The organism is Nocardioides ginkgobilobae (assembly GCF_054781275.1).
On record NZ_BAAGUS010000007.1, the window covers coordinates 113,536 to 170,876 of the forward strand.

Here is a 57,341-nt window from a genome sequence, read left to right on the forward strand (position 1 = left end):
GCCCAGCGCCGCGAGGGCGACGACCGGGCCGAGGTCCTGGAGGCGGCGGGTGCGGCCGGGGCGGCGCCCGCCGCGGGTGGCGCTGGCCAGGCCGGGCGCCTCCTCGTGCGGGCGCGGGTCGGCCGGCAGGACCAGCCAGAGGCCGGCGTACATCGCCACGCCCATGCCGCCGAGCAGCGCCGCGACGAGGAACGCCACGCGCACCCACAGGACCGGCACGGCCAGGTGGGTCGCGAGTCCGGCGCAGACCCCGCCGAGCACGGGCTCGCGGGTGTCGCGGTAGGCCTTGCGGGGCATCGGGCTGGTCTGGGTCATGGCTCCCCTCGTCGTCGGTCCATCGTCACACAGCGGGGGCGCGCGGCGGGGCCGTCCGACCCCTGGCCCGACCCCGGTCCGACCCCGACCCGGGACCAGGGTCGACCCCGATGGTGCGCGGGCCGGCGGAGGTCCAGGCTGGTGCCATGACCGAGACACCCCTGCCCCCGGCCCCCGGCTCCGAGGGGCCCCGCTCCGACGGGCCGCGCACGACGGCCGAGGAGGCCCGGGACCTGGGCCGGATCCGGCGCTCCACCACCGACCGGAAGGTCGCCGGCGTCGCCGGCGGGCTGGGGCGCCACCTCGACGTGGACCCGCTGCTGCTGCGCGTCGCCTTCGTCGTGCTGACGTTCTTCGGCGGCGCCGGCCTCATCGTGTACGCCGCGGGCTGGCTGCTCGTGCCCGAGGACGACGGCAGCGAGGCGGCGGTCCGGCTCGAGGACCGCACCCGCGGGGTGGTGCTGGCCGTGGTCGGTGTCATCGCCGGGATCTCGGTCGTCGCCGAGCTCGCGGGCAACGCGTGGGGCCCGTGGTTCCCGTGGCAGCTGGTGGTCGTGGCGGTGGTGGCGGCCGTGCTGCTGAGCCGCAGGGACGGGGGCTACCCGGCACCGACGCAGCCGGTCGGCCGATCGGCTGCTCCGGCGGGCGGCCCGGTGGGCGGCCCTGCGGGGACGGCCGGCCCGGCCTGGGGACCGCCCCCGGCACCCGTGCCGGTGGTGCGCGACCCGCGCCGCCGCGGCCCGCTGCTGCTGTGGACGACGCTGGCGCTGGTGGCGATCGCGGAGGGCATCCTGATGTCCGTCGACCTCTCGGGCGTGGCCGTCGCCGACGGCGCCTACCCGGCGCTGGCGCTCGGCATCATCGGTGCCGCCCTGGTGCTCGGCGCGTTCTTCGGTCGCGGCGGGGGGCTGGTGCTGGTGGGCCTGCTCGTGGTGCCGGTGCTGCTCATCAGCACCCTGGAGGACCGGATCGGTGGCGACCCGCTGCGCGAGACCCCCGACACCGCGGCGTCGGTGGACCCGGAGTACCGCATGGGCGTGGGCGAGCTGGTCCTCGACCTGACCGAGGTCGCGGACCTCGAGGAGCTGGACGGCCGGGTCCTCGACATCGCCGTGCAGGTGGGGCGGATCGAGGTGGTGGTCCCGGAGGAGGGGCTCACCGTCGAGGCCTCGGCCCGGATCGGCGGGCCCGGCGAGATCACGGTGTTCGGCGAGGAGCGCGGCGGGATCGAGACCCTGGTGCGCGAGGACCACGACGGCGGCCCGGGCAGCCCGGTGCTGGTGCTCGACGCCGAGAGCAACCTGGGCGAGATCGTGGTGAGGACGCAGTGAGCGGGCCGGGCGACCACACGACGTACGACGGCACGACCCGCGGCGAGGAGCAGACGGTGACGGATCAGACGGTGGCGAGGCAGCAGCGCGACGGACGCCCCGGCCTGTGGGCCGCGGGCCGCCACCCGGTCAACACCGGGCACCTGGTGATGGGGCTGGCCTTCCTCGGGATGGTCGGCATCTGGGCCCTGGTGGCCAGTGGGGTCGCGGACGCCGAGGACCTGCGCTGGCTCAGCCCGCTGCCGTGGCTGCTGGCCGGGGCCGGCGGGCTCGTCGCCGCCACCGTCTCCAGCGCCTCCCGGCGCGACCGCTGGCGCGACTGAGGCCGGACGGGCAGGACTTCCACCAAGGAGCTGCCGCTCGGCCTCACGCAGGGACGTCGGCGGGGCGCTCGTCCCGGGCGGCCACGCAGGTCGCGGGGTGGTCGGTGATGAGCCCCTCGACGCCCAGGTCGAGGAGCAGGGCGGCGTAGCCGCGGAGGTCTCCGTGGCCGGAGCGGTCGTGGCCGCGGTACGGACGCGGGAGGAAGCGGTCCTCCGCGCGGAGCGTCCAGGTCCGCACCTCCAGGCCGCGGCGGTGGGCGCGGTCCACCAGTCCCGTGGGCACGACCCGGTCACCGAGGTCGCGTGCCAGCAGCGAGTGCCGCGGACCCAGTCCGGTCGCGTAGTCGGCGATGGCGGCCAGCCCGCGCGGGGAGACCAGGTCGGCGAAGGTGCGCGGGTCGCCCGCGGCCGCGAGGTCGGCCGGGCGGGTGCGCAGGTCGTCGACCAGCTGGACGAGCGGCACCCGGGTCCGACCGGCGAGCGAGGCGAGGGCGGTCGGCTCGAAGCCCATGACGCTCACCGGGGAGTCGGGACGGTCCAGCCCGTGGCGGCGCAGGTCGGCCAGGAGCGGGTCGGTGGGGTCCAGGCCCCGCGCCGCGGAGCGGGCCACGTCCTTGAGCTCGACGAGCACCCCCACCTCGCGACCGCGCGAACGCGAGCCCTCCGCGACCAGCCCCAGGACCTCGTCCAGGGTCGGGACCGCCAGCAGGCCGTCGTACGCACCCGAGGCGGGGCGCTGGAGCGGCCACCGCTCGCGGGCCCGGAGCAGCCGGACCTGCTCGAGCGTCAGGTCCTCCACGAACCAGCCCTGCACCCGTCGCCCGGCGACCACGCGCTCGCTGCGGAGGTGCTCCAGCCCGGCGCGCCGCGCCACGTCGGTGGTGGCCGACAGCTCGCTCTCGTGCCGGGCGACGAGGACGCCGTCGGCGGTGCTGACGACGTCGACCTCGATCGCGTCGGCACCGAGCGCGAGGGCGTGGCGGTAGGCCTCGAGCGTGTGCTCCGGCCGGTGGCCGCTGGCACCGCGGTGCCCCGCCACGGAGGCGGCGAGGACGGAGGAGGTGGTGGTCGGTCGGGCGTGCGGCACGAGCGTCACGACCACCACGTTCCTCCGCGCGGTTGTCCCTGCGGTGCACGGCGGGGCGACACGCGGGTGAACGTCCCGTGAGGACCGGGTGGACCAGGCCGGATGGCCCGGCCCGGGGTCAGTGCGCGTCGAGACCGGTGATCCGCACGCCCGCGTGCGTCTTGTACTTCCGGTTGATGGAGATGAGGACCGCGGTGAACGGCTCGAGCTGACGGGCCAGGCGGAGCTTGCCGCCGTCGATGCCGCGCCGGCCGGTGACCGAGGCGGCCAGGTCCATCGCGACCTCCTTGGCCTCCAGCACGTCGCCGACGACGAGCACGTCCTCGTCGAGGAACTCGTCCTCGCCCCAGAGCAGCACCGCGGAGACGTTGTGGAAGGCGCCGACCACGGTCGCCTCGGGCTGCAGGCGCTGGGCCTCCTCCGCCGCCGATCCTTCGCCGCCGTCGACGACGCGGCCGTGGGCGCCGCGCTTGTCGAAGGCGAGCGGGTTGACGCAGGAGATGACGGTCTTCCCCGCGAGCGGCAGCGAGGCGACGAGCTCGTCGTGGCCGTCGTAGGGCACCGCCAGCAGCACGACGTCGGCCTGCTCGCAGGCCTCGGCGTTGCTCGCACCGGTGACCGCTCCGGCGCCGCTGACGTCGGCGAGACGGGCGGTCACCTCCTCGGCCACCGGGACGGCCTTCTCCGCCGCGCGCGAGCCCAGGACGACCGTGTGCCCCGCCTTGGCGAAGCGGTAGCCCAGGCCCTTGCCCTGGGGTCCGGTGCCCCCGATGACGGCGACGCGGTAGGAGGTCGGGGTCTCGCTCACGGGTGGTCCTCTCGAGGGGGGCGGGTGCCGAGGTCGAGACGGATCCTCCCACCCGCGGTCAACAGCGGTCCGGGACCCTCGCAGGTTGGTACCGTCGGGCCGTGGCGAGCGGCTTCCGTGGGGACGTCCAGGGGCTGCGCGCCGTCGCGGTCCTGGTGGTCGTCGCCGCGCACGCCGGGGTGCCGCTCCTGCCCGGCGGGTTCGTCGGGGTCGACGTCTTCTTCGTCATCTCCGGCTTCCTGATCTCCGGTCTGCTCTACGCCGAGCTCCGCGAGGGCGGCACGCTGTCGCTGGGCGACTTCTGGAGCAGGCGGGCCCGACGCATCCTGCCGGCGGCCACCCTGGTGCTGGTCGTGACCGTGGTGATGTCGCTGTTCTGGACCACGCTCATCGACGCCCGCGACCTGCTGGACGAGGCCGTGTGGTCGGCGTTGTTCCTCGCCAACGTCCACGCAGCCCAGCAGGGCGTCTACTACTTCGCCGCCGAGACCGGTCCCTCGCCGCTCCAGCACTACTGGTCGCTCGCGGTGGAGGAGCAGTTCTACCTCGTCTGGCCGCTGCTCCTGCTCGCGCTGGTCGCGGCGGCCCGGGTCGTGACCCGCCGGGGCAAGCAGCAGCGGCTCCCCCGGCGTACCGTGCTCGTGGCGCTGGTGGTCGTCGCCGCCGCGTCCTTCGCGTGGTCGGTCCACACCACCGCGACCTCGCCGGCCGCGGCGTACTTCTCCACACCGGCGCGGGTGTGGGAGCTGGCCGTCGGCGCGATCACGGCACTGGTGGCGCCGCTCGTCGCGCCGCGACTGCCCCGGGCGGTGGGCTGGGTCCTCTCTGTCGGCGGCCTCGTCGCCGTCGCGGCGGCGGTCGTGGTGATCGACGAGACCACGCCCTTCCCCGGGTACGCCGCAGCGCTGCCGGTCCTGGGCACCGCGGCCGTCCTGCTCGCCGGCTCGGGCGCGGGCCTGCTCGCCGCACCCGTGCGGTGGCTCCTGGAGAACCCGGTCATGCGCCGCGTGGGCGACTGGTCCTACTCCCTCTACCTCTGGCACTGGCCGGCGCTGGTGCTCACCGAGCGCAACGCCGGACGACCGCTGACCGCCGTCGAGACCGCGGTGGTGGTGCTGGTGGTGGTCAACCTGGCGGCCCTGACCTACCGGTTCGTGGAGCAGCCCTTCCGCACCGGCGCCCCGGCCCGCCGCCTGCGCTCGCGCCGCCGCCTGTCCCTGGCCCTCTACCCCGCCAGCCTGGCCGTGGTGGCCCTGGCCTGCGCGGGCAGCTGGTGGTGGACCGGTGTGCAGGGCGGCGAGCGCGGCGACAACCCCGCCATCGCGGTGGCCGCTGACGTCGCCGCCCTCGACGACCACGAGCGCACCGTGGCCCTGGTGCGGGCCTCCGTGGAGGCCGCCCGCAACCAGGTCGACGTCCCCAGCGACCTCACCCCCGACCTGCTGAACCTGCGCAGCTCGATCGCCGACGTCGGTGCCTGCGACTACGAGGACGACGACGTGCGCGCCCTCTGCGCCCGGGGCGACGTCGACGGCGAGCGCACCCTCGTGCTGCTCGGGGACTCCCACGCGCGGGCCTGGATCCCGGCGCTGGACCGGATCGCCACCGACCACGGGTGGCGCGCCTACTACCTCGTCAAGCCCCAGTGCCCGGCCGCGCACGTGGTCGTCGCGCCGGTGCGCGAGGACGTCGTGTTCACCGCCTGCGAGGAGTTCCGTGCCTGGAGCACCGCCACGGTGGCCGGCCTCCGCCCGGACCTGGCGATCGTGGCCTCCTCCCCGCCGGTCAACGGCGTGTGGGTCGACGGCGAGCACCGGGAGTCCCTCGACGACGTCGCCGACGTGCTCGAGGAGGGCTACGACGCGCTCTTCGACGACCTGCAGGACTCCGCCGACCGCACCGTCCTGATCCGCGACGTCCCCAAGGCCGGCCACGACCCCGGCGACTGCCTGACCAGCTCCCGTCCCAGCCTCCTGGACTGCATGTTCACCCCGGTCGAGCGCTCGACCCTGCTGGGCGACGTGGCGGTGAAGTCGGCCCTGCTGCACTCCGCCGACGTCGTCGACCCGACCCCGTGGCTCTGCTGGCAGGACCTCTGCCCCGTGGTGATCGGCGGGACGCTGTCCTACCGCGACACCGACCACCTGACCACCGAGTACGCCGCCGCGCTGGCCGGTGCGCTGGGTCGGGCCCTCGGGCTGGACGACGGGTCCTGAGCCGTGTCGCACCCCCTCCCCAGCCCACTGTGACACTGCTACTGTCACGGTCGATCCCGCACCGCCCACCACCTGCACGGAGGTCCCCACGATGAAGCTGTCGATGCCGCTGGTCTACGCCGGCAACCCGCGCGAGACCGCCGACCAGGTCGCTGGCCTGGAGAAGGCGGGCCTGGACATGATCTGGGTCGCCGAGCCCTACGGCTTCGACGCACCGACCCTCATGGGCTACCTCGCGGCCAAGACCGAGACCGTGCAGATCGCCGCCGGCATCCTCAACGTCTACTCCCGCACCCCCGGAGCCCTGCTGCAGACCGCCGCCGGCCTGGACAACGTCTCCGGCGGTCGCGCGGTGCTCGGCCTCGGCGCCTCCGGGCCCCAGGTCATCGAGGGCTTCCACGGCATGGCCTACGACCGTCCGCTGACCCGCACCCGCGAGGTCATCGAGGTGCTGCGCATGGGCCTGCGCGGGGAGAAGCTGGACTTCCAGGGCAAGACCTTCTCCGTGCCGCTCCCCGAGGGCCAGGGACTGGGCCTGGGCAAGCCGCTGAAGCTGCTGAACAAGCCCGAGCGCGCCGATGTCCCGATCTGGGTCGCGGCCCTCGGCGACAAGAACGTCGCGATGACCGCCGAGGTGGCCGACGGCTGGCTGCCGTTCCTCTACTACCCGGAGAAGGCCCAGGAGATCTGGGGCGAGCCGCTGGCTCGCGGTGCCGCCAAGCGCTCCGCCGACCTCGCGCCCCTGGAGATCTGCGCCGGCGGCATGGTCGCCATCGGCGAGGGCCCGGAGACCAAGGCCCTGCTGGACTTCGTCCGCCCGATGTACGCGCTGTACGTCGGTGGCATGGGCGCGCGCGACAAGAACTTCTACAACCAGCTCGCCTGCGAGTACGGCTTCGAGAAGGAGGCCAAGGAGATCCAGGACCTCTACCTCTCGGGCAAGAAGAAGGAGGCCGAGGCGCTGGTGCCGATGGAGTGGCTCGAGGCCGGCAACCTGGTGGGCCCCGCCTCCTACGTCAAGGAGCGGATCGCGGCCTTCCGCGAGTCGGGCGTGACCAACCTGTCCGTGACCCCGGCCAGCGACGACCCGGCCGCCACGATCGCCCAGGTCAAGGAGTGGGTCAGCTGACCCGCTGCGGGGCCGTCGCCTCCGCGCGGGGCGACGGCATCCGCATCTGGGAGTGGATCACCGGGGCCGGCGTGTGCTCGACCTGCGGCGCGGTCGGCTGCTGAGTCGCCTGCTCGGCCGACTCCGCGGCCGGCTCCTGCACCGGCGTACGGTGGCCGGTCAGCGCGCCGCGCACCCGCTGCACCAGCGACCAGGCGCCGCTCAGCAGCACCAGCCACGCCGCGATCCCGAGCAGGTAGGCCGGGACGACCAGGAGCGGGTGCACGCTCCAGGCCCAGACCAGGCCGACGGGGATCGGTCCGAGCACCACGAGGGCGGCGAGCAGGATCAGGACGGCTCGGCGCAGGCGCGCCCCGCGCCCCTGACGCTGTGCGGTGTCGGTCATCTTCTGGCCCCATGTCTTCGTGTCCCGCTGCCGGGACAGGTGCTCACGGTGCCAAACGAACGCGCGAAGGTAAAGACACGGTCCCGCAGTCCGGTACGGACCTCCAGACCAGGGTCGACAGCGGCTTCCCGGAGTGGTCCACCGCCGACGCGGCCCCGCGCGGGGTTGAGCAGGTGTCTTGGTCGCCGGGCGGTGCGTCCGACGCTCGGGTGGCGTCGTTAGCCTGTGCCGATGGACGCGCAGCCCACCCCGCACCAGGTACGCCGGGCCCTGGCCCGGGCCGAGCGGGGCGCCCGGCTCGACGAGGCCGAGGCCACGGCGCTGCTCGCCGCCACCGGTCCGGACCTCGACCGCCTCTGCGCGGCCGCGGCCCGCGTGCGCGACGCCGGCCTGGTCGCCGCGGGACGAGCGGCGACGGTGACCTACTCCCCCAAGGTCTTCATCCCCGTCACCCGGCTGTGCCGCGACCGCTGCCACTACTGCACCTTCGTCGAGACCCCCGCGCAGGCCGCGCGCGAGGGCCGCGCCCCTTACCTCTCTCCCGACGAGATCCTCGCGATCGCCTCCCAGGGCGCGGCGATGGGCTGCCTGGAAGCGCTGTTCACCCTCGGCGACCGGCCCGAGGACCGGTGGCCCGAGGCCCAGGCCTGGCTCGACGAGCAGGGCTACGACTCCACCCTCGCCTACGTCCGGGCCATGGCCGTGCGGGTGCTGGAGGAGACCGGGCTGCTGCCGCACCTCAACCCCGGCGTCATGTCGTGGGAGGAGATGAACCGGCTCAAGCCCGTCTCCCCCTCCATGGGGATGATGCTCGAGACCACCTCGCGGCGGCTCTTCGAGGAGAAGGGACAGGCGCACTTCGGCTCCCCCGACAAGGACCCCGCCGTCCGGCTGCGGGTGCTCGAGGACGCAGGTCGCCTCTCCATCCCCTTCACCACCGGTCTGCTCGTCGGCATCGGGGAGACGCTGGCCGAGCGAGCCGAGACGATCTTCGCGCTGCGCGCGACCCTGACCGCCTACGGCGCCGTCCAGGAGGTCATCGTCCAGAACTTCCGGGCCAAGCCCGACACTGCGATGCGGCACACCGACGACCTCGCCCTGGAGGAGTACCGCGCCGCGATCGCCGTCACCCGGCTGGTCCTCGGACCCCGGGCCCGCGTGCAGGCGCCGCCGAACCTGGTCGACCTCGAGGAGTGCCGCACCCTGCTCGAGGCCGGGGTCGACGACTGGGGCGGGGTCTCTCCCCTGACCCCCGACCACGTGAACCCCGAGCGTCCCTGGCCCTCGCTCGAGCGGCTGCGCGCGATCACCGCCGAGTGCGGTTTCGAGCTGGCCGCGCGGCTCACGGTCCACCCGGAGCACGTCCGGGCCTCGCTGGCCGGCGACGCCGCCTGGATCGACCCGCGCGTCCGCGGTCACGTCGCCGCGCTCGCCACGCCCGAGGGGCTCGCGCGCCCCGGCGTACGGCCCGTGGGGCTGCCGTGGCAGGAGCCCGACGGGGGTCTGGAGTCCGCCGGTCGTACCGACCTGTTCGCAGCGGTCGACACCGAGGGCCGCTCCGCGGACCGACGCTCGGACTTCGCCGAGGTGTACGGCGACTGGGAGACCGTCGGCGCGGCCGCTGCGCGCACGGGTGCTCCCGCGGTGCTGCACAGCGAGGGACGTGAGGCGCTCGCCGCGGCCGAGGCCGACCCGGGCAGGCTCTCCGACGAGCACGCGCTGACCCTCATGACCGCCGAGGGGCCGCTGCTGGAGCAGGTCTGCCGGCTGGCCGACGACCTGCGCCGCGAGGTCGTCGGCGACGAGGTCACCTACGTCGTCAACCGGAACATCAACTTCACCAACGTCTGCTACGTCGGGTGCCGGTTCTGCGCGTTCGCGCAGCGCAAGACCGACGCCGACGCCTACTCGCTGTCGATGGACGAGGTCGCCGACCGGGCCGCGGAGGCCTGGGACCTGGGCGCGACCGAGGTCTGCATGCAGGGCGGCATCGACCCGGACCTGCCGGCGTCGGCGTACTTCGACCTGGCCGCGGCGGTGAAGCGCCGGGTGCCCGACATGCACGTGCACGCCTTCTCCCCGATGGAGGTCGTCAACGGCACCGCCCGCACCGGGCTGTCGGTCGAGGACTTCCTCATCAAGGCCCGGGAGTCCGGCCTCGGGTCGCTGCCCGGCACGGCCGCCGAGATCCTCGACGACGAGGTGCGCTGGGTGCTGACCAAGGGCAAGCTGCCGGCCCGCACCTGGATCGACATCGTCTCCACCGCGCACCGGGTCGGGCTGCCGACCACCTCGACGATGATGTTCGGCCACGTCGACAACCCGCGGCACTGGGTCGGGCACCTGCGCGTGCTCTCGCGGATGCAGGACGAGGCCCTCGAGCACGGCGGGGCACGGTTCACCGAGTTCGTGCCGCTGCCCTTCGTACACACCTCGGCGCCGATCTACCTCGCCGGCGTCGCCCGCCCCGGTCCGACGCTGCGCGACAACCTCGCGGTGCACGCGATGGCACGGATCCTGCTGCACGGGCGGATCGACAACATCCAGACCTCGTGGGTCAAGCTCGGCGTCGAGGGCACCCGCGCGATGCTGCGCGCCGGGGCCAACGACCTCGGGGGCACGCTGATGGAGGAGACCATCTCCCGGATGGCCGGCTCCGAGCACGGCTCGGCCAAGACCGTCGAGGAGCTGGTCGAGATCGGTGCCGGCATCGGCCGCCCCGTCCGCGAGCGCACCACCCTGTACGCCGCCCGCTGACCCCCTGCCGAACCGCCACCTCTGAACCGCCGAACCGTCACTTCTGAACCCCCGACCGGTCACTGACGACCACCGGACCCGTCACGCGCACAGCCCTCGAGCCGTCAGCTCCTGGTGCGGAACTGACGGCTCGAGGGTTCATTCCTGACGGTTCTGCGGTGCTAGCCGCGGCCGGAGGACGACCTGGCCTTGCGGGAGACCGAGTCGATGGCCACCGCGAGGAGCAGCACCAGGCCGGTGACGATGAAGCGGACCGAGGAGTCCACGTTCATCAGGTTCAGGCCGGACTGGATCGACTGCAGGACCACGATGCCCAGCAGGGCCGCCCACGCCGACCCGCGACCACCGAAGAGGCTGGTGCCGCCGATGACGGCCGCCGCGATGGCGGTGAGGTTGGTGTCGGTGGTGCCCGAGCTCTGCGAGACCGAGGTCAGCTGGCCGGCGATGAGGATGCCGCCCAGCGCCGCGAAGGTCGAGCAGAGCGCGAAGACCGAGACGTAGATCCCCCGCACGTTGATGCCGGCGCGGCGTGCGGCCTCCTCGTTGCCACCGACGGCGAAGACGTGCCGCCCCCAGCGCGTGCGGCGCAGCGCCAGGTCCATCACCACGACGAGCGCGGCGAAGAGCACGAAGAGGTAGCCCCAGCCCCGGTCGATGCCGAGGTAGTAGGTCAACCAGCCCAGCCCGACCAGCAGCAGCCCGGCCTTGACCAGGACCACGGTGAGCGACGGCGGGGTCAGCCCCGCGGCCCGCCGGCGGCGGATCGTGAGCAGGTTGACCGCGACGTACGCCGCCACGACCAGCGCGAGCAGCGCGTAGGCCTGGACGTCGCTGAGGAACTTCTCCCGCGCGAAGGAGCGGAGCGCGGAGTCCTGCGGGAGGACCACGGTGCCCTTGTCGCCCAGGACGTAGAGCAGCGCGCCCTGGAAGGCCAGCAGCCCGGCCAGGGAGAAGACGAAGCTCGGCACGCCGATCTTGGTGTAGAGCAGGGAGTAGAGCAGCCCGACGGCGGTGCCGACGAGGATGCCCACGGCCATCGCACCGACCAGGCCCCAGCCACGGGAGTCCATGAGGACCGCCATCGAGGCAGCCGCGAACCCGGAGACCGAGCCGACGGACAGGTCGATCTCGCCGAGCAGCAGCACGAGCACGATGCCCAGGGAGATCACGCCGACCGGTGCCGCGAACTGCAGCATCGTGACGAGGTTCTTCGAGGACAGGAACGTCGGCTCGTTGAGCTGGAAGACGATGGCGATGACGACCAGGCCGACGATGACCGGGATCATCCCGAGCTCGCCGCCGCGCAGCCGCACCAGGAAGGCCGAGACCGCGCCGGAGAGTCCCTGGTTGCTGATCAGCCGCTCGTCGGCGGCGTCGGCCGCGAGGGCCGAGGCGGTCTCGTCCTGCAGGACCTGCTCACTCATGCGTTCTCTCCCCTGCGCTCGGAGGTCTTCTGGGCGCGAGCGGTCACGACGTTGTCCGAGGCGCCGGTGATGGCGGCCACGAGCTCGGCCGTGCTGGTCTGCGAGGTGACGAACTCGGCGGCGTTGCGCCCCAGCCGCAGCACGACGATGCGGTCGGAGACGGCCTGGACGTCGGCCATGTTGTGGCTGATCAGGATCACGCCGAGCCCCTGCTCGCGCAGCCGCTCGACGAGGTTGAGCACCTCGGCGGTCTGGGCCACGCCCAGGGCCGCGGTCGGCTCGTCGAGCATGACCACCTTGGGGTTGCCCACCAGCGACCGGGCGATCGCCACGGTCTGCCGCTGGCCGCCGGAGAGACCGGCGATGGGGATGCGCACCGAGGGGATCTTGGCCGAGAGGGTGCGCAGCAGCCGCCACGCCTCCTTCTCCATGCCGACCTCGTCGATGAACGCCCCGCGCCGCCACTCCTGCCCGAGGAAGAGGTTCGCGACGACGTCGAGGTTGTCGCAGAGCGCGAGGTCCTGGAAGACCGTCGCGATGCCGAGGGCCTGCGCGTCGCTGGGGCCGCCGACGCTGATCCGGCGACCGGCGAAGGTGATCGCGCCGTCGTCGGGCTGGTAGACGCCCGAGATGACCTTGACCAGGGTCGACTTGCCGGCGCCGTTGTCGCCCACCAGGGCGACGACCTCGCCGGCCCCGACCTCCAGGGAGACGTCGGAGAGGGCCTGCACGGCCCCGAACCTCTTGTTGATGCCGGTCAGGGAGAGCACGCTCTCCCTGACCGGCGTCGCCACGGTGCTCATCAGGAGATGCCTGCCGCCTCGCAGTCGTCGGCGTAGTCGCCGGTGCAGATGTCCGAGGCGTCGTAGAAGCCGTCGGCGATGACGGTGTCCGCGACGTTCTCGGCGGTCACGATGATCGGGTCGAAGATGAAGGACGCGACGCCCTCGTACTCGGTCTGGTCGACACCGGTCTCGGTGGTGTCGGGCACGTCCTCGCCGTTGGCGAGGTAGACCGCGACCTCGGCGGCCGTCTCGGCCTCGATCGGGATCGGCTTGTAGATCGTCATGGCCTGCTCACCGGCGAGGATGCGCTGGATCGCGGCGATCTCGGCGTCCTGCCCGGTGATCGGGGGCAGCGCGTCCAGCGCCACGCCTGAGCCGGTCAGCGCGGCGACGACGCCACCGGCCTGGCCGTCGTTGGCGGCGTAGACGCCGTCGATCTCGGAGGCGTCGTACTTGCTCAGCTGGTCGGTGGTCCACTGCTGGGCGTTCTCCGGCGACCAGTCGGGGTTGTCGTACTCCTCGAGGATGGTCAGCCCGGAGGCGTCGATCACCGAGTGGGCGCCGGCCTTGAACTGCGCGGCGTTGGGGTCGCTGGGCGCGCCGTTGAGCATGAGGATGTTGCCCTCGTCGCCCATCGCCTCGACCAGGGCCTCGCCCTGGAGCTGGCCGACGGTCTCGTTGTCGAACGACATGTAGTAGTCGGCACCGGCGATGAAGCGGTCGTAGGCGATGACCGGGACGTCCTGGCCCTGGGCCTCCGAGACCATGCCGGTGGCGCCGGCACCGTTGACGGGGTCGAGCACGAGCACGTCGGCACCGGCGTTGAGCGCGGTGGTGACCTGCTGCTGCTGCTTGGCCTCGTCCTGGTCGGCGTTGTAGTAGTCGACGGTGCAGTCGTCGCACAGCTCGGCGACGGCCGCCTCGAAGAGCGGCTTGTCGAAGGCCTCGTAGCGGGTGGTCTTGGACTCGGGGAGCAGCAGCGCGATGGTCGCGCCGCCCTCGGCGGAGTCGCCGGAGCCGGAGTCGGCGGCCTCGTTGGCGCCGCAGGCGGTGAGGGCCAGGCCCCCGATGAGGATCGACGCCGAGAACGCGGCGACGCGGTGCAGGTGGAGCGACACGGACCTTCTCCTTCGTGACGGCCGGGTGGCCATGAGTGACGAGTGAAGTGAACGCCGCCACATCCTTGTCGTCAAGACCTGAAGACAAAGTTTCTCTGCGCGTAAGCGTTACCGCTTTTGTCGTCATGTCTTGGACACAAGTGCTTGACCCGGGGCGAGAGGCGCGTCACAGTTCGGCCATGCCCTCCCCACCGGTCCGACCCGCTCCGGGCTCGCCGTCCTCGCTGCGCGACGCCAACCAGCGTCGCGTCCTGGACCTGCTGCGCACCCGCGCGGAGCCCGGCCCGGCGAGCGGGAGCCGCGTCGACGGCGACGACGCCCCCACCCCCGCGGTCTTCACGCAGGCCGAGCTGGCCCGTGCGACCGGCCTAGCCCCCGCGACGGTCTCCAACATCGTGCGCGACCTCGGCGCGACGGGCCTGGTGGAGGTGCTGCCCGGCAGCGGCCGGCGCGGCTCCTCGGTCCGGCTGGCCAGCCGGGCGGCGTACGTCGTGGGCATCGACTTCGGGCACAGCCACGTCGCCGTGGCAGTCGGCGACCTGCTCGGCGAGCCGCTGCGCGAGGAGCGCCAGGCGCTCGCCGAGGACCTGCCGCACGACGAGGCGCTGGCCACCGCGCAGTCCCTGCTCGACCTCATGCTGGCCGACCTGCCACCGGCACCCGCGCTGCACCTCGTCCTCGGCCTGCCCGCCCCCATCACCGACGACGCCGTGGGCTCGCCCGCGATCTTCCCGGGCTGGGAGGGCGTGGACGCCCGCGAGGTCGCCGAGGCGGCCTTCGACCTCCCGGTGACGGTGGAGAACGACGCCAACCTCGGTGCCCTGGCCGAGCACCGCACGGGCGCGGCGCGCGGCAACGACAGCTGCGTCTACGTCAAGATCTCCTCCGGCGTCGGCGCCGGGGTGGTGCTGGGCTCGGAGATCTTCCGCGGCGCCGCGGGCTTCGCCGGCGAGATCGGCCACCTCACGCTCGACGACCAGGGTCCGATGTGCCGCTGCGGGAGCCGCGGCTGCCTGGAGGCCTACGCCTCCATCGGCGCGATCCTGGCCCTGATGTCCGGCCAGCAGCCGGGTGCCGTCCTCGACGACATCATCGCGGCCGCCGACGAGGGCTCCTCGGCCGCCCGTCGCACCTTCGAGGACGCCGGCCTGCACCTCGGGTGGGGACTGGCGAGCATCGTCAACCTGCTCAACCCGCACGTGCTGGTCATCGGCGGCGACCTCGCCCGGGCCGGCGACCTGCTGCTGGAGCCGGCCCGCGTGGGCCTGCGCCGGCACACCCTGGATGCGGTCTCGGCCACCCCCGTGCGCCGCAGTGCGCACGGCGGTCGCGCGAGCCTCCTCGGGGCGCTGCTGCTGGCCGCGGAGTCCACCGACCTGCTGGCCGAGCGCTGACGCACACCGAGAGACGCCTCACCTGCCGGCCCGCCTGACCGGGTGGGTCGAGCGGTCCAGAACTCTGCCTACGGTGACGGCATGAGCCAGAGCGAGCCGAGCGACCTCGACCCCACGACCGCCGCGGAGTCCTACCACGACTACAGCGTCGACGACGAGGACCAGCCCGTCGGCCTCGACAACCTCACCGACGTCGACGGCGACGTGGAGGACGAGCTGGACCGCGGCTACTCCCCGCCGGAGAAGTACTCCCCCGCCCAGGGCTACGGCAACACGCCGTACGAGGAGGCCGTCGGGGAGTCGCTGGACCAGCGGATCGCCCAGGAGGAGCCCGAGCCGGACCCCTACGTCGAGGCCGCGGAGCGCGAGGCGGCGGAGTCCGTGGACGACGGCGAGGTCGGCGCCGAGCGCGCCGGTCGCCTCGTCGACCCCGACCGCGGGTCGGGCGAGGACCTGGAGAAGGACCTCGTGGGCACCGACGTCGGCATCGACGGCGCCGCCGCGTCCGCCGAGGAGGCGGCCGTGCACGTGGTCCCCGACGACCCGGACCCGAGCCCTCTCGACTGATCCCCTCCCCCGCCGCACGACATCCCGCGCGCCCCTAGAACACGTTCTAGGGGCGCGCGTAGTCTGCGCCCGTGCGCTTCTCGATCAGCACCGCCTACCTGCCCCTGACCGAGCTCCCCGCCCTCGCGGCGGCTGCCGACCGGCTGGGGTACGACGCCATGGCCGTCCCCGACCACGTGGTCGACCTGGAGACCCTCCAGACGCCGTACCCCTACACCCGTGACGGCGCCCGGCGCTGGGACCACGACGCCGCCTGGCCGGATCCCTGGGTGCTGGTCGGGGCGCTCGCAGCCGTGACGACCCGGCTGCGCTTCTTCACCTCGGTCTACGTGCCGGCGCTGCGCAACCCCTTCCAGGTCGCGAAGTCCGTCGGGACCGCGGCGGTGCTCTCGGGCAACCGGGTGGCCCTGGGCATCGGCATCGGCTGGTGCCGCGAGGAGTTCGAGCTCCTGGGGCAGGACTTCTCCACCCGCGGCAAGCGGACCGACGAGGCCCTGGCGCTGATGGAGCAGCTGTGGCAGCCCGGTTGGACGGAGTTCGAGGGCACCCACTACGCGGCGCCGCGGCTGGTCATGGAGCCGACCCCCACCGCACGCATCCCGGTGTACGTCGGCGGGCTGAGCGAGGTCGCGATGCGCCGCGCCGCGCGGCACGACGGCTGGGTCGGGGACCTCTACACGGTCGAGGAGGCCGCCGGGCACGCCGCCACCCTGGCCCGGATGCGCGAGGAGGCCGGCAACGAGCGCGACTTCTCCTTCATCACCGCGCTGACCGACGCCTTCCTGCCCGAGCAGTTCGCGGCCGCGGAGGAGCGCGGGGTGACCGACGTGATGACCATGCCGTGGGCCTACTACCACGGCCTCGACGTGGGCCTGGAGCAGAAGCTCGACGGGATGGAGCGCTTCGCCGCCGACGTGCTGCGCCCGCTGGGCATCGCGCCCGGCACGACGACCCCGGAGATGTAGAGAACCGCTGGGGTCTCGGGTCCCCAGCGGTTCGAGGACCACAGTAGGCGCCGGCCGGGGCCCTGTCAGCAGAAACGTCACGATCGCCCACCATCCGGGCGAACTGGTCCAGGCCACCGCGGCGCTACATTCGGCCGGTGAGCACCCCGCACGAGCCCACCGAGGCCGTCACCGACCCGCAGGCCGGCCACTCCCCGGAGTCGACCGGCGCGACCCCCGAGCCGTCCGCCACCAGCCCGGCGCGGGGCGACGACCCGCTGCGCGGCTCGCGCACCAGCGGCGTCTGGGTGGCCACCGTCGGCCTCGGGCTGCTGCTCGTGCTGCTCGTCGTCTTCATCGCGCAGAACACCGACACGACCACCGTGCGCTTCCTGGCGCTCGAGGGTGAGGCGCCGGTCGCGGTCGCCCTCCTCATCGCCACCGCGGCGGGCATCCTGATCACCGCCAGTGCCGGCACACTGCGGATCCTCCAGCTGCGCCGCCGGACCCGCCGGGACCTCAAGCGCCGCTGACCCGGCTCGGTCCGGGCCCGGGCCTGGGCCTCAGCCCAGCGTCAGGTCGACCATCAGCTCGTCGGCGAGCTGCTCCAGCGCGCTGCGCAGCGACTCGAGGTCGCCGTCGACCGGCGCGACCAGCTCGGCGGTGACCTCGAAGAGCAGGCCCCCGGCCATCGGCGCCTCGCGCAGCCCGGTGGTCAGCGACTCGATGCCCACCCCGTGCGCGGCGATCGTGCGGGAGATCTCCGCGACGATGCCGGGGCGGTCGGTGCCAAGCAGGTGCAGCCCCACGGCAGCCACCTGCTGCTCGGCGGGCTCGTCGGTGCGGCGCACCTCGACCCGCAGGCCGTCCGCCTCGAGGGCCGCCAGGTCACGCTCGAGACCCTCGACCTCGCCGGTCGGGACGCTCACCAGCACGATGCCGGCGAACTCGCCGGCCAGCCGGGCCATCTGGCTGTGCTGCCAGCTGCCGCCCCGCGCCTCGACGGGCGCGGAGACGGCCGAGACCAGACCCGGCCGGTCGCGGCCGATGACGGTGAGCACCAGGGTCGAGTGGGTCATGGCCCGGAGCGTACCGACGCGTGCTGGGGCGCCGCCGCCAGCGGCATGAGCGGCCGCACCGGGGCCGTCACGGCGCGGGGCAGCACGTCGACGGCGAGCAGGGCCACGAAGCCGGAGATGGTCTTGTCGGCCAGCGAGGTCAGGATGTTGGCCGACGCCACGGCCACCCACAGGGACTGCACCGTCTCCTGGATCGCTGCGATCACGTCGTCGGCACCGTTGCCGGTCTCCCCACCGAGGGCGAGGATGATCGGGACCGCCAGGCTCGTGCAGACGATGGCGGTCAGGCAGTTGAGGGCGAAGAAGCGCGGCAGCGTGAGACCCATCCGCCACCGTCGTACGCCGTAGCCCCAGACCAGGGCGCCGGCGACGTTGACGATCGCGAACGGGATCGAATCGCCGCCGGACACGGCCACGCCGAGCAGGTTCGTGCTCAGGCCGACCCCGGCACCCCACCAGGGCCCCAGGATCACCGCGGCCACGGCCGTGCCGACCATGTCGAGGTAGAGCGGGATCTCCGGGATCACCACCACCAGCAGGCGACCGACCATGTTGACCACGAGGCAGCCCAGGGCCACCAGCAGACCGGCCTTGGCCGTCACGGGCGGGGGTGGCTCGGCGGGGACCGGCGGTGCTGGTGGAGCCGGGGGCGGCGGGGCCCCCGGTCCGGCGCTGTCGTCGGCACGCGACGGGGTGGCGTCGGAGAGCCGGGCCTCACGACAACGCTCGGCCCAGCACGCGACCTCCTCCTCGTCGGCGCCCAGGGCGCGCACGATGTCGAGGACCAGCGCAGTGTCCAACCGCCTGCGACCGGTGCGGAACGCGTCGTACACGGTGGTCCGCGCCGGCCGCGCGGTGGCATCGGGACCGCCGCGCTCCTCGCGCAGCCGACCGATCCGCAGGGCGATCTCGGCGTACGACGGCATCCCGGCGTCCGTGCGTCGAGCCTGCAGGTCCTCCGCTATCCGGTCGAACGCCGTCATGCCCCGATCACGGGGAAAGCCTAGTGGTGGCAGGTGACTGACACGGGGCTTTACCTGAACCGGTCGTCAGGAGCACTCCCGAGCGCACCCGGGCAGCCTTCGGACAGGGGGTGTGCTGGGGTTCACTCCCACTCGATGGTGCCCGGCGGCTTGCTCGTGACGTCGAGGGTGACCCGGTTGACCTCGGGCACCTCGTTGGTGATCCGGGTCGAGATCCGCTCGAGGACGTCGAAGGGCAGGCGGGCCCAGTCCGCGGTCATGGCGTCCTCGGAGGTGACCGGGCGCAGGACGACCGGGTGGCCGTAGGTGCGGCCGTCGCCCTGGACGCCGACGGAGCGGACGTCGGCGAGCAGGACGACGGGCATCTGCCAGATGTCGCGGTCCAGACCGGCTCGGGTCATCTCCTCGCGGGCGATGGCGTCGGCCTCGCGCAGGATGTCGAGCCGCTCGCGGGTGACCTCGCCGATGATCCGGATGCCGAGGCCGGGGCCGGGGAAGGGCTGGCGGTGGACGATCTCGGCGGGCAGGCCGAGCTGCTCGCCGACCGCGCGCACCTCGTCCTTGAACAGGGTGCGCAGGGGCTCGACCAGCTCGAACTCCAGGTCCTCGGGCAGGCCGCCGACGTTGTGGTGGCTCTTGATCGTCGAGGCGCCCGCTCCCCCGCCGGACTCCACGACGTCGGGGTAGAGCGTGCCCTGCACCAGGAAGGCGACCTTGTCGCCGTCGTCGCCGCTGACGGCGTCGGCGAGGATCTCGCGCTCGGCGGCCTCGAAGGTGCGGATGAACTCGCGGCCGATGACCTTGCGCTTCTCCTCGGGGTCGCTGACCCCGGCGAGCGCGTCGAGGAACTGCTTCTCGGCGTCCACGACCCGCAGGTCGACGCCGGTCGCGGCCACGAAGTCCCGCTCGACCTGCTCGGTCTCGCCCTTGCGCATCAGGCCGTGGTCGACGTAGACGCACGTCAGCCGGTCGCCGATCGCGCGCTGCACGATCGCCGCTGCCACCGCGGAGTCCACGCCGCCGGACAGACCGCAGATGGCCTGGCCGCGGTCGCCGATCTGGGTGCGGATCTTCTCGATCTGCTCCTCGACGATGTTGACCATCGTCCAGGTCGGGCGGCAGCCGGCGATGTCCCACAGGAAGTGCTCGAGCACCTTCTGGCCGTGCTCGGAGTGCAGCACCTCGGGGTGCCACTGCACGCCGGCCAGGCCCCGGTCGACGTCCTCGAAGGCCGCCACCGGGGTGACGTCGGTGCTCGCCAGGACCGTGAACCCCTCCGGGGCCGCGGCCACCGAGTCGCCGTGGGACATCCACACCTTGTGCTCCGCGGGTACGTCGGCGAGCAGCGTGCCCGGCTCGCTGACCCGGACCGGGGTGCGGCCGTACTCCCGCGCGCCGGTCGCGGCCACGGTGCCGCCCAGGCCGCGGGCCATCAGCTGGAAGCCGTAGCACATACCGAAGACCGGGGTCCCCGAGGTGAAGACCGCCTCGTCGATGCCGGGGGCGTCCTCGGCGTACACCGAGGAGGGCCCGCCGGAGAGGATGATCGCCTTCGGCCCGCGGGCCAGCATCTCGGCGACCGGCATGTGGTGGGGCACGATCTCGGAGTAGACCCGCGCCTCGCGGACGCGCCGGGCGATCAGCTGCGCGTACTGCGCCCCGAAGTCGACGACGAGGACCAGGTCGTGCTCAGGGGCGTCGCTCATGGGCCGCATCGTATCGGCGCGGGCGGTTGCTCCGGCGGCCGCGTCCGTGGGCACCCGACCCGAGGGCTGGTCGATCTCGAAGGCTCGAAAATGGCACCAGGGCCCGGCCGGGGAGGGAGGGTGGCCGGGCCCTGATCGTCCACGCTCTGCTGGACAGCGCCTGGACCGCGACCCGGCCTTGTGGGAGGGAGCATGACTGCCGGGTCTGACCACCTCAACGACGGCCCGGGGCCGGGGTTACGTCCGGGCGACGCCGGTCGTGGGAAAACTTTCCCGGTCTAGACGTCGACCCCTCCCGGCCGGTGGCCGGGAGGGGTCGAGGTGGGTGTCCAGCGGTGCCGCTGCGGGTCAGGAGACCCCGACGATCGGCAGCCGCAGCGCGCCCGGCGCAGCCTCGGGCACCGCGGGGGCGACCGGCGGCACCGGGGCGATGCGCTGGTAGTCGGCGCCGAGCGGGGGCCGCGCGTCGGCCTCGCCCTTGTTGGGCCACATCGCCATCATCCGCTCCGCCTGGGCGGTGATGGTCAGCGACGGGTTGACGCCGAGGTTGGCGCTGATCGCCGAGCCGTCGGCGATGTGCAGGCCCGGGTAGCCGTAGACGCGCTGGTAGGCGTCGATGACGCCGGTCTCGGGCGAGTCACCGATCGCGCAGCCGCCGATGAAGTGCGCGGTCAGCGGCATGTTGAACGGCTCGCCGATGTTGCCGCCCGGGGTGCCGCCGAGGACGCCGGCGATGCGGCGCACGGCGTCGTTGGCGACGGGGATCCAGGTCGGGTTCGGGGCGCCGTGGCCCTGGCGGGAGGTCATCCGCCAGCCCAGCAGGCCCTTCTTGCCGTACGTCGTGATCGAGTTGTCCAGCGACTGCATGACCAGCGCGATCACCGTGCGCTCGGACCAGTGCTTGAGGTCGTAGAGCTCCTTGATGTTCGAGCGCTGCGTCCACATCTCCTTCAGCCAGGCGCGCCAGCGCGGACCGTCGCCGTCACCGTCGGTCAGGACGGTCTGCATCATCGCCATCGTGTTGAAGCCCTTGCCGTAGCGGCACGGCTCGATGTGGGTGTCCTCGTCGGGGTGGAAGCTCGAGGTGATCGCGACGCCGTAGGAGTAGTCCGTGGTGTCGCTGGACGGCGCGATGGCCCCCAGGATCGACTCGGAGTTGGTGCGCGAGAGGTAGCCGAGACGGTCGGAGAGCTTCGGCAGGACGCCCTCGTCCTTGAGCCGGTGCAGCAGCTTCTGGGTGCCGAGCGAGGCAGCGGCGAAGATGACGTGCTCGGCGGTGAGCGTGCGCGTGGTCCGCGGCGTGGCGCGCCTGGCCTTCGTGAACTTCACCGCGACGTCGTACCCGCCGCCGTCGCGGGGGCTGACCTTGGTCACCGTGGTCAGCGGCATCACCTTCGCGCCGTTCTGCTCGGCGAGGTAGAGGTAGTTCTTGACCAGGGTGTTCTTGGCGTTGTGGCGGCAGCCCGACATGCACTCGCCGCAGTTGCGGCAGGGGTTGCGGTCGGGGCCGGCACCGCCGAAGTAGGGGTCGGCCACGACCTGGTCGGGGTCGGCTCCGGGCCCGCCGAAGAAGACGCCCACCGGGGTCGGGTGGAAGGTGTCGCCGACACCCATGTCCGAGGCGACCTTCTCCATCACGTCGTCGGCCGGCGTGCGGACGGGGTTCTCCACGACGCCGAGCATCCGCTTGGCCTGGTCGTAGTAGGGAGCGAGCTCCTCGCGCCAGTCGGTGATGTGGCTCCACTGGGCGTCCTTGTAGAACGCCGGGAGCGGCTCGTAGAGGGTGTTGGCGTAGACCAGCGAGCCACCGCCCACGCCGGCACCGGCGACGATCAGGGTGTCGCGCACCGCGTCGATGCGCTGGATGCCGTAGCAGCCCAGGGCCGGTGCCCAGAGGTACTTGGTGATGTCGAGGGTGCCCTTGGAGAAGTCCTTGTCCTCGAAGCGGGGGCCCGCCTCGATGACGCCGACCTTGTAGCCCTTCTCGGTCAGCCGCAGCGCGGAGACCGAGCCGCCGAAGCCGGAGCCGATGACGAGGACGTCGTAGTCGAACCGGCGCGTGGTGTCGCTCATGTGTGTCAGGCCCTTCCCAGCTTCTTCATCAGGCGCAGGTTCGCCGTCATGACGGCGGCGTACTGCTCGTCGGACATGCCCAGCATCGGGGCGAAGCGCACCAGGCGCTGCGTGCCTACCGACTGGGACTCGGTGTAGCGGTGGATGCCCTCGCTGCCCTGGCGACGGCCCATGCCGGACTCGCGCATGCCGCCCATCGGGGAGTCGATGCTCGCGAACGTGGCGCCGAAGGCCTCGTTGATGTTGACCGTCCCGCACTTGACCTGCCGCGCCATGGCCCGGGCACGGGCCCCGTCGCGGCTGTAGATGGAGGCGTTGAGGCCGTACTCCCCGTCGTTGGCGCGGGCCACGGCCTCGGCCTCGTCGTGGAAGCGGTAGATCGAGATGACCGGGCCGAAGGTCTCCTCACCGAAGCAGGTCATGTCGGGGGTGACGCCCTCGAGGATGGTGGGCTCGAAGAAGAACGGCCCGAGGTCGGGCCGCGCCCTGCCACCGGCCAGCACCCGCGCGCCCTTGGCGACGGCGTCCTCGACGTGGCGGGTCACGGTGTCCAGCTGGTCCTGGGAGATGAGCGAGCCCATGTCGGTGCCCCACTCCAGCGTGGCACCCAGGGTCATCGCCTGGGTGCGGGCCACGAACCGCTCCACGAACCGGTCGTAGACCTGGTCGGCGACGAAGAGCCGCTCGGTGGAGACGCAGAGCTGGCCGGCGTTGGAGAACGAGGCACGCACGGCGCCCTCGGCGGCGCGCTCGACGTCGGCGTCGCGCAGCACGAGCATCGGGTTCTTGCCGCCGAGCTCCAGCGAGCAGCCGATCAGCCGCTCGGCGCAGCCAGCCGCGACCCGCTTGCCGGTCGCGGTCGACCCGGTGAAGCAGATGTAGTCGGCCTTCGCGATGACCGAGGTGCCCACGCGGGAGCCGGGACCCGCCAGGACCTGCCACAGGTCCTTGGGGAAGCCGGCCTCCTCGAGCAGCTGGGCGCCGTAGAGGGCGGTCAGCATGGTCTGGGCGTCCGGCTTGGTGACCACGGCGTTGCCGGCGAGCAGGGCCGGGAGGCCGTCGCACAGCGCCATCGTGAAGGGGTAGTTCCACGGCGAGATGATGCCGACGACACCCTTGGGCACGCGGTTGACCTCGACCCGGGTCAGGCCGGGCACCACGCCGAGCTTGCGCTGGGTGCCGAGGTGCTGCTGGGCGGTGCGGGCGTAGTAGCGCGCGGTCAGCGCGATGTGCAGCGGCTCGTCGAAGGCATGCTTGCGCGCCTTGCCCGACTCCCACACGATCAGGTCGAGGATCTCCTCCTGGCGCTCGAGCACGAGGTCGTGCAGACGCATGAGGATCGCCGAGCGGTGCTCCAGGCTGGTGCGGGCCCAGGACTCCTGCGCACGCCGGGCACGGGCGAAGGCCTCGACCACGTCCTCCTCGCTCGACTGCGGGATGTGCGCCAGCGGTGCGCCGCTGATCGGCGTGCGCACCTCCTTGGTCTCCCCCGAGGTGGCCAGGATCCGGCGCGTCAGCGCCTCGACGTACTCCGGCTCCAGGGCGTACGCCGCGGTCGGGTCGTGCTCGGGATCGTGCGGCCCGTCGACGAGCGGGCTGCCTGCGGGGTCGGGGCTCGAGGCGCTCATGTACCGAGAGTATGTGACCGGGGTCTCCGTCACTACCCTTCGGTAGACAAGTGAGGCGCTTGACACATTCCTTTGCTCTGTCAAGCGCTCGTGTGCACTCCCCGCGTGCTCAGCCGGCGGGCGGCGGCGTGTAGATCGACTTCAGCTCGGTGTACTGACCGAGGCCTTCCGGACCGAACTCGCGCCCCAGCCCGGAGGCCTTGAAGCCACCGAAGGGCGCGGCGAAGTCCATCGTGTAGGTGTTGATGCCGTAGGTGCCGGTGCGGACGCCCCGGGCCACCTCGAGCCCGGCCTCGACGTCGGCGGTCCACACGGTGCCGGCGAGCCCGTAGTCGGAGTCGTTGGCGATCCGCACGGCGTCCTCGACGCCGTCGTAGGCGATGACCGAGACGACGGGGCCGAAGATCTCCTCCTGCGCGATCCGCATCCGGTTGTCGACGTCGGCGAAGACGGTGGGCCGGACGTACCAGCCGTGGTCGAGGCCCTCGGGCATCCCGACGCCGCCCGCGACGAGGCGGGCGCCCTCCTCCTGCCCGAGCGCGATGTACTTCTGCACCCGCTCCTGCTGGCGCTGGGCCACCATCGGGCCGATCTCGGTGGCGGGGTCCATCGGGTCGCCGACGCGCATCCCACCGATGCCCTGGGCGATCGCGTCGACCAGCTCGCCCTGGCGCGAGCGCGGCACCAGGACGCGGGTCTGCGCCACGCAGGCCTGCCCGGAGTTCATCACCGAGAGGAACTTCAGCCCCTCGACGGTGGTCGTGAGGTCGGCGTCCTCGAGGACGATCGCGGCCGACTTGCCGCCCAGCTCGAGGGAGACGCGCTTGAGCTGCTCGCCGCACACCGCGCCGATGGCACGGCCCGCGGCGGTGGAGCCGGTGAAGGCGACCTTGTCCACGCCGGGGTGCGCGACCAGGTGCTGGCCGACCTCGCGACCACCGGCGACGATGTTGACGACACCCGCCGGGACGCCGGCCTCGTGCAGCAGCTCGGCCATGAGGTAGCAGTCCAGCGGGGACTCCGGCGCGGGCTTCACCACCACGGTGCAGCCGCTCAGCAGGGCCGGGACGACCTTGGACAGCACGGTGAACTGCGGGACGTTCCACGGCGGGATCGCCGCGACCACGCCGACCGGCTCGTGCCGCACGACCACGTCGGAGCCCAGGGCGCCGGGGCGGGTGGCCTCCCACGGGAACTCCCGGGCGATCGCGAGGAACGCCTCGATCTGCATCCACGGCGCGGGGGCCTGGGCCAGCTGGGAGAAGGAGGTCGGCGAGCCCATCTCCAGGGTGATCAGCTCGGCCATCTCGGTCAGCTTGCCGGCGTAGAGCATCGAGAACGCCTCGATCACCGCGATCCGCTCCTGCGGCGACATCCGCGGCCACGGGCCGTGGTCGAACGCCTGCCGGGCAGCCGCCACGGCCGCGTCCACGTCGGCGTACGACGCCTCGGGGACGGTGGCGATGACCTCCTCGGAGTGCGGGGAGACGACCTCGATGGTCGAGGTGGTCTCGGGGGCACGCCAGCCGCCGTCGATGTAGAAGGCGTCGCGGTCGAGGGTCATGTCGGCTCCAGCCAGGGTGGGGTCAGGGGGCGGTCGAGAAGAAGTCGGTGAAGCCGGACGGCTCGTGCTTGCCGACGCAGAAGTGCTCGAAGAGGCCGAAGCCCTCGGAGGTGCCGCTCCCCCGCGAGGGCTCGGTGACGACGGCGCGGCCGACGTGGTCCACGCAGCCGAACATCAGCATGCTCCGCACGGCGTCGCTGGTCAGGTCGTAGGTGCGGCGCTCGACGAACTCCTCGCCGTGCCACTGCCCGTGCAGCCAGTCCTGGTCACCGCCGTACCCGCCGCCGAAGTGCAGCGGGGCCGCGAGCCGCGACTCGACCTCGACGTGCAGCGGACCCTGGCGGGTCTGGCACTCGATGCTCGCACCCGTCGGCATCCGCCCGCCAGACGTGTAGTGGATGGTGACCTGGGGCCAGCCGAGCTGCTCGACCCGGCCGTCCTCCCAGACGCGGGTGCAGTCATTGAGGGTGCGGGTGCCCTCGCCGTCCTCCTGGATGATCAGGCAGATCATGTAGTCGTCGAAGCGCAGCGGGACGTAGAGCCACCACATGCCGTCGAAGTCGGCCGGCCGACCGGCGGGCTCGGCCTCGCCCACCGGACGGATGCCCCAGGAGCGGTCGCGCGAGCCGACCCAGGTGTCCGGGCTGACCGCGATCTCGGTGCCGTCGACCGACAGCGAGCCCGACCACGTGCCGACCTGGGCGAAGCGCTGAGCGTCGAGCACGACGCGGGTGCCCTGGCGCATGACGTGCCGCTGCTCCTGGACCACCTCGAAGGAGCCCTCCCAGGTCAGGTCGCACGCGAGGCCCTCGGTCTCCTCGAGGACCATGCGGATCTTGTGCAGCGGCTCGATCACCTCGAGGCGGTAGCCGCCGACCCGCTGGTCCAAGCGGTCGTCGTCGATCGGGCCGCCCAGGTGGACGGCGGTCTGCTCGGTGCCGCGCGTGACGAGGAAGTAGGCGTCCTTGGTGCGCAGGTTGGGGTAGTAGCCCATCCCGCTGATCACGAAGATGTCGCCGGTGCGGTCGTGGGCGTTGAAGTAGCAGCGGTCGTAGAAGTGCCGGTCGCTCGGCCCGGGCCAGCCGATCGGCTGCGGGACCTGGTGGACCGGGTACTCGTCGAGGGGCCCCAGCGCCCCGCGCGCGGACGCGGCCATCAGGCGCCCACCCGCTCCAGGATCGAGACCACCAGCGGCTTGCAGTGGAACAGCGACTCGATGTCCTCGGGCATCTCGATCTCGCCGAAGTGCACCTGCCGGGCGCCGGTGCGCATGAAGACGATGCACCACATCAGGCCGTTGTAGACGTGGTACCAGTCGAGGTCGCCGAGCTGGACGCCGGACTTCTCGGCGTACGTCGCCACCACGTCCTCCTCGCGCAGGAAGTGCGGCATGCCGGGCAGCTCGAGCATCCCGACGATGGACTCGAAGACCTGGTGGGCGAAGAGCAGCCAGCTCACGTCGAGCGCGCGCGGGCCGAGGGTCACCATCTCCCAGTCGAGGACGGCGACCGGCTCGAAGTCGCGGTAGATCACGTTGCCGATCCGGGCGTCGCCCCAGCACAGCACCGGCTCGCCCTGCTCGGCCTCCGACGGGATGTTCGCCTCGAGCCAGGCCAGCGCCCGCTCGGCGGTGGGCGAGGGCGCGAGGTCGCGGACGGCGAAGTCGTACCAGGCGCGGACCTTCGCCAGGTTGCGGTGCAGCAACGTCTCGCCGACCTGCTCGGGGGCGAGGTAGCCGAAGCTCTCGAGCGGGTCCGTGATCGCGTGCAGCCGAGCAAGGACGTCGACGGTGGCGTCCTGGAGGCGCCGCTGGTCGGCGCGGTCGGCGTCGTAGAGCCAGTTGTCGCCGAACGGGTAGGGCAGCACGTCGGGCGGGACGACGCCCTCGACCCGGTCCATGAGGAAGCTGGGGGTGCCGAGGACCTCGCCGGCCTCGTCGAGCCAGCGCACGCCCGGGACCGGCACGTCGGTCAGCTCGCCGACCTGGCGGATCACCTCGAACTGGTGTCCCAGGTCGTAGCGCGGGAAGACCGGGAAGTCCTGGGCCGCGGGTGCCACGCGCGCCACCATCGGGTGCGTCGTGCGCGCGCCGTCCTCGGTCCAGGTGGCGTCGAGGACCAGCGTCTCGGAGGACATGCCGTTGCTGTCGATGCCGCTGTGCAGCACGACCTCCGGTTCGGCGCCCGAGGGCAGCAGCGTGGACAGCCAGCGCTCCAGGGCCGCGGGCACCAGCGCCGCGTCCCGGCTGCTGCGCTGCATCTTCAGGTCGGCCGGTGGCGCCTCGGGAGGTGTTGCCTGGGTCACACCAGACACCTTCCTAGAACGTGTTCTAGGTGTCAACAGATTCGTTGACACGTGTCAGCCCTGCGCCGCGGGTCGAGCAGCCCGAGCGCCAGCGAGGGCGTCGTCGAGACCGCCGAAGTTGTCCGTGGTCGCCGACCACAGCCGGCTCACGCGGTCTCGACGACGCTCGCTGGCGCTCGCTGCTCGACCGACGGCGGATCTCAGACCAGGTCGGTGACCTGCACCCGCGCCTCGTCGGCCTCCTGGTCGGTGAGCTTGAGCTGCGACTGCCGCTCCGCCTCGACCCGGCGCAGGTAGTGGTCGACCTCCTGGGCGACCCGGGCCTCGTCCCAGCCGAGGACCTCGGCCATCAGCCGGGCGGCGTGCGGGGCGGCCCCGACGCCGCGGTCGAAGGTCTCGATCGAGATCCGGGTCCGGCGGGTCAGCACGTCGTCGAGGTGCAGCGCCCCCTCGTGGGTCACCGCGTAGACGACCTCGGCCGCGAGGTGGTCCTCGGCACCCTCGAGCGGCAGCGCGAGCTGGCGCCGGGAGGCGATGAGGGCCAGCAGGTCGTCGACCTGCCCGCCGTACCGGCCGAGGAGGTGGTCGATCCGTGCGACGTGCAGCCCCGAGCGGCGGGCGAGCAGCACGCGCTGGTTGCTGCGGGTCTCGTAGGACTCGGCGCCGTCGAGCGGGACCCGGTCGGTGATCGACTCGCGCACCGTGCCGGTGCCGGTCGAGCGCAGGCTGTGGGCGGCGGCGTCGATGGCGTCGCGCGCCATGACGCGGTACGTCGTGTACTTCCCGCCCGCGATCATCACCAGCCCCGGGACCGGGGTCACGACCGTGTGCTCGCGGGAGATCCGCGACGTCGGCTCGGACTCCCCCGACAGCAGCGGCCGGAGCCCGGCGTACACGCCCTCGACGTCCTCGTGGTCCAGCGGCTCGCGGAGGATCCGGTTGACGTGCTCGAGGATGTAGTCGATGTCCGTGCGGCTGGCCGCGGGGTGGGCCTTGTCGAGGTCCCACGGGGTGTCAGTGGTGCCGATGATCCAGTGCCGGCCCCACGGGATGACGAAGAGCACCGAGGTCTCGGTGCGCACGATGAACCCGGTCTCGGAGCGGATCCGGTCGCGCGGGACGACGATGTGCACGCCCTTGGACGCCTGCACGTGCAGGGCCCCGCGGCCGCCGACCATCTCCTGGATCTCGTCGGTCCACACACCGGCGGCGTTGACGACGACCCGGGCCCGGACCTCGAGGTCCCGGCCGTGCTCCAGGTCGCGCGCGGTCACGCCCACCACCCGCTCCCCTTCGCGCAGGAAGCCGGTGACCTTGACCCGGGTGGCGACGTGCGCACCGTGCCGGGCAGCGGTGCGGGCGACCGCGACGACCATCCGCGCGTCGTCGACCTGGCAGTCGTAGTAGCGGATCGCGCCGGTGATGGTGTCGGTGCGGAAGTCCGGTGCCATGCGGGCGACCTGGCGGCGGGTGAGGTGGCGGTGCAGCGGCACGCCCATGTCGTACTTCCCGGCCTTGGCCATGCCGTCGTAGAGCGCCAGGCCGGCGCCGACGTAGGCGCGCTCCCACACGGGCTTGGTCAGCGGGTAGAGGAACGGCACCGGGCGCACGAGGTGCGGCGCGAGGCGGGTGAGGAGCAGACCGCGCTCCTGCAGGGCCTCGCGGACCAGGCCGAAGTCCATCATCTCCAGGTAGCGCAGCCCGCCGTGGATGAGCTTGCTGCTGCGGCTGGAGGTGCCGCTGCCGAGGTCGCGCTGCTCGAGCAGACCGGTGCTCAGCCCGCGCGTGACGGCGTCGAGGGCGACGCCCGTGCCGGTGATGCCCCCACCGACGACCAGTACGTCCAGCTCGGGCTCACCCGCCTGCCCGGTCATCGCCGCCAGGGCGGCGTCTCGCGCGTCGGGTCCGAGGGCTCCAGGCGTGGGAGTCATGGCTCCACTGTGCCAGGTCCCTCGACGACCTCAGCCGCCGAAGCGCGGCGGCCGGTAGTCGGTGCACTCCTCGGTCGCCGTCGGGTAGCGGTCTCGCACCGCGCAGGCCCGCCGCATCTGGTCCCGGGCGTCGGCGGGCAGCAGCCAGCCCCGCCGCACGGCCCGGTCGGTGGCCCGGGCCAGCCGCTGCTCGTAGTCGGCGTACGTCGAGTAGCGCTGCTGCAGGGTCAGCGGGTCGAACGGGACGGTGGTGCCGCCGAGCTCGCAGTCCGTGGAGCGGTACGTCGCCACCGGGACCTCCACGGGCGGCAGCCGCATCCCGCCGAGCACGTTGCCGTCGGCGTCGCGGGCCGGGGTCACGCCGTCGGCGGCGTACTCGAACCGGGGCGCGGGGCGCGGCCGCTCGCCGGTGCGGATCCACTCCTCGAGCTCGCGGAGCGCCGTGTTGACGGCGTACCTCATGGGGAAGGAGGCGCCGGCCACGATGCAGCCGGCGTAGAGCGGGTTGAGCGCGGACTGGCCGTAGTCGCCGGCGGCCTCGATGGCGTCGCGGTAGCCCTGCTCGTCGACCTGGGGCAGACCGACCACGCGCTGGCCGGAGCCGAAGACCTGCTGGTAGCCGATGAAGAGGCCGGCGTGCGCGGAGCCGGCGACCTCCCAGAGCCGGTAGAGCGGGTCGTCGTCGGCGGTGCCGGTCGACTCGGCCCAGTCGCTGTTGAGCTGGAGCACCGGGACACGCAGCCGCGGCTCGTACTCCAGCCCGGCCAGGCCGCCGTGGACCAGGAACCCGTCGATCACGCCCGCCCCGTCGCGGAAGGCCCGCACGATCCCGGCCAGCCGGCCCGCGGACTGCGACTGCCCCGCAGCCACGACCCGCTCGACCCGCAGCCCGCCCATCGGGCGGACGTCGCCGACCTGCCGGGTGCGGAGCGCGCGGGCGACCTGGAGGAACATGTCGTCGGCGTACGCGTCGCCGGGGTGGTCGATGGCGGCGTAGCGCACCGGGTCCCACACCTGGGGGGTCAGCGGAGTGCAGCACAGGCCGGCGGCCTGGGCGCTGACGTGGACGAACGCCCAGCCGCTGCGCAGCAGCTCCTCGCGACCCTCGAGGCTGTCGACGGCGTTCTCGAACTGGGCGGTGACGTTGACCCACTCCAGCATCACCGCGCCGTTGAAGTCGCGCTGGCGCTGGGGACGGGTGATGACCACCCGCGTGGTGTACGGCGCGGTCGACCCGTCGGCGGCGCGGGCCGTACCGGAGACGAAGAGCTCCTGCTCGGTGTAGCCGAAGGGCTCCAGCTGGTGCCAGGAGTCCCACATCGGGCGGCCCTGGATGCCGGCCGGCGGGAGGCTGAGGGTCGGGAGCGGGACCCGGGCCCGTCCGCCCTCGGCGGCTCCGGCGCTGCTGGGCGCCGCGCCCGCGACGGTCGGCACCGGCGGCGTCGCCGCCAGCAGGGTCAGGAGCAGAAGGACGACGAGCAGTCTGCGGAGCACGCCGCCTCAACGAGCCGCGTGTGACGGCGGTTACGTCCGGGCCGGGCGACGGATGCTCGTCAACGAGCGGGCACACGTCGCCTGGCGACCCGAGTCGAGAGCCGAGTCCCGCGGCGAGGCGGTACCAGCTCGGGACTTGTGCCCGCTGGTTGACGACGCGGACTCAGGAGCGTCCGTGACCGTTCCTGCCGTCGCCGACCGAGCGGGCCGTCATCGAGCCGAAGTCGCGGTTGATGGTCTTCTCGCCGCGCACCTGGAAGTGGTCCAGGTCGTCGCGGCCCTGCCCGCCCTGGAGCCGCCGACGCTGGCGGCGGCTGTCCCACAGGTCGACGAGGAGGTAAGCCACCACCCCGAGCACGACCAGTCCGACGAAGATCATCCAGCCGACCGACATCACACACCTCCCGACGGGCCCGGCGCCCGGAGGACCAGTCTGCCCCCACCGTCAACACCCACCGTCACCATTCGGCGCGATGCGCCGTCAGGATCCGTCCGTGCCGAGCCCGGGTCAGCCCAGGCGCGCGTGGCCCGCGTCGAGCGCGGCCCGGCACCCCTCCCACATCTCCCGTACGACGTCGGCGACCGGGCGCACGGAGTCGATCCGGCCCGCGACCTGGCCGGTGTTGGCCAGGCTGGCGTCCAGGTCGCCGTCGAAGTAGAGCTCCTGCACGCGGTCCATCAGCTTGTCCGCGGGCGGGTCGGCCGCCCAGGCATGGGCGCGCTCGGTGGCGATGACGCGCATGGTCGGGTTGCCGGGGACGCTGACCAGCATCGTGCCGGTCTCGGGGGCCGCGACGATGGCGTCGGTGAAGGCGGGGTGCACGCCGGACTCGTGGGTGGCCAGCATCCGGGTGCCCATCTGCACGCCCTCGGCGCCCAGCACCAGGGCGGCGGCCATCGAGGTGGCGTCGCAGATGCCGCCGGCGGCGATGAGCGGCAGCGAGGTGCGCGAGGCCACCAGGGGCAGCAGCACCATCGTGGAGGCGCCCGTCGCGCCCTTGAACCCGCCGCCCTCGACGCCCTCGACCACGAGGCCGTCGACGCCGGCGGCCTCGGCCTTGAGCGCGGCACGCAGCGTGCCGACGACGTGGAAGACGGTGATGCCGGCGTCCTTGAGCCGGGCGGTGAACAGCCCGGGGTCGCCGGCCGAGGTCGCGACGTACGAGACGCCGGACTCGACGAGGGTGTCGACGATGGAGTGGTCGTGCTTCCAGCCGCCGACCAGCAGGTTGGCGCCGACCGGCTTGTCGGTGAGCTCCTTGACCCGCAGCAGGTCCGCGCGACCCTCGGGCGTGAGGGTCTCGATGATGCCCATGCCGCCGGCCTCGGAGACGGCCGCCGCCAACCGGGCCCGGGCGATGAAGGTCATCGGGGCCTGCACGATCGGGATGTCGACGCCGAGGAGCTGCTGCACGCGGTTCACGACCGGCACGGTAGCCGCCGTCACCGAGCGGTCGTTCGGGCGGCCTCCACCGCTTCCTCGAGCCCGCGCGCGGCGAGCCGGTCGGCCCGCTCGTTGCCCTCGTCGCCGTTGTGGCCCTTGACCCAGTGCCAGGTCACGTCGTGCAGCTGGCAGGCGGCATCGAGCTCCTTCCAGAGGTCGACGTTCTTGACCGGCTGCTTGGCCGAGGTCAGCCAGCCGTTGCGCTTCCACCCGGTGACCCAGGACGTGATGCCCGAGCGGACGTAGGTGGAGTCAGTGTAGAGCTCGACCCGCACCCGCCGGGTCAGCACGGTCAGCGCCCGGATCGGGGCGGTGAGCTCCATCCGGTTGTTGGTGGTCTGGCCGGCCTCGCCGCCGCACAGCTCCAGCTCGTGGGAGCCGATCCGCAGCAGCGCGCCCCAGCCGCCGGGGCCGGGGTTGGGCACGCACGCGCCGTCGGTGTGGATGGTGACGGTCTCGGGCTGGTCCTGCACGAAGGACATCCTCACCCAAGCCCGGGGCCTCCGGGCATCGCCGTCGCGAGCGGCGTCAGACGGGTTCGTGGGCAAGGCGCCGGCGCGAAGTCCCACTGTGTCGTTCGGCGAGCGTCGGCAACGCGGCCCACGTGCCCGGATGGCGTCGCGCAGCAGGCGAGGTCCGGGGGTTCCGGGCTACAGTCGGTCGGCGTGCATGGTCTGGCGCGCGCGCACGTCGGCGAGCCACGCGAGGTCGACGTCGGCGACCGCCAGCCCCGGCTCTGTGCCAAGCGCGGCGAGCTCGCGGCCCTCGGGGTCGAGCACGCACGAGCCGCCGGTGATCGGCCGGTCCCCGCAGCGCCCCAGGGCGGCCCCGGCGACGACGTACATCCCGTTGTCGAGCGCCCGGGCGGGCAGCGAGACCTCACGACCGCGGGTCGAGCCCTTGAGGTAGGCCGTCGACACGGCGTACACCTCGGCGCCGGCGGCGGCCGCCGCCGCGGCGTGCTCGGGGAAGCGGCTGTCGTAGCAGATGGCCAGCCCGACGCGCACGCCCTCGACGTCGAGGACGACCGGACCGGGCGAGCCCGCGGTGAACCAGGGAAGCTCGAGCCGGTCGACGTGCTGCTTGTCGTACGCCGCCTCGACCGACCCGTCGGGACGGACGAGCAGCGTGCTGAGCCGCATCCGGTCCCCGCGCAGCAGCGGCGTCGACACCAGCACCGTGCACGAGGCCTCCCGGGCGGCACGGCCCAGGGGTGCGAGCAGCTCGTCGAGCGCCTCGACCCGCGGCCGGCCGCTCGCGCGCACCTGGTCGAAGGCGTCCCAGTCGTAGCCGGTCAGGAACGCCTCGGGCAGCACCAGCAGCCCGACACCACGCTCGCCGGCCTCGAGGGTCAGCGCCACGCCGGTGGCGATGTTGGCCGCGAGGTCCCCGTTGACCGGGACCGCCTGCCCGGCAGCGACCCTCAGCACCGCCGACCGGTCACGTCCTCGGCCTCGACCGGTCAGCCGCTGCGGGACCTGGCAAGGAAGTGACTGCTCGAGGGCGGACAACCGACTGCTCGGCCATCGCTACTCGACGACGACCTCGACGCGCTGGAACTCCTTGCAGTCGGTGTAGCCGGTGGTGGCCATCGACCGCTTGAGGGCGCCGATGAGGTTCATCGTGCCGTCGGCGACGCGGGAGGGGCCGAAGAGGATCTCCTCGATCGTGCCGACGGTGTCGAACTGCACCCGCTGGCCGCGCGGCAGCTCGGGGTGGTGGGCCTCGGTGCCCCAGTGGAAGCCGCGGCCGGGAGCGTCGGTGGCACGCGCGAAGGGCGAGCCGACCATGACCGCGTCGGCGCCGCAGGCGATCGCCTTGGCGATGTCGCCGGAGGTGCCGATCGAGCCGTCGGCGATGACGTGGACGTAGCGGCCGCCGGACTCGTCGAGGTAGTCGCGGCGGGCGGCGGCGACGTCGGCCACCGCGGAGGCCATGGGTACGGCGACGCCGAGCACGGTCCGCGTGGTGTGGGCCGCTCCCCCGCCGAACCCGACGAGCACGCCCGCGGCACCGGTGCGCATGAGGTGCAGCGCCGCGGTGTGGGTGGCGCAGCCGCCCACGATGACCGGCACGTCGAGCTCGTAGATGAACTCCTTGAGGTTCAGCGGCTCGGCCTGGCTCGAGACGTGCTCCGCGGAGACGGTGGTGCCGCGGATGACGAACATGTCCACGCCGGCGTCGACGACGGCCTTCGCGAACTCCTTCGTGCGCTGCGGCGACAGCGACCCGGCGACCGTGACGCCGGCGGCGCGCATCTCGCGCAGCCGCTCGGTGATCAGCTCGGGCTTGATCGCCTCGGTGTAGATCTCCTGCACGCGGCGTACGGCGTCGGTGCCGGTGAGCGCGGCGACCTCCTCCAGCAGCGGCTCGGGGTCCTCGTAGCGGGTCCAGAGGCCCTCGAGGTTGAGCACGCCGAGGCCACCGAAGCGACCCATCGCGATGGCGGTGGTCGGCGACATCACCGAGTCCATCGGCGCGGCGATCACCGGCAGGTCGAAGCGGTAGGCGTCGATCTGCCAGTGCGTGCTGACCTCCTCGGGGTCGCGGGTGCGCCGGGAGGGCACGATCGCGATGTCGTCGAAGGAGTACGCACGCCGGGCGCGCTTGGCCTGGCCGATCTGGATCTCGGTCACCGGAGCAGGTTATCGGCAGCTCGCCGGCGGTGGCGGGCGCCCGCATGGATCTCGGGCAGGAGGGTAGAAGCGGCCCATGGCCTCCCCCCGCCCACGATCCCTCCCGGTCATGGCCGGCACCGTCGTCGCGGGAGTCACCCTCCTGGTCGGCGCGCTGGTTGCAGCGGCCTGGTGGTCGGCACGCGACGACATCGCGTGGTCCAGCACGCTCCCGGGCGGCGCCTACCGCGTGCTGGACTGGGACGACTCCCGGGTGCTCCTCGCCTCCCCCAGTCGTGTGGCCCTGCTCGATCGTGGCGACGGCAGCGTGATGAGACAGCTGAGGATCGACGTCGCCGACCAGGCGTGGTTACGCCCCGAGGGTGGCTTCATCACGCTGAGCCGGGACGACGGCACGCTGCAGGCGTGGGAGGACGAGGACCCGGCAGGCGAGGACGTGCTGAGCTCGGATTTGGAGCCCGTCTGGCAGGCGACAGGAGCGCGCGAGGACCCCCTACGGCTGTTGGCCACCTCCGAGCAGCTGATGGTCGTCCAGGACGGCGGTGCCGGAGAGCTCAGGGGCCTGAGGCTGGAGGACGGCTCCACCGCCTGGACCACCCGGGTGCAGCGGATCCTGCCGACGTACAGCTCAGGACAGATGCTCGATGAGATCGGTGTGGTCGGTGCGTTCCTGCCCGGGGACCGCTCCGCCTCCCTGCTCTCGGTCGACGACGGCGACCCCGTGGCCGAGCTGCCGGTGGTCGACGACGTCGAGTCCTTCAACGTGTGGGGCGACCGCGCGCTGGTCGACGCCGGCGATCGTCTGTGGGTGGTCTCACCCGACGAGACCGTCGAGCTCGACGTCCCGTGGGAGCGCGCCCTGCTCGCCGGCGCGCCGCAGGCCGGTGGTGTCGTGACCGCCACGGACGGCGAGGCGAGCTGGGGCATCGACCCCGAGCGGGCCACCATCAGCGCGCTGCCGGCGGTGGACGAGCCGGGCGGCTACGAGAGCGCCTACCAGCCGCACCAGGTCGACGACCGACTCACCGCGGTGTACGTCGACGGGATGCTCACGGGGGTCGACCGGGCCACGGGCGAGCAGCTCTTCACCCTGGACGGGGTCGGCGTGACCCTGGCCCAGGGTGCTGAGACCGTCCTGGTCCAGCGCGAGCCGGCCGGGGCCGACGCCTGGTTGGAGCGCATGGCCACCTGGCGAGCCGATGCCGGGGTCGAGCTCCAGGTCGTCGACACCGACGCGACGACGTACGGCTCGGTCGTGACCGACGGCGACGAGGTCGGCGACCGCGCCACTCTTGACGACCACGAGGCCGTGGTCGTGCTGCAGGGTGAGGACTTCGCGATCGAGGAGTCCCGGGTGGTGCTGCTCGGGCGCTGAGCCGCGAGCCCTGGTCAGCGACCCGTGTAGTTGGGCGCCTCGACCGTCATCTGCACGCCGTGCGGGTGCGACTCCGTGAGCGAGGCCTGGGTGATCCGGACGAACCGGCCCTTCTCCTGCAGCTCGGCCACGGTGCGGGCGCCGACGTAGAACATCGTCTGGTTGAGCCCGCCGATGAGCTGGTGGGCGACGGCGGCCAGCGGGCCGCGGTAGGCGACCTGGCCCTCGATGCCCTCGGGGACGATCTGGTCGTCGGAGGTGACCTCGGCCTGAAAGTAGCGGTCCTTGGAGTAGGACTTCTTGCCCCGCGACGACATCGCGCCGAGCGAGCCCATGCCCCGGTAGGCCTTGAACTGCTTGCCGTTGACGAAGACCAGGTCGCCCGGCGACTCCTCGCACCCGGCCAGCAGCGAGCCGAGCATCACGCAGTCGGCGCCGGCCACGATCGCCTTGCCGATCTCGCCGGAGTGCTTCATGCCGCCGTCGGCGATGAGCGGGACGCCGGCGGGCTTGGTGGCCAGCGAGGCCTCATAGACCGCGGTCACCTGCGGCACGCCCACACCGGTCACGACGCGGGTGGTGCAGATCGAGCCGGGGCCCACGCCCACCTTCACGGCGTCGGCGCCGGCGTCGACGAAGGCCTGGGCGCCCTCGCGGGTCGCGACGTTGCCGCCGATGACCTGCACGTGCCTGGTCGCCGGGTCGGTCTTGAGCCGCTGGACCATCTCGAGCAGCATCCGCACGTTGCCGTGGGCGGTGTCGGCCACCAGCACGTCGACACCGGCCTCGACCAGGGTCGTGGCGCGCTCCCAGGCGTCGCCGAAGTACCCGATGGCCGCGCCGACCAGGAGCCGGCCGTCGGCGTCGTACGTCGCCTTGGGGAACTGCTCGCCCTTGACGAAGTCCTTGACCGTGATCAGCCCGACCAGGCGGTCGTCGTCGTCGATGAGCGGGAGCCGCTCGCGCTTGTGCTTGCGCAGCAGCAGCGTCGCCTCCTCGCGGGAGATCCCGGCGTGGCCGGTGATCAGCGGCATCGGCGTCATCATCTCGTCGACCTTGGTGGTCGCCCACTCCGCGACCGGGGTGAAGCGCAGGTCGCGGTTGGTGATGATGCCGAGCAGCCGGTTGTCGGGGTCGACGACGGGCAGGCCGGAGACGCGGTACTCACCGCAGATGCGGTCGAGCTCCTCCAGCGTCGCGTCGGGGCCGATGGTGACGGGGTTGGAGATGATCCCGGTCTGGGTCCGCTTCACCAGGTCGACCTGGTAGGCCTGGTCCTGGATCGACAGGTTGCGGTGCAGCACGCCGATGCCGCCCTGCCGGGCCATCGCGATCGCCATCCGCGACTCGGTCACGGTGTCCATCGCCGCGCTGAGCAGCGGCACGTTGAGGGTGATCTCGCGGGTCAGCCGGGACGAGGTGTCGATGTCGGCCGGCGCCAGGTCGGAATGACCAGGCAGGAGCAGGACGTCGTCGTAGGTGAGACCGAGGGCGGCGAACTTCTCCGGGAGCTCCACTCCCCCATCCTACGGTCGGGCGAACGGCCTCAGGTCACGGACCGGCACCCGCACGGTCAGCCGGTCCCCGGCCATCCGGATCCGGCCCCGCATGCCGGCCGAGAGCACCATCGGCAGCACCGCCTGGTTGTCGGCCCGGGTCTCCAGCACGACGTCGGTGGCGCCGATCGTGTGCGCCAACCGGCACACGTCGCCGAGCAGCCGGGTCCCGATGCCGCGGCGCTGCCAGGCCGCGTCCACCCGCAGCGTGACCGGCCGCACGACCGCGCCCTCGTCGTCGGGACCGGGCGGCACCGGGGCGTGCACGGTCGCGAGCCCCACGACGGCTCCGTCCACCACGGCGCGGACCACGTCCCCGTCCACGACGTACGACGGCACCGACCCGACGCCGAGCCGCCGGTTGCCCGCGGGGACGACCGGCGGGGGTGCCGCGGTCGCGCCGCGGCGCAGGACGTCGCTGACCAGGCCCGCGAGCGCCACGCCACGCGCCCGCTCCACGTCGGTGAAGGGCACCGCCCGGCGTACCTGCACCTGCACGTCGCCGACCGTCACGTCCAGGGCGTCGAGGACCTGGTCCTCGGGCGCGCCGGCGGGCGCGGGCTCGGACAGGGCGTCGAAGAGCTGCGCCACCACCTCGGGGAACGCCTGCGGTCGCGCCAGGATCCTGCGCGCGGCCGCGACGTAGCGCGCCGGCTGGTCGGTGAGGGCCTCGGGCGTGCACGGGAGGGCCGCGAGGTGCCGCCACCCGGCGGACTCCACCAGCAGCGCGACCTCCGCCGCGCCCCAGCCCTCGGGGGTCTCGACCACCAGCTCGTCGGTGACGGCGTCGACCCCGGGGAAGACCTGCACCGCGCGGATGTCCACGCCCCGCTCCGCGCACTCGCGTGCGAGGTCGGCAAGGCCCCCGGGCCGGTCGGGCAGGCTGGCACGCACTCTCCACAACATGCTGCCCATGGCAGCAGGCTCCTGTTTCGCGGTTGTTGCACCGAGGTGACCGGGGCGACCGCTCCCCCCGCCCGGTGGCCCCGACCCGAGGGGCGGAGGTGGCACGCTGAGCGCCGTGCGGAGCGGCAGGTCGTGGCGGGGGCGGGTGAGCGGGGCGGTCGAGGACCGTCGTGCGCCGCTGGTGCTGGCCCTGGTGGCGGTGCTGCTACGCCTGGCGACGCTGGGCAGACCGCCCGGGCCCGACGAGGCGGGCCTGCTCCTCGTCGCCCGGTCGTGGGCACCCTCCGCCGAGGAGCTCTACGGCCCGTTCTTCGTGGACCGCCCGCCCCTGCTGCTGGCCCTCTTCCGGCTGGGCGACGCCCTGGGCGGCCTCGCCGGCACCCGGGTGCTGACCGCGCTGGCCTGCGGGCTCGCCGTCCTCCTGGCGGCGTACGCCGGCCGGTCGGTCGCCGGCGAGCGGGCTGCCGGCTGGGCGGCCCTCGCGGCCGCGGCGACCTGCACGAACCCGCTCATCGCCGTCGGCACGGCGATGCCCGAGCTGCTCGGCCTCCCGCTGGTGCTGGGGTCGGTGGTGCTGGCCCTGCGCTCGGTGCGGCAGGCACACCGGTGGCGCGCCGTGGCCCTGGCGGGCGCGGCGGGGCTCAGCGGGGCCAGTGCCGTGTGCGTCAAGCAGAGCCTGGGCGGTGGTCTCGTCTTCCTCGGGGTGCTGCTGGTCGCAGCGACCGTGCTGGGCCGGCTGGGACCGCGGCGGCTGGTGGCGACCCTCCTGGCCGCCGGGGCCGGCGCGGCCGTGCCGGCGCTCGCCTGCCTGGGGTGGGCGGTCGCGGCCGGGGTCGAGCCGGGGACGCTGTGGTACGCCGTGGCCACCTTCCGCGAGGACGCCTCCGTCGTGCTGGCCACCCAGCCCGCGGGCGCGCCGCTGGGCCGCGCCGGCGTGCTGGTGCTGGCCGCGGTGGCGACCGGGCTCGTGCTGGTCGTCGGGGGCTTCGTCGTGCACGCCCAGGGTGAGTGGAGCGACGACCCGACGCTCACCTCCGCGGTCGCCGTGATGCTGGCCGCCGACCTCGCCGCGCTCGTGGTGAGCGGCAGCTACTGGCGCGACTACCTCTTCGCGCTGGTGCCGTCCACGGCCCTCGCGGCCGCCCTCCTGGCCCGGCGCCGGCCCTCCCGCCGCGGTACGGCCATGCGCGGGGCCGTGGCGTTCACCGCGCTCTCGACCGCCGTCGGGCTGGTCGGGTGGGCGCTGCTCCAGGTCAGCGGGGCGCAGGCCTACCCCGAGCGCGACACCGCCCGCGCCCTGCGGGAGGCGGCCGCACCCGGCGACACCCTGACGGTCTTCGGGGGTCGGGCGCACCTGCAGCTGGGCAGCGGGCTGGGCTCGCCCTACCCGCACCTGTGGTCGCTGCCCATGCGCACCCTGGACCCCGACCTGGCGCAGCTGCGCCGCCTGGTGGACACCGACGACCGCCCGACGTGGTTGGTGGAGTGGGTCGACTTCACGACCTGGACGCCGGCCGCCGGGACGCTGCTCGCGGACGCCGTCGCCGAGCACTACGAGCGGGCCGGGACCACCTGCGAGGGGCACCCGGTCTGGCTCGCGCGCGGGACCGACCGGCCCGCCGTCGTACCCGACTGCCAGGGGTGGGCGGACCTCGGATGAGGACGACCCCCGCCGGACCAGGTCCGACGGGGGTCGTCTCGTGGAGCAGGAGCGCTCAGTGGCCGTGGCCGTGGCCGTGGCCCGCGGCGGCGGGCTCCTCGTCCTCGGGCTTGTCGACGATCAGCGTCTCGGTCGTCAGCAGCATGGCCGCGATCGAGGTGGCGTTGACCAGCGCGGAGCGGGTGACCTTGACCGGGTCCAGGACGCCCTGGGCGACCAGGTCGCCGTACTCGCCCGTGGCGGCGTTGTAGCCGTTGCCCACGCCGAGCTCGCGCACCTTGGTGGTGATGACGTAGCCGTTCTCGCCACCGTTCTCGGCGATCCAGCGCAGCGGCTCGTCGGCGGACTTGCGCACGATGCGGACACCGAGCGCCTCGTCGCCCTCGAGACCGAGGTTGTCCTCGAGCACCGAGACGGCGTGGACCAGCGCGGAGCCACCGCCGGGGACGATGCCCTCCTCGATGGCCGCACGGGTCGCGGAGACGGCGTCCTCGATGCGGTGCTTCTTCTCCTTCAGCTCCACCTCGGTGGCGGCGCCGACCTTGATGACGCACACGCCGCCGGCCAGCTTCGCGAGGCGCTCCTGGAGCTTCTCGCGGTCCCAGTCGGAGTCGGTGGCCTCGATCTCGGCCTTGATCTGGGAGACCCGGCCCTCGACGGCGGAGGAGTCGCCCGCGCCCTCGACGATCGTGGTGTTGTCCTTCGTGACGACGACCCGGCGCGCCTGGCCGAGCACCTCGAGGCCCACCTGGTCGAGCTTGAGGCCGACCTCGGGGGCGACGACCTGGCCGCCGGTGAGGATCGCGATGTCCTGCATCATCGCCTTGCGGCGGTCACCGAAGGCGGGGCTCTTCACCGCGACGGCGTTGAAGGTGCCGCGGATCTTGTTGACCACCAGGGTCGAGAGCGCCTCGCCCTCGACGTCCTCGGCGAGGATGAACAGCGGCTTGCCGGCGGCGATGACCTTCTCCAGCAGCGGGAGCAGCTCGGCGACCGAGGAGATCTTGCCCTGGTGCAGGAGGATGTACGGGTCCTCGAGGACGGCCTCCATGCGCTCGGGGTCGGTCACGAAGTACTGCGACAGGTAGCCCTTGTCGAACTGCATGCCCTCGGTGAAGTCGAGCTCGGTGCCCATCGTGGAGGACTCCTCGACGGTGATGACACCGTCCTTGCCGACCTTGTCGAAGGCCTGGCTGAGCAGGTCGCCGATGTGCTTGTCGCGGCTGGAGATGGTGGCGACCGAGGCCATGTCCTCGACCGACTCGACCTCGCGGGCGGCGGCCTTGAGGGCCTCGCCGACGGCCTCGGCGGCCTTGTCCATACCACGCTTGAGACCCATGGGGTTCGCGCCGGCGGCCACGGCGCGCAGGCCCTCGTGGACCATCGCCTGGGCGAGCACGGTCGCGGTGGTGGTGCCGTCACCGGCGACGTCGTTGGTCTTGGTGGCGACCTCCTTGCACAGCTGGGCGCCGAGGTTCTCGAACGGGTCGTCGAGCTCGATCTCACGCGCGACGGTCACGCCGTCGTTGGTGATGGTCGGCGCGCCCCACTTCTTGTCCAGCACGACGTAGCGGCCCTTGGGGCCGAGGGTCACCTTGACGGTGTTGGCGAGCGCGTCGACACCGCGCTCGAGGGCACGGCGGGCGTTCTCGTCGAACTCCAGGATCTTGGGCACTACTACTCCTTGTCAGGAACTGCTGCGGAAGACAGATCGGGTCGTGCGCCGGCGCCCGCGAGGACACAGGCGCACGACCCGGGGTTCAGCCGAGGGCTGGATCAGCCGACGATGGCGAGCACGTCGCGGGCCGAGAGGATGAGGAACTCGTCCCCGCCGTACTTGACCTCGGTGCCGCCGTACTTGCTGTAGATGACCTTGTCGCCCACGGAGACGTCCATGGGGATGCGCTCGTCGCCGTCCTCGTTGAAGCGGCCCGGGCCCACGGCCACGACCTCGCCCTCCTGGGGCTTCTCCTTGGCGGTGTCCGGGATGACCAGGCCGGAGGCGGTGGTCTGCTCGGCGTCGAGCGGCTTGACGACGATCCGGTCCTCGAGGGGCTTGATGTTGACCGACACTGTTGTCGACCTCCACTTTCTGCACGGTGGGTTCACGAACGTGGGTGCCGCCTGCGGGGGTGCGCCGTCGCGGGGGCCGCACCGGTGCAAGCGCTGGCACACTCGGGTCGAGAGTGCCAATGCAGAAACTAGCACTCACCCCTAGGGAGTGCCAGGGGAGGTCAGTACAGACGGGTCCGCCAGGTCAGCTCCTGCGACCCGGGACAGCCGGGTCGCTCGACCCCGCCCGTCCCGGTGGCGGTGACCTCCAGCTCGTACGAGCCCTGCGCGCCGGCCACGGCGAAGACGATTTCCTCGCCGGACCCGGGCTCGTCCTCCCCGGGCAGCAGGGTCACCGAGACCGGCTCCTCGCCGTCGAGCACGTAGGTCACCGCACGGGCGTCGTACACCCCGCAGGACGTGCGGTCTTCCCCGCGGCCGACCTCGAAGGAGCCGACGTTGACGCGGGGTCGCAGGACCAGCCAGGACTGCTCAGGGGTCTCGACCCACCCGGTGGTGGCCAGCCAGGGCACCCGGGCGACCTCGACCCGGCAACCCGCGGTGCGGGGCACGACCGGCCCGCCGTCGACGGTCGGGGTGCCGCACGAGACGGTGGCAGGCGCCAGCTGCTCCGCCTGCGTGTACAGCGGTGCCGCGAGGCCGGCGCCGCCCAGGCTCGCGACGCTCGTGCCGTCCAGCTCCGCACGCTGCACGACGCCGTCGAACTCCACCTCGATCGCGAGGTCCTCGGCGGAGGGGACGCCCACCCAGAGGTCGGCTCGCGTCGGCAGCTCGTCCTCGAAGGCGTCCAGCGCGTAGGTCTCCCCGTCGGCGACGAGGGACACCTGCGGGAGGACCGGCTCGCTGCCGGGGACCTGCCGCATGCCGTCGAAGCCCGTTCCGATGTCGAGCCGGAAGGCGATGCCCACCAGCTCGCCGTCGTCGGGCGCGCCGATGCTCTGCGCAGGGTCGCGCTCGTAGGCAGTCGCCTCGGTCGCGGGTCCCACGACGAAGGTCATCCGGCCGGCCGGGGTCACCAGCGTCACCGCACGACCCGGGGGCGACCCGAGCGCGACCACGACCTCGCCGTCCGCCAGGCGTCGGTCCGGGCCGGTGAGGCCCCCGTCGGAGCAGCCCGTGGCCACGACCAGCGGCAGGGCGGCGAGGAGGGTCAGGAGCGCGCGCACGTCGCGGAGTCTCCCTCTGCTCGGCCGGTCCAAACCGGCTGGCAGGATCGGCGCGTGGACCTCGAGGCCTTCCGGTGGCTGCTGACCGACGACGGGCAGGCGCTGCTCGCCGAGGCGGAGGGGTACGCCGACCTCGACCCGCTGGCGGCGCAGACCCGGCTGCGGCGTACCGCCTCGGCCGAGCACGCGGCCGCGGCCCTCACCCAGGTCAGCCTGCGTCGGCGGGCCGAGCCCAAGTTCGGCGACCTGGCCGCCCGGATGTACTTCACCCCCGACGGGCTGGAGCAGGCCACCCGTCCGGCCGTCGCCCGGCACCGTGCGGCCCGGCTGCAGGCCTTCGAGGCCCGCAGCCTGGTCGACCTGGGGTGCGGCATCGGCGGCGACCTGCTCACGGCCGCCGAGGTCGGGATCGTGTGCGCGGGGGTGGACCTGGACCCGGTGCGGGTCGCCGTGGCCGAGGCCAACCTGGCCGCGCTCGGGCTCCCCGGTGCGGTGCTGGTGGCCGACGCCACCGAGGTCGACACCACGCCCTTCGACGTCGCCTTCGCCGACCCCGCCCGCCGCTCGGCCCGCGGGCGCACCTTCTCGGTCGACGACTGGACCCCGCCCTGGTCGTTCGTGGAGGGGCTGCTGCGCCGGGACTCCTGCGTCAAGGTGGCCCCCGGCATCCCGCACGACCTGGTGCCCGACGGCGTCGAGGCCGAGTGGGTCAGCGACCACGGCGAGGTCAAGGAGGCGGCGCTGTGGGCCGGCTCGTTGGCCACCTGCGCGCGGCGCGCGACCGTCATCGGTCGGGGCGGCCTGGCCACCCTCACCGAGGAGGACGACCCCGGCGCGACCGCCGTCGGCACCGGCCCGGTCGGCGCCTACCTCTACGAGCCCGACGGGGCGGTCATCCGCGCCGGCCTGGTGACGGCGGTCGCCGCGGGGGTCGGCGGGTGGCTCCCGGACGAGCACCTGGCCTACGTCAGCAGCGACGCGGCGTACCGCTCCCCCTTCGCACGGGGCTACCGCGTGCGCGAGGAGCTGCCGTACCGCGAGAAGCAGCTCAAGGCCGCGCTGCGCGAGCGCGGGATCGGCCGGCTGACGATCAAGAAGCGCGGCGTCGACGTGGTGCCGGAGGAGCTGCGCAAGCGGCTGGCGCTGTCCGGCGACGACGAGGCCACCCTGGTCATGACCAGGGTGGCCGGTGCCGGCACGGCGCTGCTCGTCGACCCGCTCTGAGGCGGACCCGGAGCCGACAGTTCCAGCGGCCGGCCGCTGAAATGGCCGCGCGCACCTGCCCGCGACCGACCTTCGGTCCGCTCCGCCCGGCGTGTCGCGTGCGGAAGGTCGGTCGTGCACCGCCTGGACCCGCGCCCCTGGCGAAGCCTGTGGAGAGGCACGAGCGTCGTACGGCGGACGTGGGCACGGTGGGCGGATGGAACCGGTCATCGGACGCCGCCACGGAGTGACGGTCCCGGTCCGCGTGGACCCCCAGGGTCTGCTCGGTCCGACCCGCCGGCAGGCGGCGGGAGCAGACTGGCGCCGGACGAGCCGCGGCTACTACGTCCCCGCCCACGTCGAGCCGACGGCGGGGCAGCGGATCGCGGAGGTGGGTGTCCTGCTCCGCTCCGAGCGGATCGCGGTGACCGGGTGGGCGGCCCTGTGGTGGCGTGGCGACCGCTGGTCGGACGGGACCCGCCCGGACGGCTCGACGGTCCCGGTCGACCTCACCAGCACGCACGCGCTGCTCAGGCCGCAGCCGCCGTTCCGGTTGTCCCACGAACGGGTGGATCCCCGCACCTTCGAGGTCGTCGACGGGCTGCGCCTGGCGTGCGCGGCCTCGGCGGTCTGCTTCGCCATGAGGCACGCGGCTGGTCCCGAGGCCGCCGTCGAGGTGCTGGACATGGCCTACCACGCCGACCTGGTCACGCCGGAGGAGATCGGCGCCTGGCTCGACGAGCACCCCTGGCACCGTGGCCAGGCTCAGGCCGTGGCTGCCCTCGCACTCGCGGACGAGAACAGCTGGTCCCCGCAGGAGTCCCACGTGCGGCTGGCCTGGCAGCGGACGACGGGCCGGCGCCCGCTCGCGAACCGACCCGTCTTCGACCTCGCCGGTCGCCACGTCGGCACCCCCGACCTGGTCGACCCGGTCACCGGCGTGCTGGGCGAGTACGACGGCGACGTCCACCTCACCCGCAGCGGACGCCGCCGTGACCTGGAGCGCGAGCAGCTGTTCCGGGAGGTGGGTCTCGAACCCTTCACCGTGGTGGCGGGCGACCAGCGCTCGGGACGCTTCGTGGACCGCCTGCGGGTGGCCGAGGCCCTGGCGTCCGAGCGGGTCGCCGAGCCCCGGTGGACGCTGCAGCCCCCGGACTGGTGGGTGCCGACCCACACCGTCGCCCGACGACGCGCCCTCGAGGGCATCGACCGCGAGATCTGGTTGCGCGGGCGCGGGTGAGCGCCGTCCCCGCGACCGACCTTCGGCTCGCTCCGCCCGGCGTGTCGCGTGCGGAAGGTCGGTCGCCGGGAGACGTACGACGGCTCGTCGGACGCTCAGCCCAGCGAGGCCTTCTCCGCGCCGATGGTGGTGTCGTCCCCGTGGCCGGTGTGCACGACCGTGTCGTCGGGCAGCTGCCACAGGCTCGCGCGGATGGAGGCCTCGAGGGTCGGCCGGTCGCTGAAGGAGCGACCGGTCGCCCCGGGGCCGCCCTGGAAGAGCGTGTCGCCGGTGAAGACGACGCCGAGCGCCGGCGCGTGGAAGCAGACCGCCCCCGGGGCGTGGCCCGGGGTGTGGATCGCGCGCAACGTGGTGCCGCCGACCTGCACCTCGAAGCCGTCGGCGAGGTCGACGTCCCACAGGTGGTCGGTGTGGGTCAGCTCCCACAGCGGCTTCTCCGCCGGGTGCAGCATGATCGGCGCGACCACGCGCTCGCGCAGCGCCGGCGCGACGCGGCAGTGGTCGTCGTGGGCGTGGGTCAACAGGATGGCGCGCACGCTGCGCTCCCCCACCACGGCCATGATCGCCTCGACGTCGTGCGGGGCGTCGATGACCACGCACTCGTGGTCGTCACCGACGACCCAGATGTTGTTGTCGACGTCGAAGGTCTCCCCGTCGAGGGAGAAGGTGCCGGAGACGACGGCGTGGTCGATGCGTGCCGACATCAGAGGACCACGACCGAGCGCAGCACGCCGCCGTGGTGCATCGTCTCGAAGGCCGCCTCGACGGCGTCGAGCCCGATCTCCTCGGTGACGAACGCGTCGAGGTCGAGCCGGCCCTGGCGGTAGAGGTCGACGAGCATCGGGAAGTCCCGCGAGGGCAGGCAGTCGCCGTACCAGCTGGACTTCAGCGAGCCGCCGCGGCCGAAGACGTCGATGAGCGGGATCTCGGGGATCGTCATGTCCGGGGTCGGGACACCGACCAGCACGACGGTCCCGGCGAGGTCGCGGGCGTAGAACGCCTGCTTCCAGGTCTCCGGGCGACCCACGGCCTCGACCACGACGTCGGCACCGTCGGCGCCCTCGTAGTACTGCGCGCAGATCTCCTTGACCGCCTCGACCGGGTCGGTGGTGCTGGAGTCGATGGTGTGCGTGGCGCCGAGCTCCGTGGCCTTCTCGAGCTTCTTGGGGTCGATGTCGATGGCGATGATCGGGCTGGAGCCGGCGAGCGCGGCGCCCGCGACCGCCGCGACGCCCACGCCGCCGCAGCCGATGACGGCCACGCTGCGGCCGCGGGTCGCGCCACCGGTGTTGATGGCGGCGCCCAGACCCGCCATCACGCCGCAGCCGAGCAGGCCGACCGCGGCCGGACGGGCCTCGGGGTCGACCTTGGTGCACTGACCGGCGGCGACGAGGGTCTTCTCGGCGAAGGCGCCGATGCCCAGCGCCGGCGACAGCTCGGTCCCGTCCTCCAGGGTCATCTTCTGGGTGGCGTTGTGGGTGGCGAAGCAGTACTGCGCCTCGCCCCGCTTGCACGCCCGGCACTGGCCGCAGACCGCGCGCCAGTTGAGCACCACGAAGTCGCCGGGGGCCACGTCGGTGACGCCCTCGCCGACGGCCTCCACGACACCCGCGGCCTCGTGGCCCAGCAGGAAGGGGAACTCGTCGTTGATCCCGCCCTCGCGGTAGTGCAGGTCGGTGTGGCAGACCCCGCAGGACTGCACCTGCACGACCGCCTCGCCCGGACCGGGGTCCGGGACGTTGATGGTGACGACCTCGACGGGGGCACCCTTGCTCATGGCCACGACGGCCTTCACCTGTTGCATGGGACACATGCAACAGGATCGGTGGTGAGGTTCCAACCATCCCTCCGGGGCGCGCGTCCCATGGTCATGGACATGCGAGCACCACGATGAGGACTGCGACGGAGGTGGAGCACGTGGGCACGCGCGGGACCGAGCAGGAGCGGGTGGACGCCGAGTTCACGGCGTACCTCCACGCCCGCCAGGGCGCGCTGCTGCGCACCGCCTACCTGCTGACCGGCGACCGGCACCAGGCCGAGGACGTGCTGCAGACCGCGCTGGCCAAGCTCTACCTGTCGTGGGACAAGGTGCGCGAGCGCGAGGCGACCGACGGCTACGTGCGACGGATCCTGGTCAACGAGACCACCTCGCTGTGGCGCCGGCCGTTCAAGCGGCGCGAGCGCGCGACCGACGTGCTGCCCGAGGGCGGCGTCGAGCCGACGTACGACGAGGGGCAGCGGGCGGCCGTGTGGGCGGTCGTTTCCACGTTGCCGCCGAAGGCGCGCGCGGTCGTCGTGCTGCGCTACTACGAGGGGCTGACCGAGGCCGAGACCGCCGAGGTGCTGGGCGTGAGCGTCGGCACCGTGAAGTCCCAGGGCAGCCGGGCGATGGCCCTGCTGCGCGACCGCACCCCGGGCCACCTGGCCCCCGGCTCCCGGGAGGAGGAGCGATGAGCGACGAGAAGACCTTCGAGGAGGCCCTGCGGATCCAGGCGGTCGGTGCCGGTGCGCCGACGCTGACGCTCGACGACGTCCGCGGCCGGGCCCGGGGCATCCGGCGGCGCCGGGCGGCCGTCGTCGCCGGCGGCGCAGCGGCGCTGGTCGCCGCCGCGGTAGTCCCGATCGCTCTCCTGACCGGCGGCGGGTCCACCGACACGCTCCCTCCCGTCAGCACGCCGACCGTGAGCGACACCGCCAACCCGGTCCCCGAGCAGGTCGAACCGGTCGACCAGACCGGGTCATGGGTGGAGGGCAACCAGATCCACCCCGCAGTCGGCGAGCCGTTCGTCCCGGACGTCGACGGCGAGATCTCGACCGTCATGTGGCTCACCGACGGGCGCTGGGTCTTGGGCGCTTACCCCGACGGCGGCTCCTTCGCGGTCCTCGAGACCGACAGCACGGGCCGGGTGATCGACACCTACGAGTCGCTCGAGGGCGGCATGGCCTCCGACGACGCCGGTGGGGCCGTGACCTGGATCGGCCCCGACAGCCGTCCCATGGTCCTGGTCTCCGGCGTTGCCGAGCCGTTCGGCCTGCCGGCCGAGCTTGACGGGGCGCGGTCCGCGGGCGCGCCGATCGAGATCCTCCCGGGCTGCACGGCCGAGGACTGCGTGGCTCTCGTCGAGGTCTACGACAACAGCCCGGACGGGTCGACGCAGTACTCCGTGACCCACACCGGAGAGGTCCTCTCGCTGGACCGTCTCGGCATGCTGTCGATCACCGACATCTCGGCCGACGGCGCGCTGGTCTCGGGCATCGTCTCGGCGGACGAGTTCGGCCAGGAGTACTGCAGCGGCGTGCTCGTGTTCGCCACCGGCGAGGAGCTGTGGCGTACCTGCGAGGCCGGGACGTTTCGGTTCTCTCCGGAGGGTCGGTACGTGCTGGGCGTCGACGCCTACCTCGACGGGTTCGGCCACTCGTTCGTGGAAGTGAGAGACGCGATCGACGGCACGGTGGTCAGCCGGTACGAGGGTGGCACCGTCTTCGACGAGACCTGGGCCTCCGCCGAGTCCTACCTCGTGTCCATGCAGGCCAACACCGGGGAGAACCTCCTCCTCGAGGTCGATGCCGGCGGGGCTAACTCGGAGCCGACGGTGGTCGCGCGCGGCGGTGTCACGCCCGGAGACCCGTCGCCGCTGCGGCTCACCGGGCGCTGAGCCGGCTCAGCCCGCCAGCACCTCGGTCACCGGGAGGCTGGAGTCGGCGGGGAGGTCGAGCGGGGAAGGCGTGCGGCCCCGCGCGACCATCTCCGACCCGAGCGCGGCGACCATCGCGCCGTTGTCGGTGCACAGGCCCGGCCGCGGCACGCGGACCCGGATGCCCAGCTTCGCGGCGCGTTCCTCGGCCAGGTGCCGCAATCGGGAGTTGGCGGCGACGCCGCCGCCGATGAGCAGGTCCTCGATCCCCTCGCTGGCGGCCGCGTCGAGCGCCTTGCGCACGAGCACGTCGCAGACGGCCTCCTGGAAGGAGGCGGCGACGTCGTTGACGGGGACCGGCTCGCCGGCGCGCTCCTTGGCCTCGACCCAGCGGGCGACCGCGGTCTTGAGCCCGGAGAAGGAGAAGTCGAAGCGGTGCCGCTCGAGGTCGCGGCGGCTCGTGAGGCCGCGCGGGAAGTCGATGGCGACGGTGTCGCCCTCGCGCGCGGCGCGGTCGATGTGGGGGCCGCCGGGGAACGGCAGGCCGAGCAGCCGGGCGACCTTGTCGAAGGCCTCGCCGGCCGCGTCGTCGATCGTCTGGCCCATCGGGTCGACCCCGCCGTCGTGGCCGGTCACGTCGGTGACCCGCAGCAGGCTGGAGTGGCCGCCGGAGACCAGCAGCGCGACGCAGGGCTCCGGCAGCGCACCGTGCTCGAGCTGGTCGACCGCCACGTGGCTCGCGAGGTGGTTGACGCCGTAGATCGGCTTCCCGAGCCCCAGCGCCAGCGCCTTCGCCGCGGCCACCCCGACAAGGAGCGCGCCGGCCAGGCCGGGGCCGTTCGTCACCGCGATCGCGTCGACGTCGTGCAGCCGGATGCCGGCGGTCTCGCAGGCACGCTCGATCGTCGGGACCATCGCCTCGAGGTGGGCGCGGCTGGCGACCTCCGGCACCACCCCGCCGAAGCGCGCGTGCTCGTCGACGCTGCTGGCCACAGCGTCGGCCAGCAGGGTGTGGCCGCGGACGATGCCGACGCCGGTCTCGTCGCAGGAGGTCTCGATGCCGAGGACGAGGGGCTCGTTCACGCAGGACATGGTGCCACCGGTGAGGATGGCCCCGTGGAGGGCCTGCGCGAGATCGATCCCCATGAGCTGGTGGCCACCTCGGAGCACCCGTTCGTGCGGCACCAGCTCGACCCCGACGACACGGTGCTGGTGCTCGCGCTGGGTGAGGCGCTGGTCGTCGACGGCAACCGGAACCGCACCGGTCCCTCCGACGGGCGGCCGTCGCTGTGGTGCCTGGGCCCGCCCGCCGACCTCGCGCGCCTCGCCCACCTCGCGGTCGACCGGGTGGACCCGCCTGGTCGCGTGAGCGTGCAGGCGGCGTCGTACGACGGGCTGCCGGGGGCGTGGCGCTTCCCGACGGAGGGCCACTGGCACTGGATGCTCACCCACGACCAGCCGCCGGCGCACCCGCTGGAGCCGTCGGTGGTCGAGGTCGACGACGCGGGCGCGATCGACGCGCTGCTCGACCTCGCCAACCCGGGCTCGTTCGCGCGGCCCGGCTCGCGCGGGGTCGAGTGCTGGCTGGGCGTCCCGGGTCCGGACGGGCTGCTGGCCGTCGGTGCCCTCTACCGCGACCCGTCGGGCGCAGGGCACCTGCGCTCGGTCACCACCCGTCCCGACGCCGCCGGCCGCGGCCTCGGCACGGCGGTCTCCGCCGCCCTGACCCGGCGGGCGCTGGGACGCTCGGGCACCGCCACGCTGGGGGTGTACGTCGACAACGCCCCCGCGCTCGCGGTCTACGACCGGCTGGGCTTCCGGACCGTCGTCACGTTCCGCTCGGGTCGGGCTCCGGGTCGAGGATGATCGAGGCCCGCTCGCGCGGGCGCTCCTCGGCGACGTAGGTCCGGCAGGCCGCCTGGTAGCGGGCGTCGTACGCCGCCGCGGCCGCCTCCGGTCCGCCCAGTGCCTCGGCATCGCGGGTGATGCCGCGCGCGGTCGCGGTCGGCTCGTCGGTGTCCACCCACACGACCTCCTCCCACAGGTCGCGCAGCGGCCCGCGCTGGACGAAGGTGGCCGCGAACACCACGACCGCGTCCTCGGGCACCACGACCGTGCGTCCGGTCAGCACCTCGTCGGTGGCCAGGTCGTGCACCGCGGGCGCGATCGTGCGGTCACCGCCGGGCCCGAGCGGTCGCAGCACCCGCTCGGCCAGCGCCTCGAGGTCGTAGGCGTCGTCGTAGTAGCCGCGGGCCGAGTCGCGACCCTGCCGGTAGCGGCGCTCCCTGACGTGGTGGAAGCCGTCGGAGTCGACGTGCAGCGCCGGCCGCCCGGCGCGCCCCAGCTCCGCGACCAGCCACCGGGCGAGGGTGGTCTTGCCCGCGCCGCAGTACCCGTCGATCCCCACCCGCACCGGCCGTCCCAGGTCGAGGTCGCGCAGGTGGGCGAGGAGCTCGTCGCGGCTGCTCACGACACCCCCTGGGCGAGGTACAGCGCACCGACCGCTGCGGCCAGCACCCCGAGGAGCACGCGCAGCCCACGCTCGGGCAGGTGCGGCTGCAGCCGCGCCCCGAGGTAGCCGCCGACCAGACCTCCGAGGCCGCACGCGATGCCGACCGGCCAGTCGGGTGCGAAGGAGCCCGGCGCCACCACCGCGAGGCCGGTGAACGTGGCGGCGCCGACCAGGGACGTGAGGAAGGTGGAGGCGAGTGCTGCCGGCGCGACGGCCGCCAACGTCAGGCCGGAGCCGACGAGCACCGGGCTGAGCAGCGACCCGCCCCCGATCCCGTAGACCCCGCCGACCAGGCCGACGCCCAGCGCCAGGACGACGATCGCGCGGGGTCCGAGCGGGCGCAGGGCACGGGGCGGACGCATCGTCCGTCCCACCAGCCACCCGCCGAGGGCGAGCAGCACCAGCCCGGCCACGACCCGGAAGGTGTCGGGACCGGGCAGCAGGTAGACCCGCACGAGCGCGCCGAGGACGACGCCGGGGAGGGTCCCTGCGACGAGGAGACGGGTGAGCGGGGTGAGGAGGAGGCCGTCGCGGCGGTAGCGCAGGAGGGCGCCCGGCGTGGCGATGACGTTGTAGAGCAGGTTGGTGGAGGTGACGGCCGGGTTGGGGACCCCCAGCACGCTGAGCTGGACGGGCAGCACGAAGACCGCACCGGACACGCCGACCGGCGCGGTGAGGGTGGCGATGAGCAGACCCGCGGCGAAGCCGACGAGCAGGTCCGCGAGCACACCCGGACCCTAGCGGCGCCCGCGACGGACGGCCGGTGCGGACCCCGCCGCCGGGGCCGGGTCAGCCGCCGCAGCGCGGGCCGACGCCCAGGCGCATCACGACGGCGGTGGCGCCGTCGCGGTAGTAGCGCGGGCGCCGGTCGACCTCGGTGAAGCCGCGGGCGGCGTAGAAGCCGAGGGCGCCGGCGTTGTCCTCACGGACCTCGAGCAGCAGCCGGTCGGCGCCACCGGCACGGGCGGCGACGACGCAGGCGTCGAGGAGCGCGGAGGCCACGCCACCCCGGCGGTGGTCGACGTCGACGGCGATCCGCTGCAGCTCGGCGACGTCGACGACCACGGAGACGACCGCGTGCCCGACGACCTGACCACCTGTTCCGCCACCCACCTCGGCGACGAGGTACGACGTGTGCGGCACCCGGCCGGCCACACCCTCGGCCAGCAGCCCGGCCGACCAGGCGTCGGCGCCGAGGTTGGCCTGCTCGGACGCGACGACCGCGTCGAGGTCGGCCTCGGCGGCTGCCCGGACCTGCACCGGGCGGGTCGTCACGAGACCTGCTTGCGCTCGCCGGGGGCCACGGCGTCGGGGCGCCGGAGGTACATCGGCTCGGGGTCGAGCAGCTCGGCGCGCTCGTCGGCGATGACCCGCGCCAGCCAGCCCGCGCTCGGCCGCGTCGGGCCGAGGGACGTCGGGAAGTGCTCGGGGTAGAGCAGCGCCCCCTCCCCCACCACCGGGAGCGCGGAGGCCGCAGCAGCCGGCTTCACGACGACCGGGTCGGCCAGGCGCACCCCGTCGCCGTCGTACGACGCCAGGTAGACCTCCTTGCGGCGGGCGTCCGTGGCCACGAGGAACTCCTCGGTGCCGGCGGGCAGCGCGCCGGTGTCGGCGGCCTCGACGGCGAGCACGTCGAGCGAGCAGACGCCGTAGACGGGCACCTCGAGGACGAAGCCGAGGGTGCGCGCGGTGACCAGCCCGACCCGCAGGCCGGTGAAGGGGCCGGGGCCGACGCCGACCCCGACGGCGGTGAGGTCCTGGCGGACGATGCCGACCTGGTGCATGGCGGCCTCGATGAGCGGGGCCAGCTGCTCGCCGTGCTTCATCGGGCGGTCGGCGACCAGCTCGGCCACGACGTCGGTGCCGTCGTGGAGGGCGACCGTGACGAGCGGGGTGGCGGAGTCGAGCGTGAGCAGCACGGCGACGAGGCTACTGCGCGGCTGCGGGGCGGCTACTGCCCGGCGCGCTCGGCGTAGGTCGTGGCGGCGGCGTGCACGGCCTCGACGTACTCCCGGCTGCGGTTGTAGCTCAGCACCGCATCGGTCCAGGCCTCGCCGGAGGTCAGGTCGCGACCCGAGGCGCAGAGGTAGCGCGCCGCGGTGGCGGCCGCGTCGTCGAGGTCGTGGGGGTCGGTGGTGCCGTCGTCGTCGCCGTCGGCGGCCCAGGGCTCCCAGGAGGAGCGGAGGAACTGCATCGGACCGACCGCGCGCTCCCAGACCTCGTCGCCGTGCCAGGCGGCCGACGTCGGGGTGGAGCGGATGGCCGCGACCGGGCCGCGCCCGTTGAGCGGGACCCCGATGATCGGCGGGTCCGGACGACCGTCGAGGGTCAGGACCCGGTCGTCGATGGTGCCGTGGTGCGACTCGACCCAGCCGATGCCGGCGAGCGTGGTCCAGCCGAGCTCGCAGCCCCCGACCCCGGAGAGCTGCGCGTCGGCGTACGCCCGGAGCGCGGGGAGCGGGATGCCGGTGCGACGGGAGGTCTGCTCCAGCCAGCGCTGGTCGACCAGCTGCCCGCCCACCGGCGCCGAGGCGGGGGCGTCAGCGGTGACCGGGACGGGCGCGGCGAGGTAGGCCGCCGGCGGGGTCAGGTCCAGCGCCCGCGGGGTGGCGTAGAGCCTCGACAGCCCGAACGACGCCGCGGTCACCACGACCAGCAGCGTCGCGAAGAGCGCGATGGAGCGCGGGCCGGAGATCACGCCCGCGATTGTGCGGCAGGTCACCGACCAGGCGCGAACCGGCAGGGGCGGTCAGGCGGCCGGCTGCACGCCGTGCGCGGCGAGCAGCCGCTCGAGGACGTCGTGGCCGAGGTCGAGGTGCCAGTGCTCGGCACGCAGGCCCACGGCTCGAGCGGCCTCGACGTTGGTCTCCATGTCGTCGACGAAGAGCACCTCCGCCGCCGGGGCTCCGATCCGCTCGACGGCGATTTCGAAGTAGGCCGGCTCGGGCTTCTTGGTGCCCATCTCCCAGGAGTAGCAGGAGACGTCGAACAGCGCGTCGTAGCCCAGCACGGTCGCCATGTGCTCGCCACGCTGCCGGTGCTGGTTGGTGCCCAGGTGGACGCCGAGACCGGCCGCGCGGAGGCGCCGGACCAGGGCAAGGCTCTCCGGGGACGGGGTGATGTCGTGCCACAGCCGGCGGTAGACCTCGAGCGGGTCGACCTCGGCGTACGACGGCACGACGGCCTCCACGACGTGCAGGAAGTCGCCCTCGCCCCTCAGCGGCCCGCGCTCGGCGGTCCACAGGGCGCGGCCGAGCTCCTCGGCCCGGTCGCCGGCCCACTCGACCAGCAGGCCGATCGGGTCGGGGGCACTGCGTTGCAGCACCCCGTCGGCGTCGAGCAGGACGTGGCGGACCGGCACGGTGGGTTGGCCCGGCTCAGTCGGTGCCGTGCTCGGCGATGAAGGCGAGGATCTGCTCGGAGAGCTCCGGGCGGCACACGATGAGGTCGGGCAGGTAGACGTCGTCCTGGTTGTAGACCAGCTCGTCGCCGTTGACCCGGCTGGTGAACAGGCCGGCCGCGCGGGCCACCGCGACCGGGGCGGCGGAGTCCCACTCGTACTGACCGCCGGCGTGGACGTAGGCGTCGGCCACGTCGCGCACGACCGACATCATCTTGACCCCGGCCGAGCCCATGGGCACCAGCTCGGCACCCATCTCCTCGGCCAGCGCCTGCACGAAGGCCGGCGGGCGACTGCGGGAGACCGCGATGCGCGGCCGCTCCGAGGTGCTCGGCGGCACGATCGGCGGGTTCCCGGTGTTGAACGTCTCGCCCAGCACGGGCTGCGCCACGGCGCCGGCCACCAGCGTGCCGCCCTCCTCCGTCGACTGCCAGAGCGCCACGTGCACGGCCCAGTCGTCGCGCGGGGGCTCGGAGAACTCGCGGGTGCCGTCGAGCGGGTCGATGATCCACACGCGCTCGGCGGAGAGCCGGGCCTTGTCGTCCTTGCCCTCCTCCGACAGCACGGCGTCCTCGGGACGGTGCTCGGCGACCAGGCGCATCAGCAGCGCGTGCGCGGCGGCGTCGCCGGCGTCCTTGAGCTCCTTGCCCTCCAGGCCCTCGGCCCGCACCTCGAGGAGGCGGCGGCCGGCCGTCTCGGCCAGCCAGGTGGCGAGGACGTGGTCGTCGGCGTCGGCGGGGGGCGTTCCGGGCTCAAAACCAGAGGAGGTCACGCCCCGCAGGCTATCGGTCACCGGGCCGACGCCGACCTGGTGGTCGCGCGGGGGAATGTCGGCGAGACCGAGCCGCGCTGGTTGGTCGAGCAGGCGAGCGCCAGCGCCGTTCTGCGGTGGTCGAGCAGGCGCGCCGCTAGGCGAGCCGTCGTCGAGACCCCGTACGCCGACGCGCCCCGCTGTACCCCTGGTTGCTCCCTGGGTCACCGCCTGCGGGTCGTGGCGGGTTCGCGCCGCAGCAGGTCCCGAATTCAGTGAAGGCGTGGTCGCCCTGGGTGCCACTTCAGCTTCTTGGTTGCGCTCGACTCGATGGTCGCCCGCCGCTGGGGTGCTCGCTTGGGTCGGGCTTCGAGCGACGCACCTAAGTGTCTCAGAAAAGTGGGTCTGAACTGCGGAAACGCTGTCTGTCGAACGTGTG

53 protein-coding genes (1 of these 53 running past the window's edge) are annotated in these 57,341 nt (G+C 73.3%); 16 read left to right on the plus strand and 37 right to left on the minus strand.

Translation table 11 applies throughout. The annotated features are described in order from the left end of the window. Positions 1–315, minus strand: the 5' end (the start) of a protein-coding gene (locus ACYVID_RS09010) for an ATP-binding protein (RefSeq protein ID WP_460736377.1). It extends 966 nt beyond the left edge of the window; 315 of the gene's 1,281 nt are visible here — the first part of the coding sequence; its start codon is at positions 313–315; its stop codon lies beyond the left edge, outside the window. A 146-nt stretch (positions 316–461) separates the two neighbouring features. Here ACYVID_RS09010 and ACYVID_RS09015 point away from each other — a divergent pair, with 146 nt between their 5' ends. Further along, entirely contained in the window at positions 462–1,646 is a 1,185-nt protein-coding gene (locus tag ACYVID_RS09015) for a PspC domain-containing protein (protein WP_460736378.1), read from the plus strand. After that, entirely contained in the window at positions 1,643–1,969 is a 327-nt protein-coding gene (locus ACYVID_RS09020) for a hypothetical protein (protein ID WP_460736379.1), read from the plus strand. Before ACYVID_RS09015 ends, ACYVID_RS09020 begins: the two co-directional genes overlap by 4 nt. Positions 1,970–2,012: 43 nt before the next feature. Here the strand turns inward: ACYVID_RS09020 and ACYVID_RS09025 are convergent, their stop codons facing one another. Together ACYVID_RS09025 and npdG are read right to left on the minus strand one after the other, a co-directional pair. Continuing rightward, complete coding sequence (locus tag ACYVID_RS09025; protein WP_460736380.1) at positions 2,013–3,065, minus strand: glycerophosphodiester phosphodiesterase family protein; 1,053 nt, start codon at positions 3,063–3,065, stop codon at positions 2,013–2,015. 109 nt (positions 3,066–3,174) lie between these two features. Next, complete coding sequence (gene npdG, locus ACYVID_RS09030; RefSeq protein ID WP_460736381.1) at positions 3,175–3,864, minus strand: NADPH-dependent F420 reductase; 690 nt, start codon at positions 3,862–3,864, stop codon at positions 3,175–3,177. Between the two features lie 101 nt (positions 3,865–3,965). On the opposite strand from npdG, the gene ACYVID_RS09035 reads away from it, so the two are divergent. Further along, complete coding sequence (locus ACYVID_RS09035; protein WP_460736382.1) at positions 3,966–6,080, plus strand: acyltransferase family protein; 2,115 nt, start codon at positions 3,966–3,968, stop codon at positions 6,078–6,080. 91 nt (positions 6,081–6,171) lie between these two features. Continuing rightward, the gene (locus ACYVID_RS09040) at positions 6,172–7,209 is read left to right on the plus strand and encodes an LLM class F420-dependent oxidoreductase (RefSeq protein WP_460736383.1); all 1,038 of its coding nucleotides are present in this window, start codon (positions 6,172–6,174) and stop codon (positions 7,207–7,209) included. Here ACYVID_RS09040 and ACYVID_RS09045 read toward each other — a convergent pair. Next, a complete protein-coding gene (locus ACYVID_RS09045; RefSeq protein WP_460736384.1) occupies positions 7,202–7,594 on the minus strand; it encodes a hypothetical protein in 393 nt (130 codons plus the stop codon). The genes ACYVID_RS09040 and ACYVID_RS09045 overlap by 8 nt on opposite strands. A gap of 231 nt (positions 7,595–7,825) precedes the next feature. On the opposite strand from ACYVID_RS09045, the gene ACYVID_RS09050 reads away from it, so the two are divergent. Beyond that, entirely contained in the window at positions 7,826–10,351 is a 2,526-nt protein-coding gene (locus tag ACYVID_RS09050; RefSeq protein WP_460736385.1) for a bifunctional FO biosynthesis protein CofGH, read from the plus strand. Positions 10,352–10,512: 161 nt separating this feature from the next. Here ACYVID_RS09050 and ACYVID_RS09055 read toward each other — a convergent pair whose 3' ends face one another. Genes ACYVID_RS09055 through ACYVID_RS09065 form a run of 3 tightly spaced genes read right to left on the minus strand, consistent with a single transcriptional unit; the run spans position 10,513 to position 13,678 of the window. Further along, the gene (locus ACYVID_RS09055; RefSeq protein WP_460736386.1) at positions 10,513–11,775 is read right to left on the minus strand and encodes a sugar ABC transporter permease; all 1,263 of its coding nucleotides are present in this window, start codon (positions 11,773–11,775) and stop codon (positions 10,513–10,515) included. Next, on the minus strand, positions 11,772–12,578 hold the full coding sequence (locus ACYVID_RS09060) for an ATP-binding cassette domain-containing protein (RefSeq protein WP_460736387.1): 807 nt from the start codon (positions 12,576–12,578) through the stop codon (positions 11,772–11,774). Before ACYVID_RS09060 ends, ACYVID_RS09055 begins: the two co-directional genes overlap by 4 nt. Further along, positions 12,578–13,678, minus strand: a complete 1,101-nt coding sequence (locus tag ACYVID_RS09065) for a substrate-binding domain-containing protein (RefSeq protein ID WP_460736388.1) — start codon at positions 13,676–13,678, stop codon at positions 12,578–12,580. The genes ACYVID_RS09060 and ACYVID_RS09065 overlap by 1 nt, the downstream gene beginning before the upstream one ends. 179 nt (positions 13,679–13,857) lie before the next feature. On the opposite strand from ACYVID_RS09065, the gene ACYVID_RS09070 reads away from it, so the two are divergent. From ACYVID_RS09070 to ACYVID_RS09085, 4 genes are all read left to right on the plus strand, one after another. After that, positions 13,858–15,072: an ROK family transcriptional regulator gene (locus ACYVID_RS09070; RefSeq protein ID WP_460736389.1), complete on the plus strand. Its 1,215-nt coding sequence runs from the start codon at positions 13,858–13,860 to the stop codon at positions 15,070–15,072. An 81-nt stretch (positions 15,073–15,153) separates the two neighbouring features. Continuing rightward, a complete protein-coding gene (locus ACYVID_RS09075) occupies positions 15,154–15,639 on the plus strand; it encodes a DUF5709 domain-containing protein (RefSeq protein ID WP_460736390.1) in 486 nt (161 codons plus the stop codon). Between the two features lie 71 nt (positions 15,640–15,710). Next, on the plus strand, positions 15,711–16,604 hold the full coding sequence (locus ACYVID_RS09080) for a TIGR03619 family F420-dependent LLM class oxidoreductase (RefSeq protein WP_460736391.1): 894 nt from the start codon (positions 15,711–15,713) through the stop codon (positions 16,602–16,604). Between the two features lie 137 nt (positions 16,605–16,741). After that, on the plus strand, positions 16,742–17,116 hold the full coding sequence (locus tag ACYVID_RS09085; RefSeq protein ID WP_460736392.1) for a lipopolysaccharide assembly protein LapA domain-containing protein: 375 nt from the start codon (positions 16,742–16,744) through the stop codon (positions 17,114–17,116). Between the two features lie 30 nt (positions 17,117–17,146). Here ACYVID_RS09085 and ACYVID_RS09090 read toward each other — a convergent pair whose 3' ends face one another. The 15 genes from ACYVID_RS09090 to ACYVID_RS09160 form a co-directional block, all read right to left on the minus strand. Continuing rightward, positions 17,147–17,662: a glycine cleavage system transcriptional repressor gene (locus ACYVID_RS09090; RefSeq protein ID WP_460736393.1), complete on the minus strand. Its 516-nt coding sequence runs from the start codon at positions 17,660–17,662 to the stop codon at positions 17,147–17,149. Beyond that, on the minus strand, positions 17,659–18,645 hold the full coding sequence (locus ACYVID_RS09095) for an ECF transporter S component family protein (RefSeq protein WP_460736394.1): 987 nt from the start codon (positions 18,643–18,645) through the stop codon (positions 17,659–17,661). The genes ACYVID_RS09090 and ACYVID_RS09095 overlap by 4 nt, the downstream gene beginning before the upstream one ends. A gap of 122 nt (positions 18,646–18,767) precedes the next feature. Then, the gene (guaA, locus tag ACYVID_RS09100; RefSeq protein WP_460736395.1) at positions 18,768–20,351 is read right to left on the minus strand and encodes a glutamine-hydrolyzing GMP synthase; all 1,584 of its coding nucleotides are present in this window, start codon (positions 20,349–20,351) and stop codon (positions 18,768–18,770) included. A 348-nt stretch (positions 20,352–20,699) separates the two neighbouring features. Further along, positions 20,700–22,424 carry a GMC family oxidoreductase N-terminal domain-containing protein gene (locus ACYVID_RS09105; RefSeq protein ID WP_460736396.1) on the minus strand — a complete coding sequence of 575 codons (1,725 nt, stop codon included), beginning with the start codon at positions 22,422–22,424 and terminating at the stop codon, positions 20,700–20,702. A gap of 5 nt (positions 22,425–22,429) precedes the next feature. Beyond that, positions 22,430–24,052 carry a succinic semialdehyde dehydrogenase gene (locus tag ACYVID_RS09110; RefSeq protein ID WP_460736397.1) on the minus strand — a complete coding sequence of 541 codons (1,623 nt, stop codon included), beginning with the start codon at positions 24,050–24,052 and terminating at the stop codon, positions 22,430–22,432. Between the two features lie 109 nt (positions 24,053–24,161). Beyond that, positions 24,162–25,616 carry an aldehyde dehydrogenase gene (locus ACYVID_RS09115; protein WP_460736398.1) on the minus strand — a complete coding sequence of 485 codons (1,455 nt, stop codon included), beginning with the start codon at positions 25,614–25,616 and terminating at the stop codon, positions 24,162–24,164. A gap of 22 nt (positions 25,617–25,638) precedes the next feature. Continuing rightward, the gene (locus ACYVID_RS09120; RefSeq protein WP_460736399.1) at positions 25,639–26,772 is read right to left on the minus strand and encodes a hypothetical protein; all 1,134 of its coding nucleotides are present in this window, start codon (positions 26,770–26,772) and stop codon (positions 25,639–25,641) included. Beyond that, positions 26,772–27,920, minus strand: a complete 1,149-nt coding sequence (locus ACYVID_RS09125) for a phosphotransferase family protein (RefSeq protein ID WP_460736400.1) — start codon at positions 27,918–27,920, stop codon at positions 26,772–26,774. Before ACYVID_RS09125 ends, ACYVID_RS09120 begins: the two co-directional genes overlap by 1 nt. Positions 27,921–28,120: 200 nt before the next feature. Further along, a complete protein-coding gene (locus ACYVID_RS09130; protein WP_460736401.1) occupies positions 28,121–29,851 on the minus strand; it encodes a glycerol-3-phosphate dehydrogenase/oxidase in 1,731 nt (576 codons plus the stop codon). Between the two features lie 30 nt (positions 29,852–29,881). Beyond that, entirely contained in the window at positions 29,882–31,345 is a 1,464-nt protein-coding gene (locus ACYVID_RS09135) for an alpha/beta hydrolase domain-containing protein (RefSeq protein WP_300645062.1), read from the minus strand. Between the two features lie 163 nt (positions 31,346–31,508). Next, positions 31,509–31,739, minus strand: coding sequence for a hypothetical protein (locus ACYVID_RS09140; RefSeq protein WP_300645063.1), 231 nt, complete (start codon positions 31,737–31,739; stop codon positions 31,509–31,511). A gap of 114 nt (positions 31,740–31,853) precedes the next feature. Beyond that, entirely contained in the window at positions 31,854–32,768 is a 915-nt protein-coding gene (locus tag ACYVID_RS09145) for an NAD(P)H-dependent flavin oxidoreductase (protein ID WP_460736402.1), read from the minus strand. Positions 32,769–32,788: 20 nt separating this feature from the next. Further along, positions 32,789–33,271, minus strand: a complete 483-nt coding sequence (gene rnhA / locus ACYVID_RS09150; RefSeq protein WP_460736403.1) for a ribonuclease HI — start codon at positions 33,269–33,271, stop codon at positions 32,789–32,791. A 168-nt stretch (positions 33,272–33,439) separates the two neighbouring features. After that, the gene (locus ACYVID_RS09155; RefSeq protein ID WP_460736404.1) at positions 33,440–34,219 is read right to left on the minus strand and encodes a carbon-nitrogen hydrolase family protein; all 780 of its coding nucleotides are present in this window, start codon (positions 34,217–34,219) and stop codon (positions 33,440–33,442) included. A 99-nt stretch (positions 34,220–34,318) separates the two neighbouring features. Then, positions 34,319–35,425, minus strand: a complete 1,107-nt coding sequence (locus ACYVID_RS09160; protein WP_460736405.1) for a GuaB3 family IMP dehydrogenase-related protein — start codon at positions 35,423–35,425, stop codon at positions 34,319–34,321. Positions 35,426–35,501: 76 nt separating this feature from the next. On the opposite strand from ACYVID_RS09160, the gene ACYVID_RS09165 reads away from it, so the two are divergent. Beyond that, positions 35,502–36,800: a hypothetical protein gene (locus ACYVID_RS09165; protein ID WP_460736406.1), complete on the plus strand. Its 1,299-nt coding sequence runs from the start codon at positions 35,502–35,504 to the stop codon at positions 36,798–36,800. Between the two features lie 14 nt (positions 36,801–36,814). Here ACYVID_RS09165 and guaB read toward each other — a convergent pair whose 3' ends face one another. Together guaB and ACYVID_RS09175 are read right to left on the minus strand one after the other, a co-directional pair. Further along, positions 36,815–38,317 (minus strand): IMP dehydrogenase, encoded by a 1,503-nt coding sequence (guaB, locus tag ACYVID_RS09170; protein ID WP_460736407.1) that lies wholly within the window; start codon positions 38,315–38,317, stop codon positions 36,815–36,817. Between the two features lie 9 nt (positions 38,318–38,326). Further along, positions 38,327–39,250 (minus strand): GNAT family N-acetyltransferase, encoded by a 924-nt coding sequence (locus tag ACYVID_RS09175; protein ID WP_460736408.1) that lies wholly within the window; start codon positions 39,248–39,250, stop codon positions 38,327–38,329. 157 nt (positions 39,251–39,407) lie between these two features. Here ACYVID_RS09175 and ACYVID_RS09180 point away from each other — a divergent pair, with 157 nt between their 5' ends. Further along, positions 39,408–40,922 (plus strand): hypothetical protein, encoded by a 1,515-nt coding sequence (locus tag ACYVID_RS09180; RefSeq protein ID WP_460736409.1) that lies wholly within the window; start codon positions 39,408–39,410, stop codon positions 40,920–40,922. Positions 40,923–40,977: 55 nt separating this feature from the next. Here the strand turns inward: ACYVID_RS09180 and groL are convergent, their stop codons facing one another. The 3 genes from groL to ACYVID_RS09195 form a co-directional block, all read right to left on the minus strand. Then, on the minus strand, positions 40,978–42,597 hold the full coding sequence (gene groL / locus ACYVID_RS09185; RefSeq protein ID WP_460736410.1) for a chaperonin GroEL: 1,620 nt from the start codon (positions 42,595–42,597) through the stop codon (positions 40,978–40,980). A gap of 101 nt (positions 42,598–42,698) precedes the next feature. Beyond that, positions 42,699–42,995: a co-chaperone GroES gene (groES, locus tag ACYVID_RS09190; RefSeq protein WP_179530124.1), complete on the minus strand. Its 297-nt coding sequence runs from the start codon at positions 42,993–42,995 to the stop codon at positions 42,699–42,701. 161 nt (positions 42,996–43,156) lie between these two features. Continuing rightward, positions 43,157–44,161, minus strand: a complete 1,005-nt coding sequence (locus ACYVID_RS09195; RefSeq protein ID WP_460736411.1) for a hypothetical protein — start codon at positions 44,159–44,161, stop codon at positions 43,157–43,159. 54 nt (positions 44,162–44,215) lie between these two features. On the opposite strand from ACYVID_RS09195, the gene ACYVID_RS09200 reads away from it, so the two are divergent. Together ACYVID_RS09200 and ACYVID_RS09205 are read left to right on the plus strand one after the other, a co-directional pair. After that, positions 44,216–45,385, plus strand: coding sequence for a class I SAM-dependent methyltransferase (locus ACYVID_RS09200; RefSeq protein ID WP_460736412.1), 1,170 nt, complete (start codon positions 44,216–44,218; stop codon positions 45,383–45,385). Positions 45,386–45,581: 196 nt separating this feature from the next. Further along, positions 45,582–46,604 carry a hypothetical protein gene (locus tag ACYVID_RS09205; RefSeq protein WP_460736413.1) on the plus strand — a complete coding sequence of 341 codons (1,023 nt, stop codon included), beginning with the start codon at positions 45,582–45,584 and terminating at the stop codon, positions 46,602–46,604. 95 nt (positions 46,605–46,699) lie between these two features. Here the strand turns inward: ACYVID_RS09205 and ACYVID_RS09210 are convergent, their stop codons facing one another. After that, positions 46,700–47,308, minus strand: coding sequence for an MBL fold metallo-hydrolase (locus ACYVID_RS09210; protein WP_460736414.1), 609 nt, complete (start codon positions 47,306–47,308; stop codon positions 46,700–46,702). After that, the gene (locus ACYVID_RS09215; RefSeq protein WP_460736415.1) at positions 47,308–48,408 is read right to left on the minus strand and encodes an S-(hydroxymethyl)mycothiol dehydrogenase; all 1,101 of its coding nucleotides are present in this window, start codon (positions 48,406–48,408) and stop codon (positions 47,308–47,310) included. Before ACYVID_RS09215 ends, ACYVID_RS09210 begins: the two co-directional genes overlap by 1 nt. 86 nt (positions 48,409–48,494) lie before the next feature. On the opposite strand from ACYVID_RS09215, the gene ACYVID_RS09220 reads away from it, so the two are divergent. Both ACYVID_RS09220 and ACYVID_RS09225 read left to right on the plus strand, forming a co-directional pair. Beyond that, positions 48,495–49,058: a SigE family RNA polymerase sigma factor gene (locus ACYVID_RS09220; RefSeq protein ID WP_460736416.1), complete on the plus strand. Its 564-nt coding sequence runs from the start codon at positions 48,495–48,497 to the stop codon at positions 49,056–49,058. Continuing rightward, complete coding sequence (locus ACYVID_RS09225) at positions 49,055–50,260, plus strand: hypothetical protein (protein WP_460736417.1); 1,206 nt, start codon at positions 49,055–49,057, stop codon at positions 50,258–50,260. The genes ACYVID_RS09220 and ACYVID_RS09225 overlap by 4 nt, the downstream gene beginning before the upstream one ends. Positions 50,261–50,266: 6 nt before the next feature. On the opposite strand, the gene tsaD is transcribed toward ACYVID_RS09225, so the two are convergent. Then, positions 50,267–51,322 (minus strand): tRNA (adenosine(37)-N6)-threonylcarbamoyltransferase complex transferase subunit TsaD, encoded by a 1,056-nt coding sequence (gene tsaD / locus ACYVID_RS09230; protein ID WP_460736418.1) that lies wholly within the window; start codon positions 51,320–51,322, stop codon positions 50,267–50,269. A gap of 33 nt (positions 51,323–51,355) precedes the next feature. On the opposite strand from tsaD, the gene ACYVID_RS09235 reads away from it, so the two are divergent. Then, a complete protein-coding gene (locus tag ACYVID_RS09235) occupies positions 51,356–52,105 on the plus strand; it encodes a GNAT family N-acetyltransferase (RefSeq protein ID WP_460736419.1) in 750 nt (249 codons plus the stop codon). Here the strand turns inward: ACYVID_RS09235 and ACYVID_RS09240 are convergent. From ACYVID_RS09240 to ACYVID_RS09270, 7 genes are all read right to left on the minus strand, one after another. Further along, positions 52,068–52,709: a nucleoside/nucleotide kinase family protein gene (locus tag ACYVID_RS09240; RefSeq protein ID WP_460736420.1), complete on the minus strand. Its 642-nt coding sequence runs from the start codon at positions 52,707–52,709 to the stop codon at positions 52,068–52,070. The two genes, ACYVID_RS09235 and ACYVID_RS09240, sit on opposite strands and share 38 nt — an antisense overlap. Continuing rightward, positions 52,706–53,479: a TSUP family transporter gene (locus ACYVID_RS09245; RefSeq protein WP_460736421.1), complete on the minus strand. Its 774-nt coding sequence runs from the start codon at positions 53,477–53,479 to the stop codon at positions 52,706–52,708. The genes ACYVID_RS09240 and ACYVID_RS09245 overlap by 4 nt, the downstream gene beginning before the upstream one ends. A 61-nt stretch (positions 53,480–53,540) precedes the next feature. Next, complete coding sequence (locus ACYVID_RS09250; protein WP_460736422.1) at positions 53,541–54,026, minus strand: GNAT family N-acetyltransferase; 486 nt, start codon at positions 54,024–54,026, stop codon at positions 53,541–53,543. Continuing rightward, entirely contained in the window at positions 54,023–54,670 is a 648-nt protein-coding gene (tsaB, locus tag ACYVID_RS09255; RefSeq protein ID WP_460736423.1) for a tRNA (adenosine(37)-N6)-threonylcarbamoyltransferase complex dimerization subunit type 1 TsaB, read from the minus strand. Before tsaB ends, ACYVID_RS09250 begins: the two co-directional genes overlap by 4 nt. Before the next feature lie 32 nt (positions 54,671–54,702). Next, positions 54,703–55,449 (minus strand): lytic murein transglycosylase, encoded by a 747-nt coding sequence (locus ACYVID_RS09260; RefSeq protein WP_460736424.1) that lies wholly within the window; start codon positions 55,447–55,449, stop codon positions 54,703–54,705. 51 nt (positions 55,450–55,500) lie between these two features. After that, positions 55,501–56,112 carry an HAD family hydrolase gene (locus ACYVID_RS09265; protein WP_460736425.1) on the minus strand — a complete coding sequence of 204 codons (612 nt, stop codon included), beginning with the start codon at positions 56,110–56,112 and terminating at the stop codon, positions 55,501–55,503. A 16-nt stretch (positions 56,113–56,128) separates the two neighbouring features. Further along, complete coding sequence (locus ACYVID_RS09270; protein WP_460736426.1) at positions 56,129–56,923, minus strand: 3'(2'),5'-bisphosphate nucleotidase CysQ; 795 nt, start codon at positions 56,921–56,923, stop codon at positions 56,129–56,131. Positions 56,924–57,341 lie beyond the last annotated feature (418 nt).

Bases quoted from the DNA above. Each gene is read 5' to 3' on its own strand.
- ACYVID_RS09015 (WP_460736378.1), top strand. From the start codon at position 462: ATGACCGAGACACCCCTGCCCCCGGCCCCCGGCTCCGAGGGGCCCCGC.
- ACYVID_RS09040 (WP_460736383.1), top strand. From the start codon at position 6,172: ATGAAGCTGTCGATGCCGCTGGTCTACGCCGGCAACCCGCGCGAGACC.
- ACYVID_RS09045 (WP_460736384.1), bottom strand. From the start codon at position 7,594: ATGACCGACACCGCACAGCGTCAGGGGCGCGGGGCGCGCCTGCGCCGA.
- ACYVID_RS09050 (WP_460736385.1), top strand. From the start codon at position 7,826: ATGGACGCGCAGCCCACCCCGCACCAGGTACGCCGGGCCCTGGCCCGG.
- ACYVID_RS09055 (WP_460736386.1), bottom strand. From the start codon at position 11,775: ATGAGTGAGCAGGTCCTGCAGGACGAGACCGCCTCGGCCCTCGCGGCC.
- ACYVID_RS09060 (WP_460736387.1), bottom strand. From the start codon at position 12,578: ATGAGCACCGTGGCGACGCCGGTCAGGGAGAGCGTGCTCTCCCTGACC.
- ACYVID_RS09070 (WP_460736389.1), top strand. From the start codon at position 13,858: ATGCCCTCCCCACCGGTCCGACCCGCTCCGGGCTCGCCGTCCTCGCTG.
- ACYVID_RS09075 (WP_460736390.1), top strand. From the start codon at position 15,154: ATGAGCCAGAGCGAGCCGAGCGACCTCGACCCCACGACCGCCGCGGAG.
- ACYVID_RS09090 (WP_460736393.1), bottom strand. From the start codon at position 17,662: ATGACCCACTCGACCCTGGTGCTCACCGTCATCGGCCGCGACCGGCCG.
- ACYVID_RS09095 (WP_460736394.1), bottom strand. From the start codon at position 18,645: ATGACGGCGTTCGACCGGATAGCGGAGGACCTGCAGGCTCGACGCACG.
- guaA (WP_460736395.1), bottom strand. From the start codon at position 20,351: ATGAGCGACGCCCCTGAGCACGACCTGGTCCTCGTCGTCGACTTCGGG.
- ACYVID_RS09105 (WP_460736396.1), bottom strand. From the start codon at position 22,424: ATGAGCGACACCACGCGCCGGTTCGACTACGACGTCCTCGTCATCGGC.
- ACYVID_RS09110 (WP_460736397.1), bottom strand. From the start codon at position 24,052: ATGAGCGCCTCGAGCCCCGACCCCGCAGGCAGCCCGCTCGTCGACGGG.
- ACYVID_RS09115 (WP_460736398.1), bottom strand. From the start codon at position 25,616: ATGACCCTCGACCGCGACGCCTTCTACATCGACGGCGGCTGGCGTGCC.
- ACYVID_RS09120 (WP_460736399.1), bottom strand. From the start codon at position 26,772: ATGGCCGCGTCCGCGCGCGGGGCGCTGGGGCCCCTCGACGAGTACCCG.
- ACYVID_RS09130 (WP_460736401.1), bottom strand. From the start codon at position 29,851: ATGACTCCCACGCCTGGAGCCCTCGGACCCGACGCGCGAGACGCCGCC.
- ACYVID_RS09140 (WP_300645063.1), bottom strand. From the start codon at position 31,739: ATGTCGGTCGGCTGGATGATCTTCGTCGGACTGGTCGTGCTCGGGGTG.
- rnhA (WP_460736403.1), bottom strand. From the start codon at position 33,271: ATGTCCTTCGTGCAGGACCAGCCCGAGACCGTCACCATCCACACCGAC.
- ACYVID_RS09165 (WP_460736406.1), top strand. From the start codon at position 35,502: ATGGCCTCCCCCCGCCCACGATCCCTCCCGGTCATGGCCGGCACCGTC.
- ACYVID_RS09205 (WP_460736413.1), top strand. From the start codon at position 45,582: ATGGAACCGGTCATCGGACGCCGCCACGGAGTGACGGTCCCGGTCCGC.
- ACYVID_RS09210 (WP_460736414.1), bottom strand. From the start codon at position 47,308: ATGTCGGCACGCATCGACCACGCCGTCGTCTCCGGCACCTTCTCCCTC.
- ACYVID_RS09215 (WP_460736415.1), bottom strand. From the start codon at position 48,408: ATGCAACAGGTGAAGGCCGTCGTGGCCATGAGCAAGGGTGCCCCCGTC.
- ACYVID_RS09220 (WP_460736416.1), top strand. From the start codon at position 48,495: ATGAGGACTGCGACGGAGGTGGAGCACGTGGGCACGCGCGGGACCGAG.
- ACYVID_RS09225 (WP_460736417.1), top strand. From the start codon at position 49,055: ATGAGCGACGAGAAGACCTTCGAGGAGGCCCTGCGGATCCAGGCGGTC.